At 61.7% G+C, this 56055-nt stretch carries 51 protein-coding genes, 1 other RNA gene and 1 pseudogene (2 of these 53 only partly in view); 35 read left to right on the top strand and 18 right to left on the bottom strand.

The window, feature by feature from the left end; genetic code table 11:
- The 5 genes from GA0061105_RS05960 to GA0061105_RS05980 all read right to left on the bottom strand — a co-directional run.
- Window positions 1–19, bottom strand: the 5' portion of a protein-coding gene (locus GA0061105_RS05960) for a DMT family transporter (protein WP_092748702.1). It extends 887 nt beyond the left edge of the window; 19 of the gene's 906 nt are visible here — the first part of the coding sequence; it begins with the start codon at window positions 17–19; the stop codon falls past the left edge of the window.
- A gap of 130 nt (window positions 20–149) precedes the next feature.
- Window positions 150–1373, bottom strand: coding sequence for a lytic murein transglycosylase (locus GA0061105_RS05965; protein WP_092748704.1), 1224 nt, complete (start codon window positions 1371–1373; stop codon window positions 150–152).
- A gap of 81 nt (window positions 1374–1454) precedes the next feature.
- Window positions 1455–2252 (bottom strand): glycoside hydrolase family 25 protein, encoded by a 798-nt coding sequence (locus GA0061105_RS05970; RefSeq protein WP_092748706.1) that lies wholly within the window; start codon window positions 2250–2252, stop codon window positions 1455–1457.
- A 128-nt stretch (window positions 2253–2380) separates the two neighbouring features.
- Window positions 2381–3055 (bottom strand): class I SAM-dependent methyltransferase, encoded by a 675-nt coding sequence (locus tag GA0061105_RS05975; protein WP_092748708.1) that lies wholly within the window; start codon window positions 3053–3055, stop codon window positions 2381–2383.
- Window positions 3052–4296 carry a BtaA family protein gene (locus GA0061105_RS05980; RefSeq protein ID WP_092748710.1) on the bottom strand — a complete coding sequence of 415 codons (1245 nt, stop codon included), beginning with the start codon at window positions 4294–4296 and terminating at the stop codon, window positions 3052–3054. The genes GA0061105_RS05975 and GA0061105_RS05980 overlap by 4 nt, the downstream gene beginning before the upstream one ends.
- 192 nt (window positions 4297–4488) lie before the next feature.
- Between GA0061105_RS05980 and GA0061105_RS05985 the strand changes: the two genes are divergently transcribed.
- A complete protein-coding gene (locus GA0061105_RS05985; protein WP_092748712.1) occupies window positions 4489–5910 on the top strand; it encodes a serine hydrolase domain-containing protein in 1422 nt (473 codons plus the stop codon).
- Between the two features lie 46 nt (window positions 5911–5956).
- Here GA0061105_RS05985 and GA0061105_RS05990 read toward each other — a convergent pair whose 3' ends face one another.
- From GA0061105_RS05990 to GA0061105_RS06000, 3 genes are all read right to left on the bottom strand, one after another.
- Window positions 5957–6901: a lytic transglycosylase domain-containing protein gene (locus GA0061105_RS05990; RefSeq protein ID WP_092748714.1), complete on the bottom strand. Its 945-nt coding sequence runs from the start codon at window positions 6899–6901 to the stop codon at window positions 5957–5959.
- A gap of 145 nt (window positions 6902–7046) precedes the next feature.
- Entirely contained in the window at window positions 7047–7682 is a 636-nt protein-coding gene (locus tag GA0061105_RS05995; RefSeq protein ID WP_092748716.1) for a LysE family translocator, read from the bottom strand.
- A gap of 57 nt (window positions 7683–7739) precedes the next feature.
- Window positions 7740–8951, bottom strand: a complete 1212-nt coding sequence (locus GA0061105_RS06000; RefSeq protein ID WP_092748718.1) for a pyrophosphate--fructose-6-phosphate 1-phosphotransferase — start codon at window positions 8949–8951, stop codon at window positions 7740–7742.
- Between the two features lie 390 nt (window positions 8952–9341).
- Here GA0061105_RS06000 and GA0061105_RS06005 point away from each other — a divergent pair, with 390 nt between their 5' ends.
- The 18 genes from GA0061105_RS06005 (at window position 9342) to murB (ending at window position 28924) form a co-directional block, all read left to right on the top strand.
- Window positions 9342–10049 (top strand): J domain-containing protein, encoded by a 708-nt coding sequence (locus GA0061105_RS06005; RefSeq protein WP_092748720.1) that lies wholly within the window; start codon window positions 9342–9344, stop codon window positions 10047–10049.
- Window positions 10046–10807: an N-acetylmuramoyl-L-alanine amidase gene (locus GA0061105_RS06010; RefSeq protein ID WP_092748722.1), complete on the top strand. Its 762-nt coding sequence runs from the start codon at window positions 10046–10048 to the stop codon at window positions 10805–10807. Before GA0061105_RS06005 ends, GA0061105_RS06010 begins: the two co-directional genes overlap by 4 nt.
- A 263-nt stretch (window positions 10808–11070) precedes the next feature.
- Complete coding sequence (locus GA0061105_RS06015) at window positions 11071–11694, top strand: lytic transglycosylase domain-containing protein (protein WP_092748724.1); 624 nt, start codon at window positions 11071–11073, stop codon at window positions 11692–11694.
- A gap of 96 nt (window positions 11695–11790) precedes the next feature.
- A complete protein-coding gene (locus GA0061105_RS06020) occupies window positions 11791–12978 on the top strand; it encodes an NAD(P)/FAD-dependent oxidoreductase (protein ID WP_092748726.1) in 1188 nt (395 codons plus the stop codon).
- Between the two features lie 10 nt (window positions 12979–12988).
- Window positions 12989–14164: an NAD(P)/FAD-dependent oxidoreductase gene (locus GA0061105_RS06025; protein WP_092749059.1), complete on the top strand. Its 1176-nt coding sequence runs from the start codon at window positions 12989–12991 to the stop codon at window positions 14162–14164.
- Window positions 14165–14220: 56 nt separating this feature from the next.
- An RNA gene (rnpB, locus tag GA0061105_RS06030) (RNase P RNA component class A) lies at window positions 14221–14618 on the top strand.
- A gap of 415 nt (window positions 14619–15033) precedes the next feature.
- On the top strand, window positions 15034–15471 hold the full coding sequence (mraZ, locus tag GA0061105_RS06035; protein WP_167358525.1) for a division/cell wall cluster transcriptional repressor MraZ: 438 nt from the start codon (window positions 15034–15036) through the stop codon (window positions 15469–15471).
- 17 nt (window positions 15472–15488) lie between these two features.
- Window positions 15489–16514 (top strand): 16S rRNA (cytosine(1402)-N(4))-methyltransferase RsmH, encoded by a 1026-nt coding sequence (rsmH, locus tag GA0061105_RS06040; protein WP_092748730.1) that lies wholly within the window; start codon window positions 15489–15491, stop codon window positions 16512–16514.
- A 1-nt stretch (window position 16515) separates the two neighbouring features.
- Window positions 16516–16998, top strand: coding sequence for a cell division protein FtsL (ftsL, locus tag GA0061105_RS06045; protein ID WP_064694700.1), 483 nt, complete (start codon window positions 16516–16518; stop codon window positions 16996–16998).
- Window positions 16998–18755, top strand: coding sequence for a peptidoglycan D,D-transpeptidase FtsI family protein (locus GA0061105_RS06050; protein WP_092748732.1), 1758 nt, complete (start codon window positions 16998–17000; stop codon window positions 18753–18755). Before ftsL ends, GA0061105_RS06050 begins: the two co-directional genes overlap by 1 nt.
- A gap of 6 nt (window positions 18756–18761) precedes the next feature.
- The gene (locus GA0061105_RS06055) at window positions 18762–20282 is read left to right on the top strand and encodes a UDP-N-acetylmuramoyl-L-alanyl-D-glutamate--2,6-diaminopimelate ligase (RefSeq protein WP_092748734.1); all 1521 of its coding nucleotides are present in this window, start codon (window positions 18762–18764) and stop codon (window positions 20280–20282) included.
- Window positions 20279–21712: a UDP-N-acetylmuramoylalanyl-D-glutamyl-2,6-diaminopimelate--D-alanyl-D-alanine ligase gene (locus tag GA0061105_RS06060; RefSeq protein ID WP_092748736.1), complete on the top strand. Its 1434-nt coding sequence runs from the start codon at window positions 20279–20281 to the stop codon at window positions 21710–21712. Before GA0061105_RS06055 ends, GA0061105_RS06060 begins: the two co-directional genes overlap by 4 nt.
- Before the next feature lie 21 nt (window positions 21713–21733).
- Entirely contained in the window at window positions 21734–22834 is a 1101-nt protein-coding gene (gene mraY / locus GA0061105_RS06065; protein WP_064694696.1) for a phospho-N-acetylmuramoyl-pentapeptide-transferase, read from the top strand.
- Between the two features lie 7 nt (window positions 22835–22841).
- Entirely contained in the window at window positions 22842–24254 is a 1413-nt protein-coding gene (murD, locus tag GA0061105_RS06070; protein ID WP_092748738.1) for a UDP-N-acetylmuramoyl-L-alanine--D-glutamate ligase, read from the top strand.
- 1 nt (window position 24255) lies between these two features.
- Window positions 24256–25410 (top strand): putative lipid II flippase FtsW, encoded by a 1155-nt coding sequence (gene ftsW / locus GA0061105_RS06075; RefSeq protein WP_064694694.1) that lies wholly within the window; start codon window positions 24256–24258, stop codon window positions 25408–25410.
- 6 nt (window positions 25411–25416) lie between these two features.
- Window positions 25417–26541 (top strand): undecaprenyldiphospho-muramoylpentapeptide beta-N-acetylglucosaminyltransferase, encoded by a 1125-nt coding sequence (gene murG / locus GA0061105_RS06080; RefSeq protein ID WP_092748740.1) that lies wholly within the window; start codon window positions 25417–25419, stop codon window positions 26539–26541.
- The gene (gene murC / locus GA0061105_RS06085; RefSeq protein WP_064694692.1) at window positions 26538–27953 is read left to right on the top strand and encodes a UDP-N-acetylmuramate--L-alanine ligase; all 1416 of its coding nucleotides are present in this window, start codon (window positions 26538–26540) and stop codon (window positions 27951–27953) included. The genes murG and murC overlap by 4 nt, the downstream gene beginning before the upstream one ends.
- On the top strand, window positions 27950–28924 hold the full coding sequence (gene murB / locus GA0061105_RS06090) for a UDP-N-acetylmuramate dehydrogenase (protein ID WP_092748742.1): 975 nt from the start codon (window positions 27950–27952) through the stop codon (window positions 28922–28924). The genes murC and murB overlap by 4 nt, the downstream gene beginning before the upstream one ends.
- Before the next feature lie 3 nt (window positions 28925–28927).
- Here the strand turns inward: murB and GA0061105_RS06095 are convergent, their stop codons facing one another.
- Window positions 28928–29857, bottom strand: a complete 930-nt coding sequence (locus GA0061105_RS06095; RefSeq protein ID WP_092748744.1) for a UDP-glucose 4-epimerase family protein — start codon at window positions 29855–29857, stop codon at window positions 28928–28930.
- A 31-nt stretch (window positions 29858–29888) separates the two neighbouring features.
- Entirely contained in the window at window positions 29889–30026 is a 138-nt protein-coding gene (locus GA0061105_RS32790) for a hypothetical protein (RefSeq protein WP_167358526.1), read from the bottom strand.
- Between the two features lie 281 nt (window positions 30027–30307).
- Here GA0061105_RS32790 and GA0061105_RS06100 point away from each other — a divergent pair, with 281 nt between their 5' ends.
- The 9 genes and pseudogenes from GA0061105_RS06100 (at window position 30308) to ligA (ending at window position 42464) form a co-directional block, all read left to right on the top strand.
- Window positions 30308–31234, top strand: coding sequence for a D-alanine--D-alanine ligase (locus GA0061105_RS06100; RefSeq protein WP_092748746.1), 927 nt, complete (start codon window positions 30308–30310; stop codon window positions 31232–31234).
- Window positions 31222–32154, top strand: coding sequence for a cell division protein FtsQ/DivIB (locus GA0061105_RS06105; RefSeq protein WP_064694687.1), 933 nt, complete (start codon window positions 31222–31224; stop codon window positions 32152–32154). The genes GA0061105_RS06100 and GA0061105_RS06105 overlap by 13 nt, the downstream gene beginning before the upstream one ends.
- Window positions 32151–33482 (top strand): cell division protein FtsA, encoded by a 1332-nt coding sequence (gene ftsA / locus GA0061105_RS06110; protein ID WP_092748748.1) that lies wholly within the window; start codon window positions 32151–32153, stop codon window positions 33480–33482. Before GA0061105_RS06105 ends, ftsA begins: the two co-directional genes overlap by 4 nt.
- 56 nt (window positions 33483–33538) lie before the next feature.
- Entirely contained in the window at window positions 33539–35269 is a 1731-nt protein-coding gene (gene ftsZ / locus GA0061105_RS06115; RefSeq protein WP_092748750.1) for a cell division protein FtsZ, read from the top strand.
- A 261-nt stretch (window positions 35270–35530) separates the two neighbouring features.
- A complete protein-coding gene (gene lpxC / locus GA0061105_RS06120; protein ID WP_092748752.1) occupies window positions 35531–36487 on the top strand; it encodes a UDP-3-O-acyl-N-acetylglucosamine deacetylase in 957 nt (318 codons plus the stop codon).
- Between the two features lie 268 nt (window positions 36488–36755).
- Window positions 36756–37625 (top strand): outer membrane protein assembly factor BamD, encoded by an 870-nt coding sequence (locus GA0061105_RS06125; RefSeq protein WP_208601626.1) that lies wholly within the window; start codon window positions 36756–36758, stop codon window positions 37623–37625.
- Window positions 37626–37630: 5 nt separating this feature from the next.
- The gene (gene recN, locus GA0061105_RS06130; RefSeq protein WP_064694683.1) at window positions 37631–39304 is read left to right on the top strand and encodes a DNA repair protein RecN; all 1674 of its coding nucleotides are present in this window, start codon (window positions 37631–37633) and stop codon (window positions 39302–39304) included.
- Between the two features lie 67 nt (window positions 39305–39371).
- Window positions 39372–39900: pseudogene (locus GA0061105_RS06135) on the top strand (DUF6886 family protein).
- 407 nt (window positions 39901–40307) lie between these two features.
- Window positions 40308–42464 carry an NAD-dependent DNA ligase LigA gene (ligA, locus tag GA0061105_RS06140; protein ID WP_092748754.1) on the top strand — a complete coding sequence of 719 codons (2157 nt, stop codon included), beginning with the start codon at window positions 40308–40310 and terminating at the stop codon, window positions 42462–42464.
- A 29-nt stretch (window positions 42465–42493) separates the two neighbouring features.
- On the opposite strand, the gene GA0061105_RS06145 is transcribed toward ligA, so the two are convergent.
- The gene (locus GA0061105_RS06145) at window positions 42494–43030 is read right to left on the bottom strand and encodes a GNAT family N-acetyltransferase (protein WP_092748756.1); all 537 of its coding nucleotides are present in this window, start codon (window positions 43028–43030) and stop codon (window positions 42494–42496) included.
- A 269-nt stretch (window positions 43031–43299) separates the two neighbouring features.
- Between GA0061105_RS06145 and GA0061105_RS06150 the strand changes: the two genes are divergently transcribed.
- Entirely contained in the window at window positions 43300–43890 is a 591-nt protein-coding gene (locus GA0061105_RS06150; RefSeq protein WP_092748758.1) for a 3'-5' exonuclease, read from the top strand.
- A gap of 77 nt (window positions 43891–43967) precedes the next feature.
- Entirely contained in the window at window positions 43968–44459 is a 492-nt protein-coding gene (locus tag GA0061105_RS06155; protein ID WP_092749061.1) for a CreA family protein, read from the top strand.
- A 253-nt stretch (window positions 44460–44712) separates the two neighbouring features.
- Here GA0061105_RS06155 and GA0061105_RS06160 read toward each other — a convergent pair whose 3' ends face one another.
- Window positions 44713–45180 (bottom strand): chemotaxis protein CheW, encoded by a 468-nt coding sequence (locus tag GA0061105_RS06160; protein ID WP_004668786.1) that lies wholly within the window; start codon window positions 45178–45180, stop codon window positions 44713–44715.
- Window positions 45181–45182: 2 nt separating this feature from the next.
- Window positions 45183–47147 carry a methyl-accepting chemotaxis protein gene (locus GA0061105_RS06165; protein ID WP_092748760.1) on the bottom strand — a complete coding sequence of 655 codons (1965 nt, stop codon included), beginning with the start codon at window positions 47145–47147 and terminating at the stop codon, window positions 45183–45185.
- Window positions 47148–47530: 383 nt separating this feature from the next.
- Between GA0061105_RS06165 and GA0061105_RS06170 the strand changes: the two genes are divergently transcribed.
- The gene (locus GA0061105_RS06170) at window positions 47531–48133 is read left to right on the top strand and encodes an SCO family protein (RefSeq protein WP_064694678.1); all 603 of its coding nucleotides are present in this window, start codon (window positions 47531–47533) and stop codon (window positions 48131–48133) included.
- A gap of 67 nt (window positions 48134–48200) precedes the next feature.
- Window positions 48201–49079 carry a 50S ribosomal protein L11 methyltransferase gene (locus GA0061105_RS06175; RefSeq protein ID WP_092748762.1) on the top strand — a complete coding sequence of 293 codons (879 nt, stop codon included), beginning with the start codon at window positions 48201–48203 and terminating at the stop codon, window positions 49077–49079.
- Between the two features lie 329 nt (window positions 49080–49408).
- On the opposite strand, the gene GA0061105_RS32795 is transcribed toward GA0061105_RS06175, so the two are convergent.
- Window positions 49409–49582, bottom strand: coding sequence for a hypothetical protein (locus tag GA0061105_RS32795; protein ID WP_004668779.1), 174 nt, complete (start codon window positions 49580–49582; stop codon window positions 49409–49411).
- A 278-nt stretch (window positions 49583–49860) separates the two neighbouring features.
- Between GA0061105_RS32795 and GA0061105_RS06180 the strand changes: the two genes are divergently transcribed.
- Entirely contained in the window at window positions 49861–51696 is a 1836-nt protein-coding gene (locus tag GA0061105_RS06180; protein ID WP_092749063.1) for an aminopeptidase P family protein, read from the top strand.
- Between the two features lie 29 nt (window positions 51697–51725).
- Here GA0061105_RS06180 and GA0061105_RS06185 read toward each other — a convergent pair whose 3' ends face one another.
- Window positions 51726–52028, bottom strand: a complete 303-nt coding sequence (locus tag GA0061105_RS06185; RefSeq protein WP_092748764.1) for an AzlD family protein — start codon at window positions 52026–52028, stop codon at window positions 51726–51728.
- Window positions 52029–52031: 3 nt separating this feature from the next.
- The gene (locus GA0061105_RS06190; protein WP_064694675.1) at window positions 52032–52760 is read right to left on the bottom strand and encodes an AzlC family ABC transporter permease; all 729 of its coding nucleotides are present in this window, start codon (window positions 52758–52760) and stop codon (window positions 52032–52034) included.
- A 132-nt stretch (window positions 52761–52892) separates the two neighbouring features.
- Between GA0061105_RS06190 and GA0061105_RS06195 the strand changes: the two genes are divergently transcribed.
- Window positions 52893–53156 carry a DUF2164 domain-containing protein gene (locus tag GA0061105_RS06195; RefSeq protein ID WP_092748766.1) on the top strand — a complete coding sequence of 88 codons (264 nt, stop codon included), beginning with the start codon at window positions 52893–52895 and terminating at the stop codon, window positions 53154–53156.
- Window positions 53157–53171: 15 nt separating this feature from the next.
- On the opposite strand, the gene GA0061105_RS06200 is transcribed toward GA0061105_RS06195, so the two are convergent.
- Window positions 53172–53837: a dihydrofolate reductase family protein gene (locus tag GA0061105_RS06200; protein ID WP_092748768.1), complete on the bottom strand. Its 666-nt coding sequence runs from the start codon at window positions 53835–53837 to the stop codon at window positions 53172–53174.
- Between the two features lie 216 nt (window positions 53838–54053).
- Between GA0061105_RS06200 and GA0061105_RS06205 the strand changes: the two genes are divergently transcribed.
- Window positions 54054–55646, top strand: coding sequence for a hypothetical protein (locus tag GA0061105_RS06205; protein ID WP_092749065.1), 1593 nt, complete (start codon window positions 54054–54056; stop codon window positions 55644–55646).
- Between the two features lie 15 nt (window positions 55647–55661).
- Here GA0061105_RS06205 and pncA read toward each other — a convergent pair whose 3' ends face one another.
- A protein-coding gene (pncA, locus tag GA0061105_RS06210) for a bifunctional nicotinamidase/pyrazinamidase (protein ID WP_064694798.1) crosses the window boundary here: on the bottom strand, window positions 55662–56055 show its 3' portion. The gene runs 233 nt beyond the window's last position; only the last 394 of its 627 coding nucleotides appear in the window; its start codon lies beyond the right edge, outside the window — the gene reads right to left on this strand; the stop codon is at window positions 55662–55664.

The raw sequence follows: 56055 nt of genomic DNA on the forward strand, positions 1-56055 counted from the left end.
CATTCATTCTGCTGTCCATGCCGCTTCCTCCACCGCGATGAAACCGTCACTGCAATCGGCACCGGTTCTTCGTCAGGAAGCTTTAGCCCAAGCGGAAAACGCCGCCACCCGTTTCTTGCAAAGCGGGTGGCTGTAAACGTCCGCGGCGATCAGAGAGCGTTGAGAAGGGCAGGCGTCGCCCAGCCGTCTGCCGGCATGCCCAAGCGCTGCTGCTCCTTCTGGATAGCGACACGGGTGCCGGAGCCGAGGATGCCGTCGATCTCGCCGACATCATGGCCGAGCGACTGCAGCTTGGTCTGCAGCGTCTTCATCTGATCGTTGGCAAGCCCCTGTTCCGGTGTGCCCTTCAGGTAGGTCGGGGCGCCGGATAGACGGGTCGCGAAATAGGCCGCGGAAGTCGTGTAGATGAACGACTTGTTCCATTCGAGATAAATCTTGAAGTTCGGATAGGCGATGAAGGCCGGTCCCATGCGGCCCTGGGGCAGCACGAGATCGCCTTCGAGATCGCCGAAAGCGGTGTTGCCGTCGCGCGGCTTGACGCCGAGCGCGAACCATTCGCTGGCCTTCATCGTGCCGCCGAGTCCGGATTTTTCGAAGGGCAGGTTGTCGGGGACGGTGACCTCCTGCAGCCAGGGCTGGCCACGCTCGAAGCCGAGATGCTGGATGAATTTCGCCGCCGTCAGGATGGCGTCCGGGCTGCTCTGCTTCAGGCGGACATGTCCGTCGCCGTCGCCGTCCATGCCATAGGCGATGATGTCGCGCGGCAGCATCTGCACCTGGCCGATCTCGCCGGCCCAGGCGCCGGTGTTGCTGGCGGGATCGAGGTCGCCGTGCTGGACCATCTCGATGAGGGCGATCAGTTGCGGGCGGAAGAGTTCCGGGCGGCGGCAGTCGTGCGACAGCGTCACCAGGGCGTTGCGGGTGTTGAAATCGCCCTGGACGGCGCCGAAATCGGTTTCCATCGCCCAGAAGGCGGTGATGACGCCGGGCGGCACGCCGAATTCCTGCTCGGCCCGGGCAAAGACGTCGGCATATTGCTTCATCTTTTGGCGGCCGATGTCGAGGCGGGCCTGGCTGACCGTGCGCTGGGAGAATTCGAGGAAGGTCTGCTTGAAGACGCCCTGGGCTCGATCCCGGCTCAGGACCTTGGGATCGATTTCGGCGCCGGCAAGCGCCTCGTCGGCGGCCGTCGCGCTCGCACCCGCGGCAATCGCAGCGGCCTTGACCCCCTGGAGGAAGGCGGACAGATCGCCGCCGCAGGGCGCCGCCGCCGGGGCCGAGGCTGCAGGCGCCTGCTGAGCGGCCGCGCTGCCCGCAAAAGTGAGGGCAAACAGGAGGGCGAGTGCAGAGCAGCTTGTGAGCGAGCGGTGCATGAAAGCGGTCCTTATAGCAAATGGATGCTCGTCGCTTTCACAGAGGAATGTGACGGAAGCAAGAAAAATTGAAAGACGTTACTAAGAATTTCCATCCTTTGAAACGGTCGCGACCCAATTGTTCCAGTTCTTCGCGCTGCCCGCAAAGACGTTGATATCGGTCGGTCCCTTGATGCCGGGAACGACGCCGGTCGAGGTATATTGCCAGAAGGCCCAGCGGCGATCCGCATAGGTCACTTCAGGGTGTTTTGCCACCGAGCGCACCCAGAAATGATAATCCCGGAAATAGCCGGCGAGATTTTCGCGGTGGAAATCGACCGAGGTATAGATGATCGGGCGTTTGCCGTAATAGGCCTCCAGCCGGTCCATGAAGCGCTGCATTTCTGCGCGCACGGTCGCCGGGTCGGGGCGATAGCGGCATGTCTTCGATTCGCCGTTCCATTCGACGTCGAGCACCGGCGGCAGGCGCATCGCGTCCTTCGGCACGTTGCGGATGAACCAATCGGCCTGCTGGTCGGCCGACGAGCAGAAATAATAGAAATGATAGGGAGCGTGCGGGATGCCGGCGGCGCGCGCCTCGCGCCAATATTCGTCGAATCGTGAATCGAGCCGGTCCTTGCCTTCCGTCGCCTTGATGAAGGCGAAGGCGACGCCGGAATTCTTCACCGTCGCCCAGTCGATATCGCCCTGCCATTTGGAGATGTCGATGCCGTGCACCGCATTCTGATGCGGATGCTTCGGTCCGAATTCCTGCGGATCGGTGTCCTTGAAACGCGTTTTCGGTTTGATCGATGCCGTTTCGAGGTAGTCATAACCGGAAGAGGAGCAGCCGGCCAGCAGGATGGCCAGGGGCAGAACGCAAAACAAAAGCCGGCGCATGGGTATCCCGTCGTGAACCGAATGATCTCTTTGCCCCACAGCCTGACCTTCGAAGATGACGAGCCCAGCAGAGGAATAACCCTCTTTTCACCATATCAACGTAAAAAATCGGTTAGTTTCAAGCGGAATTATGAGCGCCTGCTGATAATGGCCGCCCGCCAAGCATAACCTCTGCCGACAGATTCGAAAACCAGACGTGCATTACGCTCGTTGGCCTGGGCTTCCAGGACCTCGCGCAGGTCGCGGCGCGGGGTGACGTGGAACTTCGCAAGCCAGGACTGCAGCATGCTGCGGAACCGGGGCGGCAGGCCTTCCTGCTGGCCGAAATCGACGATGTGCAGCTGGCCGCCGGGATTGAGCGCGGCGATCGATGCATCGATGGCACGCTCCCAATCGGGGATCATCGACAGGGCATAGGAAATCAGGATGCGGTCGAAGCCGCTGACGCCGAATTCGCGCGGCGTGAACGCCGTCGCGTCGGCGACGCGGAATTCCGGGATCGTCGCCTTGGCGGCGAAGGTCCTGTGGGCCGAAATCAGCATTTCCTGCGAAATGTCGAGGCCGAACAGCTTGGCGCTCGGGAAATGCTTGTGAGCCAGAGCCATGTTGCGCCCGGTGCCGCAGCCGACTTCAAGCAAGGTGCCGCCATCGGGCAGGTCGAGATTGCGGATCGTGCTGTCACGACCGAGGAGGTAGTATTTGCGGGTCAGATCATAAATATGACGCTGGTAGCGGTACATGCCATCCATGAGGTTGGCATGCTGATCGCGCTTTCCCGCCGTCTCGGTCCCGGCCTTGCTCACGCCTTCTTCCCGTAAATGTGGAAGCCGCCGTAGATCGCGGAGCGATCGAGCGCGGCCAACTCGCGCGACTTCTCTTCGAAGTAGTCCCACTGGTCGCGGATCGAAGGAGACAGACGGCCTTCGATGATGCTCTTTTCGGCGGCGGTGCGGAAGATCACGCGCGCGCCTTCACGCGCCGTGCGGGTGATTTCCCGCCAGACGTCGTTCAGCTGTCCGTCGGTCATCCAGTCCTGCGCGTCGAGCAGGATATAACGATCGCGCGAAGCGGCCGGCTCGCGCGCCAGAAGCTCGGTGAAGCTTGCATGGTGGACGTTGACGCGGTCGATATTGGCGCGGATCACCTCGTAGTGCTCCGGCTTCAAATAGGTCGGCAGCGGGCCTTCCTCCTCCGTGCCGTAGCGGCGGCCGAAGGCCTGCCAGGCGAAGTAATTGTCGCGCATCGGGAAGTGACAGGCGAGCTTTTCCAGGCGATGCTTCAAAACCGGCGCGATCGAATGATCGTCGGCAAGGCTTGCAAGCTCGTCATATTGCTGCGGCGGAATGCCGAGGCCGAAGAGCGAGCTCTTGCGGCCGGTGATCCAGCGCACGACCGGCTTTTCGAAGAGCGGCGCGATCTTGTCGTCGAAGAACTGGCGCTGCTCGCGGATCGAGCGGGTCTTGGTCATCTCGCGCAACTTGACGCCGTGCAGGCGGGCCAGAAGATGGGCCGCGCCGATGAAGCGACCGAGCAGGCCGGTTTCATAGATATTGCGGTCGAAGACGGTTACGCGGCGGCGGCCGAACTTGCGGCCGTTCCAGTAACTACGCGTCGTCTCGTCGAGTTTGGCGGCGAGATGCCGGTCATAGGCACGGCTGTTCGACTTCTCGTTCGGCAGCGCCAGGAAGCGCACGAGATCGGCATGACCGGGAAGATGCTTGAAAGCGGCAAGTTTCAGGCGATTCAGTGCGATATGGTGCGGGTTAAGGTCGACGACGTCGATTGAGGCCGGCGCCTTTGAAAGATAGGCGAGCATGTTGCAGCCGCCAGAGCCGATGGTGACGATGCGATGGTTGGGCTTCAGCTCCATCGCCTGCATGTCGAGATCCGGATCCTCCCAGATCTGCGGATAGACGAGGCCGGAGAAGAGCAGGCCAAAGAGACGCTCGGAAATGCCATCCTTCGAAAAGGCCTTGTGGCGGAGAAGGGCGTCCTTGAGTTTCCGGTTCTTGCGGAAGCCGGCATCCGGTGCAAATTCTGACATGAGTCTGTCACCTTTTTAGCGTTCAGGGCGTGTAGCGCGCCACTGATACAGTTTGATGACGTGGGCTGTGGGCCTGCGCCGTTCGAAAATATTCTCCTCCGCGGAAAGTGATCGGGGCGACGGATCTTCTTCGCACCGCCCCCTTTCCGGCGCGCCCGATTCCTGCTTCTCTCCCGACATCGGAGGAATGCCATGCGATTTGTCCCGCGTGTTCTGAAGGCGCTTGCTCTCCTTCTCGTTGTCGTCGTCACCACGGCTGCCGGCTGGCTCTTCGTCCGGCCGCCGGAACTGCTTCGAGTTGGCGATGGCTACGCCGCCAAAATCGTCTGCTCCAATGTCTTCATCGCCGGCCGGGACGCCGAGGAGGTGCTGGAGGAAGACGTCCAGGCGCCGGGAAACCCGCTGCTGCGGCTGGTGCGCGTCAGCGTCGACCATGACAACGGCCGGGTGACGGCACGCTTTATGGGGCTGTTCGCATCCAGCTATGCGCTCTATCGCGGCGCTCTCGGCTGCACGAGCGTGCCGGACGGCGATTTCGATGCGGCGGCGAATGCTGTGCCCTTCGATGCGCCGGCCAAGATGGAAACCAATGATGCTCCATGGCCTCAGGGCGAGGGTGTCGGCGATCCCGACGGGAAGATTGCCGCTGTGCTGGCCGATGCCCGGCTTGCCGGCCCGTCCATGCGGGCAATCGTGGTGGTGCGTGACGGCCGCATCGTCGCCGAAGCCTATGGCCCCGGCTTCTCGGCAAAGACGCCGCTGATCGGCTGGTCGATGACAAAGACGGTGAATGCGGCGGTCCTCGGGCGGTTGATGTTCGACGGCAAGATCTCCTTCGACGACGATCATTTGCTGGCGCAGTGGAGGGACGATGCGCGCGCCAGGATCAAGGTTTCCGACCTGCTGGGCATGGAGAGCGGCCTTGCCTTCAACGAGAACTACGGCGATGTCGCCGATGTGACGCGCATGCTCTATCTCGATCCCGACATGGTGGCGCTGCCGGCCAATGCGCCGATGGAGGCGGCGCCGGGTCAGCGCTTCCGCTATTCGAGCGGTACTGCAGTGCTCTTGTCGCGCATCTGGATGGACAGGGTTGGTAACGGGCCGGCAGCCTTCTCCTATCCGCACGATGCGCTCTTCTCCCCCCTCGGCATGACGAGTGCCGTCTTCGAAGTCGACGCACGCGGCACCTTTGCCGGAAGCTCCTATCTCTACGCGACGGCGCATGATTGGGCGCGCTTCGGACAATTCCTGCTGCAGGATGGTGTCTGGAACGGACAGCGGCTGTTGCCGGAGGGTTTCGTCGGCGCCATGCGCACGCCGACGGCGGCGTCGAACGGCAGGTATACGCAAGGCCAGGCCTGGCTCGCACCCGGTGGCTCAAGCGCCGCGTTCGGGCTGCCGGAGGATACGTTCTGGCTCACGGGGCATGACGGGCAGAGCATGGCGATCGTGCCTTCCGCCAACCTGATCGTGGTCCGACTCGGCCTGACGCCGGGTTGGCTCGGCTACCAGCCGCAGACGCTTCTCAAGGCGGTCCTGGCGGCTTTGCCGCCATCGGGAGCGCCGCAACAGCAGGCCGGATCGCAGCAACCGACGGCAGCGCAGCCGTAGGCTTCGACCGCCGTTTCACTGCATCGCTGTTTCAGTAATTGCAGGCTCAATAATTGCCTTGGGCGATGTTATTCATGCCCTTGCGCTTGGCGTCGTAGTAATAGCCTCGCGCATAGAGGCGCACGGCGTCTTCTTCCCGGCTGTCTGAGACCAGCCAGGCGCCACGCAGATATTTCGCGGCATATTTAATGTTGGTCTCGGCGTCGAAGAGACCGCCCGGCGCACCGTCGTAGCCCATGGACTTGGCGGTGTTGTATTTGATCTGCATCAGGCCGAAATAGCCGCGCTTGTTATAGGCCTTCGGATTGTAGCGGCTCTCGCGATGGACGACGCGGTGAAGCAGCGTCTCGGGAATTTCATAGATCTTCGAATATTTCTGGATAAGCTTGGTGACGAAGCTCTTTTCGACTGTCGGCGCATCGTCCTTGTCGTCGTCGCTGAACATCGGGGGAGCCGTCGGCGGATCGATCGGCCCGGACTCGTCGAAGCCATAATCCATTGAGCGCGGCGTCGTGTCGACTGCGGCCAGCGCTGCAAGCGCGCTGTTCTGCGGGGTGGCGGCAAAGGCAAGCTGCGTCGCCGGCTGCGCCGACGTGGTCGGTCGCGGCGTCGGCACGACGGACTGGATCGCCGTCATCTCAGGCGTCAGCGGGATCTGCGCATAGGCTGCGGGTTGTATGCCTGCCTGCATGGTGAGATCAGCAGGCTGGGATGAGGTCACCGCCGGCATCGCCGTTGCGGTGAGCGACAGGGCAGCCGGCGTCTGAGCAAGGGCGGCGCCTGCGACTGTCTGGCCGGCGCCTTCTGCGGTCGGGACCGCGGCAAGCGTCACGTCTTCGCCGGGCTTCGGCGTCGGCACCACGGTCTGAGCAGCTGTGAGTTCGGCCCGAGAAGTATATTCGACGCTCGTGCACCCGGTGATCATGCCACAGCAGAGCACCGTAGAAACGACGAGACCGCGTTTCAGGCCGGACAATCCGATCGCTACCATTCCGTCACTTTCGTGAAATCGCGCCGCCCCGGCAGCGTTATAAAAGTTACTAAAAAGCTTAAACCTGACGACCCCATTAACCTATTCGTTGCATTCCGGCAACCACGGAATATTTCCAAGCTGCAATAGCGCGATACCCGGTTCTCTAAGCGGCAATGCGGCGATACCCAGCCGTTACGGCGCCTGCAGCGATCAGCAGAGTGCCTCCCGTCCGGTTCACCGCGCGCTGGACGCTTGCCTTGCGAATCAGTCCGCGAGCGGAATGAGCGAGAAACGCGTAGGTGGCGGCGTTGAGGATCGCCAGCACGAGGAAGGTCGCTTCCATGATCGCCATCTGCCCGAAGAAGGGCAGGGCGGGATTGAGGAACTGCGGTACGAAAGCGACGAAAAAGACGATGCTCTTCGGATTGAGGGCGGTGACGACATAGGCGTGGAGGAAAATCTTGCGCGATTTTTCCTCCGGCAGATTGTCATTGTCAGCGACCGGCTCGCCGATCACGGGAGCCCGCCAGAGCTTGATTCCCAGCCAAATCAGGTAGGCGCCGCCGATCCACTTCAGGAGGGTGAAGAGGGTGGCGGAGGTGGCGAGCACCGCGCCGAGACCGAAGAGGGACGCGGTCATGGCGGTGAAGTCGCCAAGCGCCACGCCGCTCACCGTCGCCAAGGCCGTCCGGCGGCCATGCCCAAGCGCATAGGAAACGACGAGCAGTATCGTCGGCCCCGGTATGGCCAGCATGATGGCGCATGCGGCAGCAAAAGCGAGCCAGGCTTCAAGCGACATGGAATCTCCTCCTATTCCGTCGGAATAAGCAAAGACACCATATTAACCGCCCGTCAATCATGCTTCTTTGTATTTCTGCCCTATATTGTCCATGACTTCGGCAAACCATGCCGTAGACAGGTCAAAAGCTTTGCCACCCTTGATGCGCGGAAATTCTATAGTGCGCAACTTACCGTTCTGCGCTTCGTCATGGCCGGTGACGCCCGAAACTTTATCGAGCGCGCTTTCGACGGCGAGATCGACCATGCTCTGGATCAGCCTGAGGTCATCGCCATTGGCCGGCGCCGAGCGAGCGAAATAACCCGATTTCTGCACGAGCGAACGCTCGGCATTCAGCAGATTAGCGAACTGCTTCTGGAACCAGGCGCCGACATTGATCGTGTCGATCTTCACGTGGCCGAAAGCGTCGCGTTTGACGGTCTCGCCGGCAGCTTCGCGCTCGGCGACGATAGCGTCGAGGCAGGCGCCTTCCGACACGAAGACGGTGGCGTGGCCGGTGCGGTCCATGATGTCCTTCAGGCGAGCGGCCTCGGCATCGAGGTCGAAGGCCATTTCGGGCAGGTAGACGGCGTCGATGCTCTTCAGGTGCGCGTCCATCATCAGGCCGTCGACATACTGGTTACGGCTGGTGCGCTGAAGATAGGCGCGGGCGGTTGCTGCCGTCAGCCAGCCGCAATGGCGGCCCATCACCTCATGAATGACGAGGGTGCGCGGCGCGGCCGTCTGCTCGTTGCTGACATTGTCGAAGAAATGCGCACCGACTTCTGCCGCCGTCCAGGCGCCGAGCGACTGGCGGATCGGCACGACGTCGTTGTCGACGGTCTTCGGCAGGCCGACGACGGTGAGATTGTAGCCGTTGGCGGCGAGATAGGCGGCAAGGTCGGCGGCGGTGGTGTTGGTGTCGTCGCCGCCGATGGTGTGGAGAATGGTGATGCCGTCATCGGCAAGGCGCTCGGCGGCGACCCTCAGCGGGTTCTCTCCTTCCTTGACCAGGCCGCGCTTGACGCAGTCGGTAGCGTTGGTGAGCTTGACGCGGCTGTTGCCGATCGGCGAGCCGCCATAGCGATGCAGGAGCGGTGCTTTCTCGCGCATGTCGCGGGTGATTTCGATGCGGTCGCCGAGCAGCACGCCCTGGTACCCGGACTTGTAGGCGAGGATATCGATCTCGGGCGCGACGTCGCTGTAGCGTTCGATGAGGCCGCCGACGGCGGAGGAAAGACACGGCGCCAGGCCTCCGGCGGTCAGCATTGCGACTTTCTGTTTGGCCATGGATCCCTCCTGCGATGTTTCTGTGGGCGGCGTTAGCTAGCGCATGGATGCGGCAGGGAAAGGGCCCTGTAAAGTAAAGAATTTACGAAAAAGCCGGCTTTCCTTCGAGTTGAACGGCAAAGGCGGCGGGAAGCGCCGATATAATCGTTTCAAGGCCGACCTGTCGCTGGGAACTGTTTGTGGAAATCATCGGTTAAGCATTGAGTGAGGGTGGTGCGGGCAACCCTCTCACGGCGGATCAGGCGAAAACGGTCGATCACTTGCTGCGGTGCAATAATTACCGAATCGTGAAAACTGTTTTCGATGCTACGACCAATAGTCGCCTTGCAAAGGCTACGATTCTTTGGTCAAGCTGATTGCTCATACTTGACAAGCTTGCGAGAGATTTCGATGTCCTTCTGGGAAAAACTGTTGAATGCCATTGGCAATACCGCGGGCAATGCGCTCTCCGCGGTGGTCGAGGCTATTCGTACAGTTTTCGAAGGGGATCCCGAGACCCGGCGCAAAGTGGCTTTCTCAGTGGCGATCATCGCGCTTTCGGCCAAGATGGCCAAGGCCGATGGTATCGTCAGCGAAAAAGAGGTCGAGGCGTTCCGCGAGATATTCGAGTTTCCCGAGGATCAGGCCAAGAATGTTGCCAGGCTCTATAACCTCGCACGCCAGGATGTCGCCGGCTACGAAGCCTATGCCGAGCGGCTCTCGACGCTCTGCGTCACCTGCGCGGCCAATTGCCCGGTGCTGGAAGACGTGTTGGACGGTCTGTTCCATATCGCCAAGGCCGATGGGCTGATCCACAAAAAGGAACTGAATTTCCTCGGCCATATCGCCGAGATCTTCCAGATGAGCGAGACGCGCTTCGAGCAGATCGCCGCTCGTCACGTCTCTTCAGGCGGCGATCCTTATAAGGTGCTCGGCGTTTCGCCTTCCGACGATTTTACGACGATCCGCCGCCGTTACCGCGGCCTGGTCAGCGAACATCATCCCGATCGACTGATCTCGCGCGGCGTGCCGAAGGAGTTCCATGTGATCGCCAATGAGCGCATGGCGGCGCTGAACGCCGCCTATGCGGCGATCGAGAAGGAACGCCGCGCCGCATGACCTCTTTCGAGGCCGATTATCAAGGCGCCCTTGTGCGACCGTCGCCCAACCACGGCGAGCGGGCGGAAGGGCGCCCTCCCGACATGATCCTGTTGCACTATACCGGGATGCCGACGGCCGATGGCGCGCTCGATTGGCTCTGCCGGCAGGAGAGCCAGGTTTCCAGCCATTATTTCGTGCATGAGAACGGCGAGGTCATTCAACTCGTTCCGGAGGCGCGACGCGCCTGGCACGCGGGTAAGAGCAGCTGGCACGGCGAGAGCGACATCAATTCACGGTCAATCGGCATCGAGATCGCCAATGCCGGCCATCCCGGCGGCCTTCCCGACTATCCGAAAAAGCAGATCGCCGCAGTAATCGAATTGTGTCGCGACTGTGTCAAACGTTGGTCGATCACGCCTGAAAGAGTGCTCGGACATTCCGATGTCGCGCCGATTCGCAAGGTCGATCCGGGCGAGAAATTCCCCTGGGCCGAGCTTCATCGGGCTGGTGTGGGTCATTGGGTCGAGCCGACGCTGATTACCGGCGGGCGCTTCTTTCAGCGCGGGGATGCCGGCCAGCCGGTCGAGGCGCTGCAATCCATGCTGTCGCTTTACGGTTACGCTACTGAAATTACGGGCGAATTCTCCGAAAAGACGGCGGGCGACGTGGAGGCCTTCCAGCGCCATTTCCGGCCCGAGCGGGTTGATGGAATCGCCGATTTCTCGACGATCGACACACTGCATCGGCTGCTCTCGGCGCTATCGCGTTATTCCTGATTCTCGTCAATTACTGAAAAGCCGAATTTCGCATTGCAGCGCGAAATTCGGCCTGCCACATCATTTCCCTATTATCTCCTCATTGCGATGGTCTAAGAGCGTCCGCCAGGCGGTGCTCGGGGTTGTTTTCGAGTTAAACCACGGGCGATATATGTGAAACTATAAGAATTACCGTGAATCCTGATCGGTCCTTGATCTGGTATTCATTATGACAGCGAGGCGCGCCGTCCGGAAATTCTTTGGGTCGGAGTGTTCAAGACTACATGAGAAAACTGATTGTTGTTGCTGCAACATGCGTTGGCATGGTGCTGGCGGGGAATAGCTTTGCGTTTGCGAATGATTGGGGTGTGCGAGCCGATGCGCCGGTGAAGAAAGTCGAGCGTCCTTCGAAGAAGGCAGAGCGTCCGTTGAAGAAAGCGGAACGTTCGGTCAAGCCGGCGAAGCGTCCGCTCAAGACGGCGGAACGCCCGCTCAAGACGGTCGAGCGCCAGAGCGGTTATCCCGTCGCCAATGTTTCCGGCAATTCCTATTCCGCGCTGATCAGCAAACATGCGAACCAATATGCTGTACCGGTTGCGCTTGCGACCGCAGTCATACGCGTCGAAAGCAATTTCAATCCGAATGCACGCGGCAGCCACGGTGAAATCGGCCTGATGCAGATAAAGCCTGCAACGGCCCGCATGATGGGTTATTCCGGCAGCGCCAAGGGCCTGTTCGATCCGGAAACCAACATCAAGTACGGCATGAAATATCTGGCTGCTGCCCATGATCTCGGTGGTGGAGAGACCTGCAACACCATCCTCAAATACAATGCCGGCCATGGCGCGACGCGCATGAACCCGGTGTCGAAGACGTACTGCGGCAAGGTGCTGGCGATGCTCGACTGAGCCGCCGAGCGGATGGAAGGAAAATCCTCGGCCGCTGTTTTTGCAATATGAATCGGGGCGTCCGCCGTGATATCCCACCTCGAAACGAGGTGAGACATGGCAGTCGATTTCCGGTTCATCATCATTGGGCGCGGCATGATGGGGGCGGCGGCAGCACGGCACCTCTCCTCCATGGCCGACGGCATCGCGCTGATCGGCCCGGCGGAGCCCGAGGAGCGCAAGGTCCATCAAGGCGTTTTTGCCAGCCATTACGACGAGGCGCGCATTACGCGAACCTTCGACGGCAATCTCACCTGGGGGACCTTCGCTGCGCGGGCGCTCGACCGCTACCGCGAGATCGAGGCGAAGAGCGGCATTCCCTTCTTTTCGGAGGTCGGCTGCCTCTTTGCCGGTCCGCCGCCGAAGGACGAGCAGGATTTCCTTCTACGGGCGCTGACCGTCAGCGGGACGCTCGGCAGCCATATCGAGATCGTCGCGCCGGCGGACCTCGGGCGACGGTTTCCTTATCTGAGCGTCGGCTCTGATTTCAGCGGATATTTCGAGCGCAAGCGGGCCGGGCACATCAACCCGCGGGCGCTGGTGCGCGCGCAAGCCAGGCTCGCCGAAGGGGGTGGCGTCTCGCTGATCGAGGCCACGGCGACATCGGTGCGCGACGCAGGCTCTCATGTCGAGGTGACGGCCGGCGACAGAAGCTACAGCGCCGAGCGGGTGCTGGTGGCGGCGGGCGCGTTCAGTAATTTTCATGCTCTGCTGCCGCGCCCCGTCGATCTCAGGGTCATGGCGCGCACCGTTGTCTTCTATGAAATCGGCGAACGCGAGATGGCGGTCTTCGCCGATATGCCGTCGACGATCGTATTGGGCGACCGGGAGGAGGATCATATCTATATCCTGCCGCCAGTGCGTTATCCCGACGGCAAGACCTATCTGAAGCTCGGCGGCGATACTGAGGCGCTGTCATTCCACCGGCTGGAGGATGCCTGCAGGTGGTTCCGTTCCGACGGAAGTTCGGCCGAGCGTGATCATCTCTCGCGCATTGCATTGCAATTGATGCCGGAACTGGCTCGCTGCCCGGTCACGTCGGCTCCGTGCGTGGCGAATTTCACGCCGACGGGATATCCCTATGCCGGATTCACGCAGTCGCCGCGCATCGCGGTGCTGACCGGCGGCAATTTCGTCGCCGCCAAATCCTCCGACGAACTCGGGCGTCTCGGCGCCGTTCTCCTCAGGGAAGGGCGGCTCGAGGATGAGGATTTCGGCCGAGAGCTGACGCCGATCTTTGTTTAAGAGGGATATGATGGCAGTCAATTTCAAATATATCGTCGTCGGCCGCGGGCTGATGGGAGCCGCCGCCGCGCGGCATCTGGCGCGGCAGGCGGATGGTGTCGCGGTGATCGGCCCGGACGAACCGGCCGAACGCAAGACGCACGGGGGCGTCTTCGCCAGCCATTATGATGAGGGTCGCATTACCCGCACCATCGATCCCGACCGCAACTGGGCGCTGCTCGCCAACCGCTCGATCGACCGCTACGGCGAGATAACGAGCGAGAGCGGAATCGATTTCTATCGCGAGGTAGGCTGCGTCGTCGTTGCGCCTGATGGAGGCGATTATCTCGAAAGGACCCGGCAGGCCGCCGTTTCGCTCGGCGTCGAAACCAGTCTTCTGGATACGGCCAGACTGAAGACCGCTTTTCCCTTCTTCGCCTTTCCTGGCGGAAGTGCCGGCGTCTTCCAGGCGCGGGGAGCAGGACATATCAGCCCGCGCAAACTGGTCAAGGCGCAATCTCTGCTGGCAGAAAGGGCGGGGGCGGCGGTCATCCGTGACCACGTCGTTTCGATCCGCCAGGAGGGCGGGCTGGCGACGGTCGAGACAGCCGGCGGCGTCACCTATCGCGGTGAAAAGGTGCTACTAGCGGCGGGCGGATTTTCCATTGCCGAGAATCTGTTGCCGCAGCCGGTTGCCATGACGGTTTATGGCCGGACCGTCACGCTGTTTGAGGTCAGCGAGGCCGATGTTGCCCGGCTTGTCGCGATGCCGTCGCTCATTCTCGATGTGCCAGGCATTCACATCTATCTGTTGCCGCCGATCCGTTACCCCGATGGCAGATTCTACCTGAAGATCGGCGGCGATCCCGACGATCTGGTCTTGCGCAGCGACGCCGAGATGCGGGCCTGGTTCAGGACCGAGGGGCGCGAAAGCGTGCGATCGCATCTGCAACGCATCGTCGCCGACCTCGTACCCAATCTGGCGCCGCTCTCGATTTCGACCGCCGCCTGCGTCGTTTCATATACTGAAAGCGGCTATCCGATGATCGGCTATACTTCTTCGCCCGGGATTGCGGTGCTGACCGGCTGCGCCGGCACTTCGGCCAAGAGCTCGGACGAAATCGGCAGGCTGGGGGCGGAACTGCTTTTGTCGGGTAGAATCAGCGAACAGGGCTACTCCACGGATTTCACACCTTATTTTCGTTAAGGTCGTCCCCTATATTTCAGTGGTAATTAAGGGCTCTCTGGTTTATGGGAGCCCTGCCAGTTGGCCGGGCAGCCGCGCTTTACCAATGCCGAAAGGCGGTAGGGTGAGGAAAGTCCGGGCTCCACGGAAACACGGTGCCGGATAACGTCCGGCGAGGGCGACCTCAGGGAAAGTGCCACAGAAAGCAAACCGCCTGTCATGACAGGTAAGGGTGAAAGGGTGGGGTAAGAGCCCACCGCATTTCCGGCAACGGATTTGGCACGGTAAACCCCACCGGGAGCAAGACCGAATAGGGATGACGCGGCAGGCCGAAAGGCCTTCCGGCTGGTTTCCAGGCCAGTCATCCGGGTGGGTTGCGTGAGGCAGCGTGCGAGCGCTGTCCCAGAGGAATGGCTGCCACGTTCCGGTTCGCGCCGGAGCCATACAGAACCCGGCTTACAGGCCAACTGGCAATTAATATCCCTGGCGTTGCGGGCATTGATTTTCGTGGCAAGTCGCTGAAATCGAATGGTCTTAAGCTAGAGCTAAATGCTCGTAAAATATGTTTTAATACGATATACTACTGGTGCGCGTATTCCATAAAATAGCTGCGCTAACCCTTTGTTAAACTTAACAGCTTATAAATGTTTGATCATGCGTCCGTTGCAAAATGGGCGTGTCCCATTGACGCCCATATGGTCCCATGCTATCCCAAATGCGCACTGCACCGGGGCAATCATTTGCCCATTCATCGCAAAGCAAAGGCGCCTTCCTCTCTGGAAGCGTCGGGTGGGATTTAGCTCATCCGGCTTGCGAAGCTGTGCCTGATATTGGGAATTTCGGGCGTTTCAATGATGTCCGGATCCCTGCGGGAACGGATGTTTCGTGTCATGAGCCGCTTCCTTTCGAACGCGACCAACAGGATCGACGCCAAGGGCAGGGTTTCCGTACCTTCGGCATTTCGTTCCGTGCTGGCGCAGCGCAACGTCCAGGAGCTTTACTGTTTCCAGGACTTTGTGTTTCCGGCGATCAGCGTCGGCGGCCCGGATCTTCTCGAAAGATTCGAGCGGCAGATTGCTGCGGAGGATCCGTTTTCGTCGCATGCGAACGCGATGTCGCTTCTGATCCACGGAGGCGGGGTCTTCATGAAGCTCGATGCCGAGGGGCGGCTGATGGTTACGGATTTCATCCGCGACTTCACCGACATCTCGGACGAAGTGACCTTTGTCGGTCGGGCGGATCATTTTCAGCTCTGGCAGCCGCAGGCATTCCTGGCGGCGCAGGCGCAGGCACGAGGGGAGCGCAAGCTGGCGGGCAAGCGTTCCTGAAAGGACGAGGGAACGGAATGGTGGCGAATCCTGGCGGAGGTTCAACTGATGCCGGTGGCGGACCGGTTCGTCACATTCCTGTTCTTCTCGATGAAGTCCTCGCCGCGCTCTCGCCCGCGCCGGGCAAGCTCATTCTCGACGGTACATTCGGTGCGGGCGGCTATAGCTCGGCCATCCTTGCGGCAGGCGCCGAGGTGATCGCGCTCGATCGCGATCCCACGGCGATAGCGGCGGGCCAAGCGATGGTCGCTGTCCATGCCGGCCGCCTCCGGCTCGTTCATTCGCAATTCTCAAACCTTGCCGATCATGCGCCGCAAAGCGGGCTCGACGGCGTCGTGCTCGACATCGGCGTCTCCTCCATGCAGATCGACGAGGCCGAGCGCGGCTTCTCCTTTCAAAAGAACGGACCGCTCGACATGCGCATGTCGGCAGAAGGCGTTTCGGCCGCCGATGTCGTCAACCGCGCCAAGGTCGCCGATCTGATCCGCATCTTCCATTTTCTCGGCGAGGAAAACCAGGCTCCGCGAATCGCACATGCGATCGAGAAGCGGCGCGAGGAAAAACCGTTCGAAACGACACGCGATCTCGCCGGTCTCATCGAGTTGGTCACCCCGCGAAAGATGAAGGACAAGATCCATCCGGCGACGCGCGTTTTCCAGGCTCTGCGTATTTTCGTCAATGACGAACTCGGGGAGCTGGCGCAGGCATTGTTTGCGGCTGAACGCGCGCTTAAGCCCGGCGGGCGGCTCGTCGTCGTCACCTTTCATTCGCTCGAAGATCGGGTCGTCAAGAAATTCTTCTCCGACCGCGCCGGTAAGGCGACGGGATCGCGGCACCTGCCGGCCGCGCATGAGCGGGCGGCGACGTTTACGGCGATCGGCAAGCCAATGGTTTCGGCGAGCGAAGCGGAGGCCGAAGCCAATCCGCGCGCCCGCTCCGCGAAGCTGCGCGCGGGTCTGCGGACGGATGCCGCTCCCGAGGCGGCGGATATGTCGCTCTTCGGGTTTCCCAATCTGGCCAGTCTCGGAAAACTTGGAGGTTGATATGCTGAAAACGTTCGATCTCGTGCTCATCGGCGTCATGACGGCAACGGCCGCCGTCACCTACACGATCAAGCATCGCGCCGAATTGAAGCTCGAGGAGGTTCATCGCCTCGAGGCCGAGATCAAACTCGAAGAAGATACGATCGACCTTCTCAAGGCCGATTGGGCGCTGCAATCGCAGCCGAACCGGCTGGAGCGGCTGGTCAATGCCTATAACGCGGAATTGCAGTTGCAGCCGACGGAATCGACGGCGCTCGTGCATGCCAAGGAGTTGCCGATGTTGAAATCGGAGGTTCCCGTGCCTGACACGACGGAGGCCAAGGCTGGCGCCAGCGGCGCCAAGGGCGCGACCGTGGCCAGCGCCAAAGGCGCGACCGACAAGGCGCAGCCGGTTCCGACGCCTGCCCCCCGCGGCGCAGCAGCGCAGCGCGGCCTGGTGCAGGATGATGAGGCGGACGAGATCGAAACGGGGTCGGTGGAGTAATGTCGTTTCTTTCCCGCATCATGGTCCTGAAGAGCCAGGCGCATTTTTCCGCCGGTGTCTATAACCGCTTCGGCGGCCCTTCCGCCGGCTTGGCGATCGAGGGCTCGCGCAAGAAAAAATCCGGGCAGGCAAAAAGCCGTGTCGGTCTGCTCATCTTGAGTTTCATGGGCGTCTATGCCGTCATCGGCGGCCGCCTGGTTGAGTATGCGATGAAGGATCAGGAGGTCGTCTCCAGCATCCTGCCGCCCGACCGGCTGATGGCCTCGCGTCCCGATATCCTCGACCGCAATGGCGAGGTGCTGGCGACCGATATCCGCACCGTCTCGCTGTTTGCCGAGCCGAACAAGATCGTCGACGTCGACGAGGCGGTCGAGAAACTCGCAACTGTTCTGCCAGAGCTCGACGTCAGGGACACCTATAAGAAGCTCTCGGTCAAGACCTCGCATTTTGCCTGGCTGCGCCGGCAGCTGACGCCCAAGCAGCAGAGCCAGATCCTGGCGCTCGGCATTCCCGGCATCGGCTTTCGGCCGGAGAAACGCCGCTTCTATCCCGGCGGGGCGACCGCCGCGCATATTCTCGGCTACGTCAACATCGACAATCGCGGTGTGGCCGGCATGGAGAAATATATCGACGACCAGGGGCTCGCCGATCTCGCTTCGGTCGGCATGACCAGCGATCAGCCGCTGGAGCCGGTGCGGCTGTCGATCGACCTGCGTGTGCAGAACATCGTTCGCGATGCGGTCGTCAACGCCGTCAACAACTTCCAGTCCAAGGGCGCGGGTGCTGCTGTTATCGACGTGCATACCGGCGAGGTTCTCGGCATGGCGTCGGCGCCCGATTTCGATCCCAACAATCCGCAGGAGGGCGCCAAGGAAGGCTGGCTCAACCGGATGACCAACGGCACCTTCGAAATGGGGTCGACCTTTAAAACCTTTTCGCTGGCGATGGCGCTTGACAGCGGCAAGGTGAAGATGTCGGACACATTCGACGCCAGCAAGCCGATCTATATCGGCGGCTTCACCATCCACGACTTTCACGGGCAGCGCCGCTGGCTGACCGTTCCCGAAATTTTCCAATATTCCTCCAACATCGGCACGGCGCGTGTCATCGACCTCGTCGGCATCGACGCGCAGAAGGACTATCTGACCAAGCTCGGCCTCTTGACGAAGATGCAGACCGAGTTGCCGGAAGTGAAGATGCCGAGCCAACCGCGTGTCTGGAAGAAAATCAATTCGATTACGATTTCCTTCGGCCACGGGGTTTCGACGACCGCGCTGCAGACGGGCGTGGCGGCGGCTGCTCTCGTCAATGGCGGCAAGCTGATCGAGCCGACATTCCTGCCGCGCACGCGTGACCAGGCCGATCAGATCGCTGTACAGGTTCTCAAGAAATCGACCAGCGACGAAGTCCGCTACCTCCTCGATTTCAACGGTTACAAGGGGTCCGGGCGCGTCGCCCGCGTGCCGGGCTTCGGTGTCGGCAGCAAGACCGGTACGGCCGACAAGGTGGTGAACGGGCGTTACTCCTCGACGCTGAACTTCAATTCCTTCATCGCCGCCTTCCCGATCGACAATCCCAGATATGCTGTCATCACCTTCTGCGACGAGCCGAAGACCGGCGAAAAGCAATATGGCGGAACGATCTCCGCCGGCACTGCCGGCCCGATCGCCCGCGAGATCATCCGTCGCGCGGCCCCCATTCTCGGCGTCGAGCCGAAATTTGGGGAGGGCGGATCGGCCTTGCTGGTGTCTTATTGAGCGTGAATGAATACCGACGCCGATTCGCGAGGGGTGAGCCGGCTTCAAGAGAGAAAAGTGCATCGGATGAAATTGCGAGACCTGGCCGGAGATAAGTTTCCGGAACTTGAAGCACAGCTCGAAGGCCCGGCAGGCTTGCTTGACATTTCAGGCCTGTCTTCGGATAGCCGCAAGGTGACGCCGGGCACTGCCTTCGTCGCGGTCGCCGGAACCAAGGCTGATGGCGCGGGCTTTATTGCGGATGCCGCGGATCGAGGCGCCGCCGTCGCGATTGCCTCTGAGGCCGTCGAGGCATCTATCCCCGTGCTTGCGGTCAAGGAGCCACGCCGCTTCCTTTCCATCGCCGCGTCGCGTTTTTACGGCAAGCAGCCGGAGACAATGGTCGCCGTCACCGGCACGGCGGGCAAGACTTCCGTCGCCTCTTTCGTCAGGCAGATCTGGGCGTATGCCGGCCACGCCGCCGCGATGATCGGTACAACAGGTGTCGTTTCGCCGAGGCGCAACGAATATGGTGCGCTGACGACGCCGGACCCTGTGTCGCTGCACAAGCTCCTCTCCGAGCTCGCCGACGAAGGCGTTACGCATGCGTCGATGGAGGCTTCCAGCCACGGTCTCGACCAGTGCCGGCTCGACGGCGTCCAACTTGCCGCCGCCGCCTTCACCAATCTCGGCCGCGACCACATGGATTATCATCCCACCGTGGAGGACTATATGGCCGCCAAGATGCGGCTGTTCGATGCGCTGCTGCCGAAAGGGTCGCCGGCCGTTATTTTTGCCGACGACCCCTGGTCGGCGCAGGCGATCAAGGCGGCGGCCGATGCCGGTCATGATGTTCGCACCGTCGGGCGCAAGGGCGACTATCTCACGCTGAAGCGCGTCGAGCATTTCCGCCACAAGCAGACAGCGGAGATCCATATCGGCGACGAGATTTTCGAGGTGGATATTCCGCTGGCCGGCGATTTCCAGGTCGCCAACGCGCTGGTCGCCGCAGGGCTTGCCATGTCGACCGGTGTTGCGCCGAAGGTCGCGATGGCCGCGCTCGAGAAACTCGTCGGCGCGTCCGGCCGTCTCGAACTGGTCGGCCATACCAGGGACGGCGCGCTCGCCTATGTCGATTATGCCCATAAGCCGGACGCGCTGGAAAACGTGCTAAGCTCGGTCAGGCCGTTTACGACAGGCCGCGTCGTCGTCGTTTTCGGCTGCGGTGGCGATCGCGACCGCGGCAAGCGGCCGATCATGGGCGAAATCGCCTGCCGCCTTGCTGACGTCGTCATCGTCACCGACGACAATCCGCGTTCGGAGGAGCCGGCCTCTATCCGGGCAGAGATCATGGCGGCAGCAGGCTGCGCCTCCGAGATCGGCGATCGCGCCGCGGCGATTCGCGAGGCGGTGGCCATGCTGAAATCAGGCGATACGCTGATCGTCGCCGGCAAGGGACATGAGGAAGGGCAGACGATCGGGAGCGTCACGCTGCCGTTCTCCGATCACGCGGAGGTGCGCAAGGCCTTGGAGGAACCGAAATCTTGAGCTGGCTCTGGACGACCGAAGACATGATCGCAGCGATGGCGGGGCGCCCCTTCGGCACTCTGCCTGAAGGCATCACCGGCATTTCCATCGACAGCCGCTCGATCAGCCCGGGCGAGGCCTTCTTCGCGATCAAGGGCGACCGCGTCGACGGTCACGACTATGCCTCGATGGCGATGGCGAACGGGGCCTCGCTGCTCGTCGTCAGCGAAGCGAGGCTTCCGGCGATGGGCCGTCTGACGGTGCCGATGATCGTCGTAGAAGACGTGCTCGCAGCACTCGGCCGCCTGGGGCAGGCGTCCCGCGCGCGCTCGCGGGCAAAGATCGTCGCCGTCACCGGTTCGGTCGGCAAGACGACGACAAAGGAAATGTTGCGGCACGTGCTGTCGCCGTCGGGCAAGGTGCATGCCTCCGTTGCTTCCTTCAACAATCATTGGGGCGTGCCACTGACGCTGGCGCGCATGCCTGACGATACGGATTACGGCGTCTTCGAAGTGGGCATGAACCATCCGGGCGAGATCCGGCCGCTGGTGGCGATGATCCGGCCCCATGTGGCGGTCATTACGACGATCGCGCCGGCGCATCTCGGCAATTTCAAGAATATCAAGGAGATCGCTGCCGCCAAAGCGGAGGTCTTCGAAGGGCTTGAGCCCGGCGGCCATGTCGTGCTCAACCGTGACAATGACCAGTTCAACTTCCTCGACCGCACGGCGCAGTCGCTCGGCATCGAGCATATTCATTCCTTTGGTCAGCATGCCAAAGCCGAGTTCCGGCTGGCGGAATTCAACGGCGCGGACGAGAATTCCACACTGTGGCTAACGATCGGCGGCGACACGCTGGAGGTCGCGATCGGTGCGCCCGGCCGTCATATCGCCGAGAACGCACTGGCCGCGCTCGGGGTCGTGAGGATTGTCGGCGCCGACATAGAGAAGGCGATTGCGGCGCTTGCGACGCTGAAGCCGGAAAAGGGCAGGGGCAAACGCCACCGGCTTTCGATCGGCAGCGGCAGCTTCACGCTGATCGACGAGAGCTACAATGCCAATCCCGCCTCGATGCGCGCGGCGATCGCGCTGCTGGCAGCGGCCGAGCCGACCGGCCGCGGGCGCCGCATTGCCGTGCTCGGCGACATGCTCGAGATGGGCGAATATTCGCAGAAGGTTCACACCGACCTCGCCGGGCCGCTGCTTGCGGCCGGCATCGAACATGTCTGGCTCGCGGGCGCAGATATGGCCGCGCTCAGGGAATCACTGCCGGAAAGCGTCCATGTCGAATACCGCGAGAAGACCAGCGAATTGACGGACTACGTATTGAACTCGGTCGTTCCAGGCGATGTGTTGATGGTGAAATCGTCTCTGGGCATTGGTTTCGGCAAGATCGTCGCCGCGCTTCTTGACAAGTTCCCGGCATTTTCCGACACGCAACGCGAACTTTGACCGGGTAACAAGGGGCCCTGAATGCTGATCTGGCTTGTCGAACTGTCGGAATATTTCAAGTTTCTGAACCTGTTCAGATATATTACCTTCCGCACGGGCGCCGCTCTTTTCACCTCCGCACTGATCGTGTTCCTGTTCGGGCCGACGATCATCAATTCGCTGCGCATCCGCCAAGGCAAGGGTCAGCCGATCCGCGCCGACGGGCCGCAGACGCATTTCAAGAAGGCCGGCACGCCGACCATGGGCGGGCTGATGATCCTGGCCGGCATCGTCGGCGCGTCGCTGCTCTGGGCCGATCTTTCCAATGTCTATGTCGTCGCCACGCTGCTGGTAACGCTGGGCTTCGGCGCAATCGGCTTCTATGACGATTATCTCAAGGTGACCAAGCAGAGCCACAAGGGCTTCTCCGGCAAGGCCCGCCTCGGCATCGAGTTTGTCATCGCCGGCATCGCCGTCTACTTTATGATGCGCACAGCCCTTGCCTCGGGGACTGCCGGCTCGACCTTCGGCTCCTCGATCGCATTTCCATTCTTCAAGGACTTCCTGATCAATCTCGGCATCATGTTCGTCGTCTTCGGCGGCTTCGTCATCGTCGGCGCCGGCAATGCCGTAAACCTGACCGACGGGCTCGACGGGCTCGCCATCGTGCCTGTCATGATCGCCGCCGCCTCCTTCGGCGTCATTGCCTATCTCGCCGGCAACGTGGTGTTTGCGAACTACCTGCAGATCAACTTCGTGCCCGGCACCGGTGAGCTTGCCGTCGTGCTCGGCGCCGTCATCGGCGCCGGTCTCGGCTTCCTCTGGTTCAATGCGCCGCCGGCGGCCATCTTCATGGGCGATACCGGCTCGCTTGCCCTCGGCGGCACCATCGGGACCGTCGCCGTCGCCACCAAGCACGAGATCGTCATGGCGATCGTGGGCGGCCTGTTCGTCATGGAGACGCTCTCGGTGATCATCCAGGTCGGATTCTTCAAGATGACCGGCCGGCGCGTGTTCCTGATGGCGCCGATCCATCATCACTTCGAGAAGAAGGGCTGGACCGAGAGCCAGGTAGTGATCCGCTTCTGGATCATCGCGGTCGGCCTTGCCCTGCTCGGCCTTTCGACGCTGAAGCTCCGGTGAGGCGGCGATGATCCCGGTCACGACGCTCAAGGACAAGAAGGTTGCACTCTTCGGTCTCGGTGGCTCCGGTTTTGCCACCGCCCGCGCGCTGATTGCGGGCGGCGCAGAGGTGACCGCCTGGGACGACAATCCGGACAGCGTCGCCAAGGCTTCGGCGGAAGGCATCCGGACGGAAGACCTGCACAGCATTGACTGGAGCCAGCAGGCGCTGTTCGTGCTGTCGCCCGGCGTGCCACTCACCCATCCGAAGCCGCACTGGACCGTCGATCTCGCACATGCGGCCGGCGTCGATATCGTCGGCGACGTCGAACTCTTCGTGCGCGAGCGCCGCGCCCATGCGCCGGATTGTCCGTTCATCGCCATAACGGGTACCAACGGCAAATCTACGACGACGGCGCTGATCGCCCACATCCTGAAATCTGCTGGCTACGACACGCAGCTCGGCGGCAATATCGGCACGGCCGTGCTGACGCTCGACCCGCCGAAGGCGGGACGTTATTTCGTCGTCGAATGCTCTTCCTATCAGATAGACCTGGCGCCGACGCTGAACCCTTCGGCCGGCATCCTGCTCAACCTGACACCCGATCATCTCGACCGCCACGGCACGATCCAGCATTATGCCGATGTCAAAGAACGACTGGTTGCGGGCAGCGATGTCGCAGTCGTCGGCGTCGACGACAGCCATTCCGCGCTGATCGCCGACCGCGTCGAGCGGGCAGGCGTGAAGGTGGTCCGCATCTCGCGCCGGAGCGTGGTGGCATCAGGCATTTATGCCGAGGGCAGCAAGCTCATTCAGGCCGCCGCTGGCGCCATACTGCCTTTCGCCGACCTCGACGGCATCCAGACGCTGCGCGGCAGCCACAATGCGCAGAACGCCGCCGCGGCGATCGCCGCCTGCCTTGCCGTCGGCGTGTCCGCCGACGACATTCGTTCGGGCCTTGCCTCATTTCCCGGCCTAAAGCACCGCATGCAGCCCGTGGGCAAACGAGGTCGCGTCGTCTTCGTCAACGATTCCAAGGCGACGAACGCCGATGCAGCGGCGCCGGCGCTTTCGAGCTATGATCGCATCTACTGGATCGCCGGCGGCCTGCCGAAGGCCGGCGGCATCACGACGCTGGCTCCCTATTTCCCGCGCATCGCCAAGGCCTATCTGATCGGCGAGGCCGCGGCGGAATTCGCAGCCACTCTCGGCGAGGCCGTGCCTTACGAGATCTCGGGGTCGCTGGAGCGGGCGGTCGCGCATGCGGCGGCCGATGCGGAGCTGGACGAGAGCAGCGCTGCTGCGGTGATGTTATCCCCGGCTTGCGCAAGCTTCGACCAGTATAAGAACTTCGAAGTCAGGGGCGATGCCTTTGTCAGCCACGTGGCGGCGCTTGACGGAATGACGATGCTGATCGGGCCGGCAACAGGAGAGAAATGACATGGTAAGCCGCGCGGAACGTGGGCCTCTGGCCGATTGGTTCTGGACCATCGACCGCTTCTTCCTCGCGATGTTCATCTTTCTGATGGGCATCGGCTTCATGCTGTCCTTCGCGGCATCTCCCGCGGTTGCCGAGCGCATCGGGCTGGAGCCTTTCCACTTCGTCAAGCGCCATGCGGCCTTCATGATCCCGTCGATCGCCGTGATGCTCGGGCTGTCGTTCCTGACGCCGCGCCAGGTGCGGCGGACTGCAATCCTGCTCTTGATCATCTCGCTCGCGATGATGGTACTGGTTCTTTTCGTCGGCCAGGAGGTCAAGGGCGGCAGGCGCTGGATCTGGCTCGCCGGCCTTTCCATCCAGCCGTCGGAATTCATGAAGCCAGCCTTCGTCGTCGTCTGCGCCTGGCTGTTCGCCGAACATGCGCGCCAGCCCGAGATTCCCGGCAATCTCTTCGCTATCATCCTGTTCGGCATCGTCGCTGCGCTTCTCGTCGCGCAGCCCGATCTCGGCCAGACCATTCTGACGACGGCCGTCTGGGGCGGAATGTTCTTCATGGCCGGCATGCCCTGGATCTGGATCGTGCTGCTCGGCATCGGCGGCGCGGGCGGCCTGCTCAGCGCCTATTATGTCTTTCCGCACGTCGCCGGCCGAATAGACAAGTTCATGACCGGCGAGGGCGACACGTTCCAGATCGACACCGCGCGCGAGGCGATCATCCGCGGCAGCTGGTTCGGCCAGGGACCTGGCGAGGGGATCGTCAAGCGCATCATTCCGGATGCCCACACCGATTTCATCTTCTCGGTCGCGGCCGAGGAATTCGGCATCGTCTTCTGCATCGCGCTCGTTGCGCTGTTTACCGTGCTGGTGCTGCGCGGCCTGTCGCATGCCTATCGCGAGCGGAACGATTTCAACCGCTTCGCGGTTGCCGGCCTGGTGCTGCAACTGGGCATCCAGTCGATCATCAATATCGGTGTGAATCTCGAGCTGCTGCCGGCAAAGGGCATGACGCTGCCGCTTATTTCCTACGGCGGTTCTTCCATGGTGGCAATCTGCGTCACCGCCGGCTTCATCCTGGCGCTGACGCGCCATCGGCCTGAAAAACGTGCGCAGGATCGGAGCCTCTTCCGCGTCCCGCACGGCATGCCGGCGGAGTAAAGGACTATGAGCAAAGGCATCGTTCTGCTCGCCGCCGGGGGAACCGGCGGCCATGTGTTCCCGGCGGAGGCGCTGGCCTTCAAGCTGAAGGAGCGCGGCTATTCGGTGCATCTGGTGACGGACAGCCGCGCGGAGCGTTATGCCGGCAAGTTCCCGGCCGAGGATATCCATGTCGTGCCGTCGGCGACGATCGGCTCGAAGAACCCCGTCGCCGTCGCCCGTTCGCTGTGGACGCTGTGGAGCGGCATGCGGGCGGCAAAGAGGCTGATCCAGCGGCTGAAGCCGGTCATCGTCGTCGGCTTCGGCGGTTATCCCACCGTGCCGCCGCTGCTGGCCGCCACCCGGCTCGGTGTGCCGGCGATGATCCACGAGCAGAATGCCGTGATGGGCCGCGCCAACAAAGCACTCGCAACGCGCGTGCAGGGCATTGCCGGCGGTTTCCTGCCGGAGGGCGGCGCTGCCTTCCCCGAAAAGACCGTGACGACGGGCAATCCCGTTCGCCCGGCGATCATTGCCGCGGCCGAGGTGCCCTATACGCCGTCGCATCCCGGCGAGGCCTTCAATCTTGTCGTCTTCGGCGGCAGCCAGGGCGCGCAATATTTTTCCAAGGCGCTGCCGACGGCGATCAGCCTGCTCGACGATGCGCTTCGCCTGCGCCTGCGCATCACCCAGCAGGTGCGGCCGGAGGACATGGAGATGGTCAGCGGCTGCGTTGCCAAGCTGGAGATGGGCGCCGATATCGCGCCCTTCTTCACCGACATGGCGGAGCGGTTGGCGAAAGCGCACCTGGTGATCTGCCGCTCCGGCGCATCAACGGTTTCGGAAATCTCCGTGATCGGGCGCCCGGCCGTGCTGGTCCCTTATCCGCATGCGCTCGACCACGATCAGGCGGCCAACGCCGCTGCGCTTGCCGCGACCGGCGGAGCGAAGGTGATCGCGCAGGCGGAGCTTTCGCCTGAACGGATCGCCTCGATCCTGAGCCACGTGATGAACGACCCGGAAAAGCTTGCCGGCATGGCGGCTGCGGCCAAGCTCGCGGGAAAACCCGATGCCGCGAACTTGCTTGCCGACATGGTTGAGGCTATTGCCGCCGGACGGACAATAGCGGAATTCAAGAGGACACGCGCATGAAACTGCCGAAGGCGATCGGTCTCGTCCATTTCATCGGCATTGGCGGCATCGGCATGAGCGGCATTGCCGAAGTGCTGCACAATCTCGGCCATAAGGTGCAGGGATCGGATCAGTCGGACAGCGCCAACGTCCAGCGGCTGCGTGACAAGGGCATCGAGGTCTCCGTCGGCCACCGGGCCGAAAACCTGGGCGAGGCCGAAGTCGTCGTCGTTTCGACAGCGATCAAGAAGAGCAATCCCGAGCTCATCGCCGCGCGCGAAAAGCTGCTGCCGGTGGTGCGCCGCGCCGAAATGCTCGCCGAGCTGATGCGTTTCCGCAATGCGATCGCCATCGGTGGCACGCACGGCAAGACGACGACGACCTCGCTGGTTGCGACCTTGCTCGAAGCCGGCGGGCTCGACCCGACCGTCATCAACGGCGGCATCATCAACGCCTACGGCACCAATGCCCGTATGGGCGAGGGCGAGTGGATGGTGGTCGAGGCCGACGAATCCGACGGCACCTTCCTGAAGCTCCCGGCCGATGTCGCCGTCATCACCAATATCGATCCCGAGCATCTCGATCATTACGGCAGTTTCGACGCCGTGCGCGCCGCCTTCCGCCAGTTCGTCGAGAATGTGCCGTTTTACGGGTTCGGCGTCATGTGCCTCGACCATCCCGAGGTGCAGTCGCTGGTCGGCCGCATCGAGGACCGCAAGATCATCACCTACGGCGAAAACCCGCAGGCCGACGTACGCTTCAAGAATGTCCGCATCGATGGCACGCGCTCGATTTTCGACGTCGAGATCCGCCGCCGCCGCACCGGCCAGGTGATCGAGCTCAAGGGGCTCGTCATGCCGATGCCGGGGCGCCACAATATTTCCAATGCGACGGCAGCGATCGCCGTCGCCAACCGGCTCGGCATATCGAGCGCCGATATCGCCAAGGGACTGGCCTCCTTCGGCGGCGTCAAGCGCCGCTTCACGCTGACCGGCGAATGGAACGGGGTGCAGATCTTCGACGATTACGGTCACCATCCGGTCGAAATCAAGGCAGTGCTGCGCGCCGCCCGCGAAGCCTGCAGAGGGCGCATCATTGCCGTCCATCAGCCGCATCGTTACACGCGACTGGCAAGCCTGTTCGAGGAATTCGCTGCCTGCTTCAACGATGCCGACAGCATCTTTCTCGCCCCAGTCTATGCGGCCGGCGAGGATGCGATCGAAGGTATCGACTCGATGTCGCTCGTCTCGCGCATCAAATCCGGCGGCCATCGCGACGCCCGCTTCCTCGCTTCTGCGGAGCTTCTGCCGGAAATGGTTGCGGAGGTTGCAAAGCCTGGCGATTTCGTGGTTCTGTTGGGGGCTGGGAGTATCACATCCTGGGCAGCAGCACTGCCCAAGCAACTGGAAGGCCTATCGGGAAAGTCCGCATGAAACAGGTGAATGGGGAAAAGCTTCTCGCGTCTCTGGGAGACGGTGTAAAGGATATCCGCGGCCGTATCACGCCGGATGCCCCCATGGATCGCGTTACCTGGTTCAGGGCCGGCGGCCTCGCCGAGCTGATGTTCCAGCCGCATGACGTCGATGACCTCATCGCCTTCCTGAAGATATTGCCGGAAGAGGTGCCGCTGACGGTGGTTGGCGTCGGCTCCAACATCCTGGTGCGCGACGGCGGCATTCCGGGCGTCGTGCTGCGCCTCTCGGCCAAGGGCTTCGGCTTCGTCGAGCTTGCCGGCGAAAACCGCATCCTTGCCGGCGCAATCTGCCCCGACAAACACGTCGCGGCGATGGCGATGGACAATGGCATCGGCGGCTTCCATTTTTATTACGGCATCCCCGGTGGCATCGGCGGCGCGGCGCGCATGAATGCCGGGGCGAACGGCGTGGAGACGCGTGAGCGGCTGATCGAGGTCAACGCCGTCGACCGCAAGGGCAACAAGCACGTGCTCTCCAATGCCGAGATGGGCTATTCCTACCGGCATTCCGCGGCATCCGCCGACCTGATCTTCACCTCGGTGCTGTTTGAGGGCTATCCCGAGGATCGCACCCAGATCCGCGCCGAAATGGATGCGGTGCGCAATCACCGCGAGACGGTGCAGCCGGTGCGCGAGAAGACCGGCGGCTCGACCTTCAAGAATCCGCCGGGCCATTCGGCCTGGAAGCTGATCGACGAGGCAGGCTGCCGCGGTTTGGTGATCGGCGGCGCGCAGATGTCGTCGCTTCACTGCAACTTCATGATCAATATGGGGCAGGCGACCGGCTACGATCTCGAATATCTCGGCGAGCAGGTGCGCCGCGAGGTCTTCGAGAAAGAAGGCATCAAGCTCGAATGGGAAATCAAACGCCTCGGTGTCTTCATGCCCGGCCGCGAAGTGCGACCGTTCCAGGGCGTGACGAGCGAATAGGGGCTAGTTGACTGCCAATTTCAGGCCTTCGCGCGGCGTGACGACGGGCGACCAGCCGAGAAGGTCGCGCGCCCGGGATATGTCGACCTGCAGCGAACCGCAAAGGCGCTGATAGACGGCTTCCTTGCCGGCCGCCCTCGCCGCCATCAGCAGCAGCGCGGGCGGGAAGGGGACCAGCATCGGCGTGACGCCAAGCCCCGCGGCAATTCCCCTGATGAGCTCGGGCGTCGAGAGGTCTTCACCATCTCCGGCAAGGAAAGTCTCGCCTGCGGCGGCGGGATGGACCATACAGGCGATGATCAGATCGACGAGATTTTGCACGGCCACCAATGTGCGGCGGTTCTTCAGCGAAGCGAAGGGGAGCGGCAATTTCCTGCCGACAAGATTGACGAGCAGGGCGAAGTTGCCGCGTGCGCCGGGGCCATAGACCAGCGGCGGGCGGATGATGACGATTTCCATGCCGTGGTGCGCCGCGATTTCACGCAGGCCGATTTCGCATTCCAGCTTTGAAATGCCGTAGGGATCGATCGGCTTCGGCGTGTCGTCGTGGCGGAACGGCCGATCGTTCTCTTCCCCGTTGACCTTGATGGTGCTGACGAAGACGAACCTCCTCACGCCCGAGCGAGCCGCCTGTTCGGCGAGATTGAGCGTGGCGGCGGTATTGACTCGGCGGAATTCCGCCAGCGGATCGGCCGCGCGGTCGTTCATGATGTGAACGCGGGCGGCGAGGTGGACGATGACGTTTACGCCTTCAAGAGACGCCGCCCAGTCGGTCTTCTCGGTTATTGCAATCGGCAAATGCCTGACATCCGGCGGAAAGGCAGAGGTCTGGGATCTCGTGGTGACCACGAGGTCGAAAACCTTCTCTGCCTGCAGCCGTTTGACGAACGGACTACCGACGAAGCCGGCAGCGCCGGTGACGAGGCATCGCATGATCTTCTCCCTGCTCACCATGGGGCCTTGGCTAACCGTAAGTGATATCGGCATCAATTAAAAAGCGCTGACGGCCGACTGCTACGGCTCTTTGCATTAATAAAATCAAGGCGCCTGCCGCCGCCTCACTGTTGCCGGTATCCGGCTGAGAGATAACACCCGGTTGCATTGGCTGATTCCATCGCGGGTGAGCGCGGTTGGCTATACCATTGAACGGATAAGATTTTTTGCCTCCGCTCAGGTGCTTTGCCGGACGGCTAGGGAATGGTCGCAAGATGAGCAAAAGTTAAAAGGCTGCGAAGTTCCTGGCCAGGAGTTAACGAAAGTAAACACTTCATTAACCATAATGATGCTCTAATGCATGCGAGGTCGGACAAAGGCCTGGAACGGCGCAGACAGCTTCGCGCAAGCGTCGGTTTTCAAAAATGGAAGTTATTTTTGGGGGTGTTGATGAGTCGCAAGCATGTCGCTGTCCTGATGGGCGGATTTTCCTCGGAAAGGCCTGTCAGCCTTTCTTCGGGAAAGGCTTGCGCAGAAGCCCTCGAAGCCGAAGGCTTCAAGGTGACCACGATTGATGTCGGCCGCGATGTCTCGGAGAAGCTTGCCGCATTGAAGCCTGATGTCGTCTTCAACGCGCTTCATGGGCCGTTCGGCGAGGACGGCACCATTCAGGGCATCCTGGAATATCTCGAGATCCCCTATACCCATTCGGGCGTGCTTGCCTCGGCTCTGGCAATGGACAAGGACAAGGCGAAGCGTGTCGCCGCCGCAGCCGGCATTCCGGTTGCCGATTCGCAGGTAATCAACCGCTTCGCCTTTCCCTCTGTGCATCCTATGAACCCGCCTTATGTGGTGAAGCCGGTGCGTGAGGGGTCGAGCTTCGGCGTCGTCATCGTCACGGAAGATCAGGCGCATCCCCCGCAGGTCGTCAGCTCGCCGGAGTGGCGTTACGGCGAGGAGGTGCTGGTCGAGCGCTATGTTTTTGGCCGCGAGCTCACCTGCGGCGTCATGGGCGATGTTGCGCTCGGCGTCACGGAAGTGGTGCCGCAGGGACACAATTTTTATGATTACGATTCCAAGTATGCCGCGGGCGGTTCAAAACACGTCATCCCGGCGAAAATTTCACCGAATATTTACCAAAAAATACAAACATTGGCCCTAAGGGCGCATCAGGCAATCGGTTGCCGCGGCGTCAGTCGGTCCGACTTTCGTTACGACGATCGTTTCTCCGAAGACGGCGAAATCATCTGGCTGGAGGTCAATACCCAGCCCGGCATGACTCCAACCTCGCTCGTGCCCGAAATGGCCGGTCATGCCGGCTATTCCTTTGGTGAGTTTCTCCGGTGGATGGTGGAGGACGCGTCTTGTTTGCGTTGACTGTCAAGAAGATAGGGCGCCCCAGCCATCATGTCGCACTTCCGATTGTGGAAGCCGAAGAGCGTTTCGTGCTGCCGCGTCCGCTGCGCCGCGTCACGCGCTTCCTGATCAGTCTCGGCAGCGGCCGGATCTATATTCCGGCCCATACCGGTACGGTCTCGGCGCTTGCCTTCCTGGCTGCGACCGGCCTCTACGGCATGTCGCTCGGCGGTCACACGGAGATCGTCGCTCAGGCGACGACGACGGCAGCGGGCTTCGCGATCGAGGACGTGAAGGTCTCCGGCAATTCGGAGACCTCCGAGATCGAGATCCTGCAGCTGATCGGCCTCGACGGCACGACCTCACTGGTCGCGCTCGACGTCGATGCCGCTCGCCGCAAGATCGCGCATCTTCCGTGGGTCGAGAGTGTAGAGGTCCGCAAGATCTATCCGAAGACGATCGAGGTGAAGCTCAAGGAACGCCAGGCCTATGCGATCTGGCAGCACGGGCAGGAGCTCTCCCTGATCGAGAAGAACGGCAGCGTCATCGCGCCGTTGCGGGACAACAAGTTTTCGTCGCTGCCGCTCGTCGTCGGCCGCGACGCCGAAACCGCGGCAGCTTCGCTCGATGATGCCTTTTCGAAGTGGCCCGACGTGAAGGCCCGGGTGAGGGCCTATGTCTGGATATCGGGCCGTCGCTGGGATCTGCATATGGATAACGGCGTCATCGTCAAGTTGCCGGAAGACGGCATCGACCAGGCGCTGGCGACGCTTTCGAAGTTCGATAAGGCGCACCAGCTCCTGGAGCGGGATATCGCCGCGGTCGATCTGAGACTGCCTGACCGAACCGCGATCCAGCTGACGCCGGAAGCGGCGGTCCGCCGGCAGGCGGCGGTAACGGAGCGTACGAAGGAATTGAAGAAGACGGGGCAGAATATATGAGCTTGTTCGGTTCATCCCATTTCGGACTGCCGCGCCTGAAGCCGCTCTCATCGAAGCGGTCGCATATCGTTTCGGTGCTCGACATCGGCTCGACCAAGGTCGTCTGCATGATCGGTCGGCTGACGCCGCGCGAGGAAAGCCAGATCCTGCCGGGCCGCACACACAATATCGAGATCATCGGCATCGGCCATCAGCGCTCCCGTGGCATCAAGACCGGCGTCATCGCCGATCTCGACGCGCTGGAAGGTGTTATCCGTCTCGCCGTCGATGCGGCTGAGCGCATGGCCGGGCTGACCGTCGAAAGCCTGATCGTCAACTTGACGGCCGGCCGCCTCGGCAGCGATATCTATACCGCGACGATCGATCTCGGCGGCCAGGAAGTCGAGCTCAACGATCTGAAGAAGGTGCTGTCGGCCGCCTGCCAGCAGTCGCTGCGCCAGGACCGCTCGGTGCTGCATTCGCTGGCAACCGGCTTCTCGCTCGACGGTGAGCGCGGTATCCGGGATCCGCTGGCGATGTACGGCGACGCGCTCGGCGTCGACATGCATGTCGTCACGGCAGAGCGCTCGGCGCTGAAAAACCTCGAGCTCAGCGTCAATCGCGCGCATTTGTCCGTCGAAGGCATCGTCGCGACGCCCTATGCATCCGGTCTTGCCGCTCTCGTCGACGACGAGGTCGAGCTTGGTTGCGCGGCGATCGACATGGGCGGCGGCACGACGACGATCTCGGTCTTCGCCGAGGGCAAGCTCGTTCATACCGATGCGGTCGGCCTCGGCGGCCATCATGTCACCACCGACCTCGCGCGTGGCCTTTCGACCCGTATCGAGGATGCGGAGCGGCTGAAGGTCGTGCATGCCTCCGCGCTTTCGAACTCCTCCGACGAGCGCGAGCTGATTTCGATCCCGCCGATCGGCGAGGACGAACGCGACCAGCCGTCGCAGGTGCCGCGGGCGCTGGTTTCGCGCATCGTCTCGGCGCGAATCGAAGAGACGATGGAGCTCATCCGTGACCGTATCCAGCGCTCCGGCTTCAGCCCCATCGTCGGCAAACGTGTGGTGCTGACCGGCGGAGCGAGCCAATTGACCGGCCTTGCCGAGGTGGCGCGGCGCATTCTTGCCCGCAACGTCCGCATCGGCCGCCCGATGGGCGTTTCGGGGTTGCCGACGGCGGCCAAGGGCCCGGCCTTTTCGACGGCTGTCGGCCTAATGATCTACCCGCAGGTCGCGGACATGGAAACACATGCGTCACAGAGCGGTCTGCTCATGTCGCTTGGGGGAAATAACAGCCGCATAGCCCGCATGGGCCAGTGGCTGAAGGAAAGCTTCTGAAATTTGAGTAATTGGCCGGCGTGGCGATGCGGCCAGAGAGAGAAGGAACAGGTACCATGACCATCAAGCTGCAAAAGCCTGACATCACCGAGCTGAAGCCGCGCATCACCGTGTTCGGCGTCGGAGGCGGCGGCGGCAATGCCGTCAACAACATGATCACCGCAGGTCTCCAGGGCGTCGACTTCGTCGTTGCCAACACGGATGCGCAGGCGCTGACGATGACGAAGGCCGAGCGCATCATCCAGCTCGGCGCCAACGTCACTGAAGGCCTCGGCGCCGGCTCGCAGCCGGAAGTCGGCCGCGCGGCCGCCGAAGAGTGCATCGACGAAATCATCGATCACCTGAACGGCACGCATATGTGCTTCGTTACCGCCGGCATGGGCGGCGGCACCGGCACGGGTGCTGCTCCGGTGGTCGCGCAGGCTGCCCGCAACAAAGGCATCCTGACGGTCGGTGTCGTCACCAAGCCGTTCCATTTCGAAGGCGGCCGTCGTATGCGTCTGGCCGAGATGGGCATCCAGGAACTGCAGAAGTCTGTCGACACGCTGATCGTCATTCCGAACCAGAACCTCTTCCGCATTGCCAACGACAAGACAACCTTCGCCGACGCGTTCGCCATGGCCGACCAGGTTCTCTATTCGGGCGTCGCCTGCATCACCGACCTGATGGTGAAGGAAGGCCTCATCAACCTCGACTTCGCTGACGTCCGCTCGGTGATGCGTGAGATGGGCCGCGCGATGATGGGCACCGGCGAAGCCTCCGGCTCCGGCCGCGCATTGCAGGCAGCCGAAGCGGCAATCGCCAACCCGCTGCTCGACGAAACCTCGATGAAGGGCGCTCAGGGCCTGCTGATCTCCATTACCGGTGGTCGCGACCTCACCCTCTTCGAAGTCGACGAAGCTGCGACTCGCATCCGCGAAGAAGTCGATCCGGACGCCAACATCATCCTCGGCGCCACTTTCGACGAATCGCTTGAAGGCATCATCCGCGTCTCGGTCGTGGCGACCGGCATCGACCGGGCGATCAGCGAAGCCGCCGAGCGCAACTTCCAGCCGGCCGCCAAGCCCGCTATCCGTTCCTCCGCGGCTGTTGCTCCGGCAGCGGCCGCAGTTCAGCCTGCCCCGGTGATGCAGGCACCGAAGGCCATCGATCCGATCGCGCAGACCATCAGGGAAGCCGAGATGGAACGTGAGCTCGAAATTCCGGCCCCGCGTGCCGCCGCCCCGCTCCAGCAGCCTGCTGCGCAGCAGGAAGTCTTCCGGCCGCAGAGCAAGATCTTCGCGTCTGCACCGGAAGTTCCGGCCATGCGTCCTCAGGTGCAGCAGCAGGCTCCGGCGCCGGTGATGAGCCAGCCGGTGATGAGCCAGCCCGTCCAGCAGCAGCCCATCCAGCAGCAGCCGGTCCGGCAGGAGCCGATCATCCGACAGGCGCCCGAACCGATGCGCATGCCGAAGGTCGAGGATTTCCCGCCGGTCGTTCAGGCCGAGCTCGATCACCGCACGCAGCCAGCTTCGGCGCATCAGCAGGAAGAGCGCGGTCCGATGGGCCTGCTCAAGCGAATCACCAATTCGCTTGGCCGCCGCGATGACGACGCCGTTGCCGCCGACATGACCTCCGTACCGCCTGCCGCTTCGCAGCAGCGCCGTCCGCTGTCGCCGGAGGCAAGCCTCTATGCGCCTCGCCGGGGCAACCTCGACGATCAGGGTCGTGCGGTTCCGCAGGCCCGCATGATGCAGGAAGACGACCAGCTGGAAATCCCGGCATTCCTGCGCCGCCAGTCGAACTGAGGCTTCGGTTCGACACCATTCATGCCCGGGATTCAGGTCCCGGGCATATGCGTTTTTCAGCCCGGAATTTCTGAGCGATATCAATCGTGTGACTTCGTAACAAAACGAAAGAAACAGTGATTTGGATTGGAGCGCCGGCGCACGTAAGTATGGTGCAACGAAACTGCCGTAGGAGTCCTCTGGACGAGGCTCCTTCTGCAGAATGAAAGATAACCGCGCCGTGGCACCAACCGCTGGAGCGGAAAAATAAAGGCAGATTTTATGGCAATTGGCTTGCTGGGTTTTCAAACGACGGTTTCGCGTCCTGTGACGCTTTCGGGTATCGGCGTTCATTCGGGCACGAATGTCTCGATCACCCTGAACCCGGCCGAAGCGGACACCGGGGTCGTTTTCCAGCGCCTGCATGACAATGGCGATATCACCGAACTGAAGGCTGTCTCCTCGCAGGTCGGCAATACAGACCTCTGCACCGTGCTCGGCTTCTCGCCGACACATTCTGTTGCGACGATCGAACATGTCATGGCCGCCATCTATGCGCTCGGCCTTGACAATGTCGTGATCGAGGTGCAGGGCGCCGAAATGCCGATCATGGACGGCAGCTCGCTGCCCTTCGTCGAAGCAATCGAGCAGGCCGGTCTCGTCTCCCTCGGCGTCAAGCGCCGCTATATCCGCATCACCAAGCCGGTGCGAATCGAGCATGGCGGCTCCTGGAGCGAATTCCGTCCCTATGATGGCATGCGCTTCGAAGTGGAGATCGATTTCGACTGCCCGCTGATCGGCCGGCAGAAGTGGGCGGGCGATATGAGCGCCGCCGTCTTCAAGTCGGAACTTTCCCGCGCCCGCACCTTCGGCTTCATGCGCGATGTCGAGCGCCTCTGGGCATCGGGTCATGCGCTCGGTTCCTCGCTCGAAAATTCCGTCGTCATCTCGGACGACAATACCGTCATCAACGTAGAAGGCCTGCGTTACGCCAAGGACGAGTTCGTCCGCCACAAGACGCTCGATGCGGTCGGCGACCTGTCGCTCGCCGGCGTCCAGTTCATCGGCTGCTACCGGTCCTATCGTGGCGGCCACAAGATGAATGCCAATGCTTTGAAGGCGCTGCTCGCCGATCCCTCTGCTTACGAGGTGGTCGAGACCTCGACGCCACGCCAGCGCGTCGCCGCTCGTGAACTGATCGCCGTCAGCGCTTCGGAATTCGCTCCCTGGTCGGCATGACCTCCAGCATATTCTCAAGACCAGGCCGCCTCTTTCCCGGAGGCGGTTTTTTTATGCCCGATCGCACCGGCGACAATAGGCATTTCTCGCAGATGCGCGGCTGCAACAGGTGGGCAAGAAGATGAAAAAGCAGGCCAATCCGGCGGCGGCCGCCACAAAAATGCGTTAATGCCTTACCATTGCGTTGCTCTTGATGCACATTTATGGCTAGAAACGCCAGCGAGGCGTGGCTGCCGTAGAGCGAGCGGCGGCAGTGGGGTTCTTTTGAATGGGTTATGCAGGATCTGAAGGTATGATGAAGACAGCGCGCGCTTTGTTCGCATCGCTTCTGGTGCTCAGCGCAGGCGCCTCGATCTCCGGCTGCCAGTCGGATCCCGACATCGACATCACCAAACTCGGCCTCGAAACCGATCCGCCTGACGTGCTCTACACCCAGGGCCTGGCCAATATGAAGGCCGGCAATATGGCGGAAGCGGCGCGCAAGTTCGATGCGATCGATCGCGAGAACCCGTTCTCCGAATGGGCGCGCAAGGCGCTTGTGATGAGCACCTTTGTCAAATACCGCCAAGGCAAGCTCGATGATGCGCTTGCTTCGGGCAACCGCTACATGTCGCAATATCCGAAATCCCAGGATGCCGCCTATGTGCAGTATCTCATCGGCCTCACCTATTCCAAACAGATCGTCGACGTCACCCAAGATCAGCGCGCCTCGGCCAAGACGATCGAGGCGATGCAGGCCGTGATCGACAACTATCCGAACTCCGAATATGTCGACGACGCGCAGGCGAAGATCCGTTTCGCGCGCGACCAGCTCGCCGGCAAGGAGATGCAGATCGGCCGCTATTATATGGAGCGGAAGGAATACCTCGCCGCGATCTCGCGCTTCCGCATCGTCGTCGAGAAATATCCGAACACGAACCAGATCGAAGAGGCGCTGGCCCGTCTCGTCGAGGCTTATTACGCGATGGGCATCGTCGACGAGGCGCAGACCGCGGCAGCCGTTCTCGGTCACAACTATCCGGACAGCCAGTGGTACGCCGATTCCTACAAGCTGCTGCAGACAGGCGGCGCCGAGCCGCGTGAAAACAAAGGCTCGTGGATCGCTGCGGCAGGCAAGAAACTCCTGCTCGGTTCCTAAGTCCGATGCTGATCCAGCTTTCGATCCGCGATATCGTCCTGATCGAGCGGCTGGATCTTGCCTTCGAGACCGGCCTTTCCGTGCTGACGGGCGAGACCGGGGCGGGCAAATCCATCCTGCTCGACAGTCTGTCACTGGCGCTCGGCGGGCGCGGCGACGGCGGCCTGGTGCGCCATGGCGAGGACAAGGGCCAGGTGACGGCTGTGTTCGACGTCGGTATGGACCATGGAGCCCGTACGCTCCTGCGTGAAAACGGCATCGACGACGAGGGCGACCTGATCTTCCGCCGCCAGCAATCAGCCGATGGGCGCACCAAAGCCTATGTCAACGACCAGCCTGTCAGTGTGCAGCTGATGCGACAGGCCGGCCAGTTGCTGGTCGAGATCCACGGCCAGCACGACGATCGCGCGCTTGTCGACACTAATGCCCACCGCAACCTGCTCGACGCCTTCGCCGGGCTTACCGATGAAGTTTCAGATGTCTCTCGGCTGTATCGTTTGTGGCGCGACAGCGAGCGGACGCTGAAAAAGCACCGCGAGAAGGTGGAAAGTGCCGCGCGTGAGGCCGACTATCTGCGTTCCTCCGTCGATGAGCTGGAAAAACTCTCGCCACAGGACGGCGAGGAGGACGAACTCGCCGAAAGCAGGCAGAGGATGATGAAGGCGGAGCGAATCGCCGGCGACATTGCCGAAGCCTCCGAATTTCTGAACGGCAATGCCTCGCCGGTGCCGCATATCGCCTCGCTAGTGCGCCGACTGGAGCGCAAGAGCCATGAAGCGCCGGGGCTGCTCGAAGAGACCGTGACGCTGCTCGATGCCGCGCTCGACCAGCTTTCCAATGCGCAGATGGAAGTCGAGGCAGCGCTGCGCAAGACCGAATATGATCCGAGGGAGCTGGAGCGGGTGGAGGAGCGGCTCTTCGCGCTGAGAGCCGCGTCGCGCAAATATTCCGTGCCCGTCACCGAGTTGCCGGCGCTGGCGGTGCGCATGATCGCCGATCTCGCCGATCTCGACGCGGGCGAGGAGCGGCTTGCGCGTCTGGAAGCGGAGGTCGGCTTGGCGCGAGAGAATTACGATTCGGCGGCGCGCTCGCTTTCCGAAAAGCGTCATCAAGCCGGCAAAGCGCTGGCTGCCGCCGTGATGGCGGAGCTGCCGGCGCTGAAGCTCGAACGCGCGCGTTTCATGGTGGAGATCACCACGGATGCGCAGGAGACCTTGGCCGAAGGCATCGATATCGTCGAGTTTCATGTCCAGACCAATCCTGGTACGCGCCCCGGCTCGATCATGAAGGTCGCCTCCGGCGGTGAACTGTCGCGTTTCCTGCTGGCGCTGAAGGTGGCGCTCGCCGACCGCGGGTCGGCGCCGACGCTCGTCTTCGACGAAATCGACACCGGCGTCGGCGGCGCGGTGGCCGATGCGATCGGCCAGCGGCTGAAGCGGCTGTCTGAGCGGGTGCAGGTGCTCTCGGTCACGCATGCGCCGCAGGTGGCGGCAAGGGCGGCGACGCACCTGCTGATCTCCAAAGGGCCAGCGGCCGAGGGTTCAGAAAAGATCGCCACGCGCGTCGCGGCGATGGCGCAGAAGGATCGCACCGAAGAGATCGCCCGCATGCTGGCCGGCGCCTCGGTGACGGAAGAGGCGAGGGCGGCGGCGAAGCGGCTTCTGGCGGGTAACGGCTGATCGTGAGAACCGGCAGCGTTGCCCTTCTCGCTATGTGAATCATACCCGACAGCGGTGGCCCATTGCCATGCGGATTTTCCATTTTAGCGATGATCCCGATATCACCGTGTTCGAACCGCGCCCTGTCCGAATACCCTCCATCCGCCCGCCCGGCAGGGAATGGCTGAACGGTCCGCTCGTCTGGGCGATCGATGGCGATCACGACTTCATGTATCTCTTTCCACGCGACTGCCCGCGCATCCTGCTGTGGGCGACAGCAGAGACGTCGGAGCCAGAGCGGCGGCGCTGGCTGAGCGATTGGCGGGCCTGTGGCCTTCATCGAGCGTCATTGGCTGGAACGGCTCGAAGCGGAGACGATCCATCGTTATGAGATGCCGGCTGAGGATTTTGAGGATCTCGGCGATGCGGGCATGTGGGTGTGCCGCGGATGCGTCATTCCGATGGAGCGGATTGCCGTCTCACGGCTCGATCGGGAGTTTGCGCTGCGCAGGGTGGAGCTTCGGGTGGTCGACAGCTTGCGACCGCTGAAGCGCCTGTGGGACACCAGCCTGCATGTCAGCGGCATCCGGCTGCGCAATGCGAGGGATTGGGAGTAGGGCGCGGAGGGCGATCCAATGCCATGGATTTGGGCGATGCTCCGATGTGCCAACGCCGTCCGGACCCTAGAATTGGCGCGGACGCTACCTCACTCTCCCTCATTGCTGTGCTCGTCACAGGAATCCAGTGCGACCAAGTCCTTGGGCGCGAGAGACTCTGTTCAATGTCGTATAAGTCATTCTCCGCGCAGACGCGCGGTGGCTGGATTGCTGCGTCATCCTCGGGTCAAGCCCGAGGACAGGAATGAGGGCGGACGGGTAGCGATTGGCCTATATGCTGGAGGCATCCGTGCTGCTGAGGACTGGAAGAGAGTGATCTCGACATATATGCAGGCACCCTTTTCATCCGGTAATTTTGCTCTAAAAACAATGCAGATTTCTGGCCAGATTCTCTGGAGTGATGTTGCATGTCCATCGAAGATTCCGCCGCCGACACGTTGACGATCGAAGAGGCTGCCGCCGAACTCGAGCGGCTGGCGAAGGAGATCGCCCATCATGATGCGCTCTATCATGGCAGGGACCAGCCGGAGATCTCGGATGCGGATTACGACGCGCTGAAGCGCCGCAACGATGCGCTGGAAGCGCGATTTCCCGAGCTGATCCGTGAGGACAGCCCGTCGCGGCGCGTCGGTGCCGCGCCTTCCGTCACTTTCTCGCCTGTCGTCCATGCGCGGCCGATGCTGTCGCTCGACAACACGTTCTCGCAGGAGGACGTGCAGGATTTCGTCGCCAGCGTCTATCGCTTCCTCGGCCGGCTGCCGGACCAGTCGATCGCCTTTACCGCCGAGCCGAAGATCGACGGCCTGTCGATGTCGATCCGCTACGAGAACGGCAGGCTGACGACGGCTGCCACGCGCGGTGACGGCACGACGGGGGAGAACGTCACCGCCAATATCCGGACGATCGCCGAAATTCCGAGCCAGCTGCCGAAGGGCGTTCCCGCGGTCGTCGAGATACGTGGCGAGGTCTATATGGCCAAGAGCGACTTCCTGGCGCTGAACCGGCAGATGGAAGCGGAGGGCAAGCAGACCTATGTCAATCCGCGCAATACGGCGGCCGGATCGCTGCGCCAGCTCGACGCCAAGGTGACCGCGAGCCGCAAGCTGAAATTTTTCGCCTATGCCTGGGGCGAGATGTCGGAAATGCCGGCCGATACTCAATTCGGCATGGTCCAGACCTTCAAGGACTGGGGCTTTCCGGTCAATCCGCTGATGAAGCGGCTGAATTCCGTCGCCGACATCTTAGCTCATTACGATGAGATCGGCCTCGAGCGTCCGGATCTCGATTACGATATCGACGGCGTCGTCTACAAGGTCGATAGCCTGGAACTGCAGCAGCGCCTCGGCTTCCGCTCGCGTTCGCCGCGCTGGGCGACGGCGCATAAATTCCCGGCCGAGCAGGCCTTTACCGAGGTCGAGAAGATCGAGATCCAAGTCGGCCGTACCGGCGCCTTGACGCCGGTGGCGCGGCTGAAGCCGATCACGGTCGGCGGCGTCGTCGTGACCAACGCCACGCTGCACAATGAGGATTACATCAAGGGCATCGGCAATAGCGGCGAACGCATCCGGCCGGAGGAACACGATATACGCGAGGGCGATACCGTCATCGTCCAGCGAGCCGGCGACGTCATTCCGCAGATCCTCGACGTGGTGATGGAGAAGCGGCTGGCGGAGGCGAAGCCCTATGAATTCCCGAAGACGTGCCCGGTATGCGGTTCGCATGCCGTGCGCGAAGTGAACGAGAAGACCGGCAAGATGGATTCCGTGCGCCGCTGCACCGGCGGCTTTATCTGCCGGGCGCAGGCAACGGAGCATCTGAAGCACTTCGTGTCGCGCAACGCCTTCGATATCGAAGGGCTCGGCTCGAAGCAGATCGACTACTTCTTCGAAAACGAGGACCTGTCGCTGCAGATCCGAACCGCGCCCGAGATTTTCACGCTGGAGAAGCGGCAGCAATCCTCGCTCACCAAGCTGGAGAATATCGACGGCTTCGGCAAGGTCAGCGTCGGCAAGCTCTATGCGGCGATCAACGAACGGCGCAGCATTGCGCTCCACCGCTTCATCTATGCGCTCGGCATTCGCCATGTCGGCGAGACCACGGCGAAGCTCCTGGCACGTTCCTACGGCACCTATGAGGCCTTTGCGACCGCGATGAAGGAGTCCGCACCGCTTTCCGGCGATGCCTGGAACGACCTGAACGCCATCGAGGGCATCGGCGAGGTCGTGGCGCGCGCCATGGTCGAGTTCTACAAGGAGCCGCGCAATGTCGAGGTGATCGGCCGCCTGCTCGAGGAGGTCACGCCCGCGGAGGCCGAACAGCCGGTGACTACAGGCAGCTCGGTGGCCGGCAAGACCGTGGTCTTCACCGGCTCGCTCGAAAAGTTCACCCGAGACGAGGCGAAGGCGAGGGCCGAAAGCCTCGGCGCCAAGGTGGCGGGATCGGTGTCGAAGAAAACAGACATCGTCGTCGCCGGCCCCGGCGCCGGCTCCAAGCTCGACAAGGCCCGCGAACTTGGCGTCCAGACGATGGACGAGGACGAGTGGCTGGCGTTGATCGGCGGGTGAAAGACCGACGTGGAGCCAGCCTTTCCGTTTCAGCCTCTCAGCCGCGCCATCGTATAAGCGTCGACATACTCGCCTGCCCGGTAGGCGAATGAGCGCAGAAGCCCTTCCTTTTCGAAACCGAATTTCTCGTAGAGGGCGACCGCGGCCTCATTGTCCGTATAGACGGTCAACTCCAGCCGCTTGATGTCGAGCCAGTCGTCGGCGGCGTCGACCATGGCGCCAAGCAGAATGCGGCCGAACCCGCGGCCGGTGAAATCGTCGTGCACGCCCATGCCGATGCTGGCGACGTGCTGTCGGCGGCCGCCAAGGCGGTTGAGGCCGCCATTGCCGACGATCTTGCCGTCCAGGGTGACGACGAGATTGAGCGCGCCCGGCGAGGGATTTTCCATGTTCTTTCGGACCTCTTCGACCCTCTGGTACGGCGGCCGCAACGTGCCGGCGCGATAGCCCGGCAAATTGATGAGATCGGTGATCTCCTCGGCATCGGAAAGACGTACCGCCCGCACGGCGACACCGTCCGGCAGGCGCGCTCGGTCGCCAGGTTTATTCTGTTGGTTTTCAAACATGGGATGCTCTCCTTGGGTTTAGGGAGGAGAGCCGGCTTTTCGAAACCCTGCTCGCCTCGGCAGGGTTCTCGGGATGATCGAACGGCTAGTGACGCACCATCGCTCCCGCGTACCCCGGAAGGGTCGTGGCGATATGATGCATGGTTGATGTCACAGAGTTGATCATGCGCGGAAGTTTCCCCATCCGCGTGCAGATGTCAACAGGCCGCAATTTGCCTTCGCCTGCGGCTATGATTATTCCAGTAGGGAAGACGATTCGGATATTGCCGTTGAAGACCATCGCTATCGATTTCGAGACAGCCAATGAGCAGCGCGGCAGCGCCTGTTCGGTCGGGCTTGCGTGGATCGAGGACGGGCAGGTGACGCGGGTCGAGGAACGCTTGATCCGACCGAAGCAGATGCGTTTTTCCGGAATGAATATCGCGATCCATGGCATTCGGCCGGAGCATGTCGAGGATGCGCCGGAATTTCCCGAGGTTATGGACGAGTTCCACGATGATATCAGGGGCGCGACGATGATCGCTCACAATGCCGCCTTCGATTTCAGCGTATGGCGGGCGAGCCTCGATCTCTACAGGCAATCCTATCCCGAACTAACCTATCTCTGCAGCCTGAAGATGGCGCAGCGGATCTGGCCGCATTTCCTCTCGCACCGGCTGAACCTGATCGCCGAGCATCTCGGCCTGCGCTTCATGCACCACAATGCCGCCGAGGACGCGGCGGTCTGCGCGGCAGCGGCGATCGAGATGGCGAAGGCGGTGAAGGCGAAAGCCGTGGAAGCGATCCCGGCGCTGATCGGCATGACGCCGGGGCGACTGAGTGCGAAGGGCTATGCGCCCTGTACCTGCCGGAAGGTCTGAACCTTCTCCCGCAACGGCGATTCTTGCAAAGCCTGGGTGCATGCTTATCTAGAATGCGGATCATCCAGGGAGCCGCCATGTCCAAGCTCAGCAAATTTTTTCTCGCCGCGTTTTCCTTCGCCGCTATTTCCGCAGGCACCGCCTCGGCCGAAGTCGTCGGCAAGGTTGGAGTCGACTGGATCGGCAATGACATCATGGTCGAGGCTGTCTCCGATCCTGAGGTGAAAGGCGTCACCTGCCACGTCACCTATTTCGATCGCAGCCTGATCGATCGCTTCAAGAACGGCAACTGGTTCGAAGATCCCTCCAACAATTCCATCGCCTGCCGGCAGACGGGGCCGATCGAGATCGGCAACATCGACCTGTCCAAGGATGGCAGCGAGGTGTTCCGACAGGGCATGTCGCTTATCTGGAAGACCCTGGTCGTCAATCGGATCTACGACAAGACCAACGACACGCTGATCTATCTCGCCCATTCGCGCGAGTTGACCGATGGTTCGGCGAAGATGTCGATCTCGACTATTCCGCTTTATGGGCAGAATGTGGCCTGGAAGAATGGGAAGCCGTAGGCTTCTGCGCTTCGATCAAAGACCCCGCCCCAAACCCCTCCCCACAAGGGGGAGGGGCTTAAACTGCCGCACAGGCTTTCTAGTTCTTCGATGTTTGGGGAGAAGCGAGGTAGAGCCACGGGTTAGTCCCTCCCCCTTGTGGGGAGGGGTTGGGGAGGGGTTTTTATAGATCGGAGACCATGCCGCCGTACCCTCGACATCAAACGAAAAAGGCCCGGACTAGCCGGGCCTTTCAATATCAGTATAGAGAATATCAAGCCGCCTGATTCAGCTCGTCGGCAATGACAGTGTCGAGGTTCAGGAAGCAGACCATGGTCTTCTCGAGCGCGACGATGCCGCGGCAGAAGGCGCGCTGAGCTTCCGGGATGATTTCCGGCGGCGGCTGCAGGTCTTCGCTCTTGATGGTCATCATGTCGGAAACCTGCTCGACCAGCAGGCCGACCAGCTTGCCGGCGATGTCGGTGACGATGATCGCCGAACGCTCGGAGGGCTCGGTCATCTTCATGCCGAGACGGCAGGCCATGTCGATGACCGGAATGACCGCGCCGCGCAGGTTGATGAGGCCGAGAACGTAGGGCGGGGTGTGCGGCATCGGCGTCACCGGCGCCCAGCCGCGGATTTCGCGGATGGCCATGATGTCGATGCAGAATTCCTGGTCGCCCAGGTGGAACGAGACGATTTCGAGGTAGGCGCCCGACTGCTTGATGGCGTTGTTGTTCATGATCAGAATTCTTCCCAGTTGTCCCCGGCGGGAGCGGCGATGGCTTTGGCGGCGGAACCGCCGTTGAATGCGCCCGCGACTTTGCCCATCAGGCTGCGTGCGGGCGAAGGTCTCGAATGCGAGGCGGCGGTTGCCTCTCGCGGCGTTTGCCGGGCGCTCATGCCCTCGCCGATTTTGAACTGCTTGACCAACTGCGTCAGGTTTTCGGCGTCGGTAGCGAGCGTATGGCTTGCAGCGTTCGTCTCTTCCACCATGGCCGCGTTCTTCTGGGTGACCTGATCCATCTGGCTGATCGAAGTATTGATTTCGTTCAATCCAACTGATTGTTCGCGTGCAGAGGTTACGATTGATTTAACGTGCTCATCGATGCGAAGAACATCTTCGCCGATCTGGCGCAACGCCTCGCCGGCGGCCGTCACCAGCTCGCCGCCGGTCTTCACCTCGTCTCCGGATTTTCCGATCAACGCCTTAATATCCTTGGCGGCACCAGCGGCACGGCCGGCGAGTTCGCGCACTTCCTGGGCGACGACGGCAAACCCTTTGCCGGCCTCGCCGGCGCGTGCGGCCTCGACGCCGGCGTTGAGCGCCAGGAGGTTCGTCTGGAAGGCGATTTCGTCGATGACGTTGATGATCTTGCCGATCTCGCGCGAAGCGCCTTCGATTCGCTGCATTGCGGCCATCGCATCGCCGACGACGATGTCGGACTTGGCGGTATTCTGCCGGGTATGGGTGACCATGTGGCCGACTTCCTCGGCGCGGTCGGTGGCGTTGCGGACGGTGGCGGTGATCTGGTCGAGAGCGGCCGATGTCTCTTCCAGGGAGGCGGCCTGCTGCTCGGTGCGCTTGGCGAGATCGTCGGCGGCGGCGCGCATCTGGCGGCTGTTCGCCTCGATCGAACTGCTGTTGATGGCGATGTCGCTCATTGCCTTGCGCAGCGTCGCGGTCGTCTGGTTGAAGTCCAGGCGGAGGCGGTCGAGCTCTTCGCGGAACGGCTGCTCGATCGTCACGGTCACGTCGCCGCCCGACAGGCGGGTGAGGCCGGCCCCGAGGGCGGTGACGGCGGCGTTCAGGGCTTCTGCATCGGCAAGCTTGGCGGCTTCGCGGGCATGGTGCTCAGCATCGCGGCGTTGCCTGTCGGTCTGGGTCCGGGCTTCAAGGTCGCGCTTTTCGATGGCGGCGAGGCGGAAGCCGTCGGCGGCGCGGGCCATTTCGCCGATCTCGTCGCCGCGGTTCTTTTCTGGAACCTCGCTGGCCAGGTCGCCTTTCATGATGCGCTGCATGCTCTGGCGCACGGCGCCGATGCCGCGCCGGATCGAGCCGCCATGGACATATTGCAGGACGGCCATGGTGAGGATCGCCAAGACACCGAGGCCGACCTGCAGAATGAGGGCCTCCCGCGATACGGCATTGGCGAGATCGACATGCTCCTTGGCGAAGACGTTGCCGTCAGCGGCGAGTTTGTCGAGCGTTGCGGTCAGATCCTTGCCGGCGCCGTCGATCGCGTCGTCGATCTTGTCGAATTCCGCATCGGGAGCTCCCTGTTGAACCAGCGCGATCAGATCGACCTGTATCGCCTTGCCGATTGCGGCGACATCGGCGTCGTAGTTCTTCAACAGCGCCTCATCGTGCATTTCTCCGGCAAGAAGGCGCATTTCCTTTGAGCCGCCGGAAAGAGCAGTCAGTGAATCGCCGATCAGTTTGATGCGCGCAGGCTCGACGACCTTGCTATCCTTGTCGACAATGATGTCCATCGCAGCCAAGACCATTGTCAGATTCGCAAGCCGCATATCGCCGAGATGATTGACGCTTGCCTGGATCTCGGTGGCGCGGTGCAAGGCCGCGTCGACCCGCATATTTTCGTACCAGCCGATGCCGAGCATCGTGCCGAAACCGACGAAGGCCGCGCCGCCGAGCGTCCAGAGCCGCTGGCTGACCGACAGGCTCTTGCGCACTGCTGAATTCGTCATGAAATGACCCCTTCACAAACCGCTCGGGTTTATGTTTTTCCTATCCTCATGCGGACGTCCGGGGTTTTCGCCACTCGGCAGACTTCATGTCAAAACGGCTCAATCGCCGTACGCAATGCTAAATATAGAGATGACGATTTAAGCCTTTCCTAATGATGTTTCTGTTGAAATTATCTGTTCCATTTGACGGCAAGTGGTTCAAACTCTGCCGCTTTTTGGTGGACGCCAATTCCGCTTCGATGGGCTTTCCGTAGCGAACGGTCTCTGCCCGTGAAACAATTAATCACGGGTCAAAAAACATATTCTTGAATTGCGCCCCTTCCGCCGTGACTATAATCACGCGGGCAGCGCGGCCATATCTGCCTGGATCGAGGAGCACGCCAATGAAGACATTCCGCATCGCCGTCTGGGTCGGTGTTCTGATACTTGCCGGCGTTCTCGGCGCGGCCAAATTCTACCCCATGAAGCCCCAGGACGTCGTGGCGGAACCACCCTTCGGCGTGCCCTTCACGCTGGTTTCGCAGAGTGGTCAGCCGATCACCGAAGAGTCGTTGCGCGGCAAGCCGACGGCGCTGTTCTTCGGCTTCACGCATTGCCCGGAAGTTTGCCCGACGACCCTGTTCGAGTTGAACGGCTGGATGGAGAAGGTCGATCCCAAGGGTGACAAGCTGCAGGCTTATTTCGTGACCGTCGATCCGGAGCGCGACACGCCCGAGATCATGAACGAGTACGTCTCCAATGTTTCCAAGCGCATCACCGGCATCTCAGGCCCGCCCGATAAAATCGCCGAGGTGATCAAGGGATTCCGCGTCTACGCCAAGAAAGTACCGGTCGACGAGAAGGATCCGAACGGGGACTATACGATGGATCATACAGCGTCAGTCTTCCTGCTCGATTCGGCCGGGCGGTTTTCCGGAACGATCGCCTATGGCGAAAACCCGGACACGGCGGTAAAGAAGCTGGAGAATCTCGTCAACAAGGGGTGATGGCTTCAGCGTCATTAGGCGTTGGCTCGACCGGTGGCGGGCAGGAAAACGGGAAAGACCGCCTATCGTGAGTGAAATCCGCCTTTACGTGTCAACGACCGAAATCGAGGCAGAAGCGATCCTCGACCTTCTGAGCGAAGTCTTCGGCGAAGAAGACTTCGCTATCGGCACGACCGAAATCGATGAAAAGAAAGATATCTGGGAAGCCTCGGTCTATATGATGGCCGAGGAGGAGGCGGATGTCCGCTCCCGGGTGGAAGCGGCACTGAAGGCCGCCTTTCCCGATGCTCGGCTGTTGCGGGAGGTCATCCCCGAGGTCGATTGGGTGGCGAAATCGCTGGAAGGGCTGAAGCCCGTCAGAGCTGGGCGCTTCCTGGTGCACGGATCGCATGACCGCGACAAAGTCCGCCCCGGTGACATCGCGATCGAGATCGATGCCGGCCAGGCCTTCGGCACTGGTCATCACGGCACAACGGCCGGCTGCCTGGAGGTGATCGACGCCGTCATGCGTTCGCGCCCGGTCTCCAACGCACTCGATCTCGGCACCGGCAGCGGCGTACTGGCGATCGCTGTGCGCAAGCTCAAAAACATCCCGGTGCTCGCGACCGACATAGATCCTATCGCCACGCGGGTGGCGGCCGAAAACGTTCGCCGCAACGGCATTGCCTCGGGCATCGCCACCAGGACGGCGCCGGGTTTTCATTCGACGGCATTCTCGGAACATGGTCCCTTCGATCTCATCATCGCCAACATTCTCGCCCGGCCGCTGATCCGGATGGCGCCAAAGCTCGCGACGCATCTTGCGCCGGGTGGTTCGGTGGTTCTTTCGGGGATTCTGGCCGCGCAACGGTGGAAGGTGATTGCCGCTTACAGCGGCGCCAGACTTCGTCACGTCAGGACGATCTGGCGGAATGGTTGGGTGACGATCCATCTGGATCGGCTTTGATCTTCTGGGTGCAGAGGCGAGGGGGTGCCCTGCATCGGACGCCTTGCTTGAGGCAGGGCGCCTCCTCCTTTCCTTCATCCCTGTGCTCGTCACAGGGATCCAGTCACCGCGCGTCTTTGCGCTTCTCATAAAAAACGAGTCGCGTTTGAATGCTCGGAGGCAAGAAAGCACTCACCAAGGCAAAAGAAAAAGGCGGTGCCGGTGGCACCGCCTTGGACCGGTCTATCCGGCCAATACCCGCGAGCTCGAAGGAGGAGGAGCGCTCGAGCGGGCTCTACTGCATTCCAATGGGCCGGTCCGGGAGGGAGGAGACGGACGGGCTTTCAAGCTTAGAACGCGTAGCTGGGGGCGCCCTGGTGGCGCGTGACGCGCTGGCCGGCGCCGAGCAGCTTGAGGCTATCCTCATTCTGCGGGCGGCGGGCGCCGATCACGTGACGCACGGTCTGGCGTTCGCCAGCCTGCACCGGGCTGCTGTATGCGAAGCGCGAGAGAGAGGCGGTCATTTCGAAAAATCCTTTGTTTGCTGGTTCATCCGAACCGTTCGATGGCGTCTATATAGCTATTCTGAAATGCGGAGGCAGAGGGTTTTGCTCATGGGAGCCATGCGACTAATGCATAAAGCGTGCCAAATTAACTTTTCGCGTCACAGTTCCGTCAAAATGTTGAGCGCCCGCAGCGGTTTCGACTCGTTTCGTCTCTTTTTCTCCCCATCGATTGAAATTTCGGTAACATGGCCGCCATCCCGTTAACCGGATTCGTTTCAACCATTCGGATTTCCAGCATGTTCCAGTCTTTCGAGGTCACCTCCACGCCGCAGTTCGGCAGGGAAAGGGTTTCGGCGTTGCGCGCCGGTTTCGATTCGCTTGGCATCGATGCCTTCCTCGTGCCGCGCGCAGACGAATTCAACGGCGAGTATGTTCCGGCCTGCTCCGAGCGCCTGGCATGGCTGACGGGCTTCACGGGTTCGGCGGGCATCGCGCTGATCCTGCGGACGCAGGCAATCGTCTTCGTCGACGGACGCTATGTGACGCAGCTCGCCGAACAAGTCGACGGCTCGGTGTTCTCGGGCGGCGATCTCGTCAACGAGCCACCGCATGTCTGGCTTGCCGCAAACGGAACCAAGGGGCTGAGGCTTGGCATCGATCCCTGGCTGCACGCGGGCGCGGAGGTACGGCGCCTGGAAAGGGCACTGGCGCAGATCGGCGGGACATTGGTTTTCCTGCCGCACAATCCGCTCGATCGGCTCTGGCACGACCGGCCGGCCGAGCCGCTCGGCGCGGTCAGCATTCAGAACGTCGCCCAAGCCGGCGTGCTGGCGACCGATAAAATCGCGACGATTGCCGCCGATCTTTCGAAGAAAAACCTCGCGGCGGTGCTGATCGCCGATCCCTCCTCGGTTGCCTGGATCTTCAATATCCGCGGTGCTGACGTGCCGCACACACCGCATCCGCTGGCGCGCGCCATCATCCATGCCGACGGGCGGGCCGAACTCTTCCTCGATAAGCGCAAGACAAGCATCGAGCCGGAGGCCTATCTCGGGCAGATCTGCGCGCAACTGCCGCCTTCGGCGCTGGAAGAGAGGCTCGCGGCGGTTTCCAGGGATGGCGGCCGCGTACTCATCGATGCCGATATCGCCTCGCACGCGCTGGCGGAGATCATTCTAAGGGCTGGCGGCGAAGTGGTGGAGGGCACCGACCCCGCCAAGCTGCCGCGCGCGGTAAAGAACGATGTCGAGATCAACGGCTCGGCCGCTGCACATCTGCAGGACGGGGCAGCGGTGGTGGAATTCCTCTATTGGCTGTCGCAGGAGAGGCCGGGCACGGTCAGCGAGATCGCCGCCGCCGAACATCTGGAAGCCGTGCGCGCCCGTGTCGGCCAGAGCATGCAGAACCCGCTGAAGGATATTTCCTTCGATACGATCTCGGGCGCCGGCGAACATGCGGCGATCATGCATTATCGCGTAACGACTGAGACCAACCGGATGATCGAGGCAGGCGAACTCTTCCTGATCGATTCCGGTGCGCAATACATCAACGGCACGACGGATATTACCCGCACCGTCGGCATCGGCACGGTTTCAGAGGAGCATCGCCGTTTCTTCACAATGGTACTGAAGGGAATGATCCAGATCAGCACGGCGCGTTTCCCGAAAGGTACGCGCGGCTGCGATCTCGATCCGCTGGCGCGCATTGCGCTTTGGCGCGCTGGGGCCGACTTTGCTCACGGCACTGGCCATGGAGTCGGCTCCTATCTCTCGGTGCATGAGGGGCCGCAGCGCATTTCCCGTCTCTCGACGCAGGAATTGCTGCCTGGCATGATCCTTTCGAATGAGCCCGGTTATTACCGGCCGGGCAGCTTCGGCATCCGTATCGAGAATCTGATCTATGTGCGCGGCGCCGAGGAGATCGAGGGCGGCGACATGCCGATGCTCGGCTTTGAGACACTGACCTTCTGCCCGATCGATCGCAGCCTCGTCATCCCCGAGCTTCTGACCCATGACGAACTGCACTGGTTCAACGACTATCACCACCGCACGCGCGAGGCGCTAATGCCGCTCATCCATGATCACGACGTTCGAGCATGGCTCGAAAACGCGACGCTGCCGCTCGAATACTAGGAAAGAGCGGCGAAGGGCCGCCTTTCTGGCTACAACGAGTAGCGCCATGCCATGACGACAGTCCAGGCGCCAACCAGCATCCATGTATGGGAAATGCGCAGGCCGATGACGAGTGCGACGATCAGCGCCAGCTTCGTTTCCCAGCCGCCGATAAAGAAGGCAGGGGCGACCAGCGTCGTCAGCACGGCCGCCGGTACGGCGTTCAGTGCTGCCTCCATCCGCGGCGGGATGCTCTTCATACGGGTAATGAGAATATAGCCGCCGATGCGGGTCGCGAAGGTGGCAGCCGCCGCCGCGAGGATGACCAACGCCATGTGAAGGTCGAATTCCATGGCTCAAACCTCGTGCACTTCGGACTGAAGGGCGTCGGCTTCGAGATCGGGCTCCTGCGGCGGCGGCAGCAGGGCGGCAAGCACGATGCCGGCCGCCGCACCGAGACTTACATGCCAGGGCGAGCCGACATAGCGATAAGCCAGCACGGAAGCGACCGCGCTGACAAGCGCCACGGGCAGGAAATTATCGCGCTTGCGGAAACCGAGGACGATGCCGAGGAAATAGGCGGGCAGCAGGATATCGAGACCGATCGCCTTCGGATCGCCGATGAAGCTGCCGAGCATGCCGCCGGCAATGCTGATCAGCACCCAGGGGATGTAGATGATGATGCCGAAGCCGAAATACCATGCGAAGGTGAGCGGCTTGCCGGCTTCGCCACGCTTCACCGCTTCGGCAAATTGCGGATCGACGAGCAGGAAGAAGGTGAAGAACTTCTGCAGTGGGGTGAAATGGCCGATGTAGCGGGCTAAAGCCGCCGAATAGAGCACGTGGCGGAAATTGACGGCGAGGATCGACAGCACGATCAGCCAGGCTTGGACATTGTGGCCGAAGAGTTCGATGCCGACCATCTGGCTGGCGCCGGCATAGACGGTGGCGCTCATGAAGGCGGCTTCTGAAAGCGACATGCCGTTTTCGACCGCAAGCGCCCCAAAGAGAGCACCGAAGGGCGCCGACGCCAGCGCAACGGCGGAGCCGCCTCGCAAACCTTCAATGAAGTCAGCGCGATTCATGGGAGTATCCTGTTGGAAATTCAGCTTTTCCTTATGGTCTATGGCTTGCTGCGGCAATTGAATTTCGTTGATTGACCAATCGATTTCGCTGAACCATCAAAGCCCTGACCGCACCGGCCGAAAGGGACTCCCATGAAGAAGATCGAATTTTCGAAAGAGGCGAAGGCGACGATCGTTTCCAGTATTCGCGGCTATTTCGAGACGGAGCTCGACCAGCCTATCGGCGCGCTGCCGGCCGAGTTCCTGCTCGACTTCTTCGCCGAGGAGATCGGCGCCCATTATTACAACCAAGGCCTTCGCGATGCACACGCAGCCCTTCTCCGAAAGATGGAGGACCTGGCGGAGGACATCTATCTCATGGAGCGTGACGAGAAGAGCAAGACCGTTGGACAGTAAACAGGCAGCGGCGTTTCAGCCCTCGCGCTTCATTCGCTCCCGGCGGGCGATTTCGGCTTGTGAAGGTTCCTGCATCGCAAAGCTGCCGGTTTTGACCTCGCCCGCACGCTCGTAGACGCTCATGATAACTCCGGTCGTGGACACTGCGCTTGTTGTCAGCTTCAGCGCCTGCGGCTTGGCGCCATCGGCGAACAGGCGCTTGCCGGGGCCGAGAACAAGCGGGAAGGTCAGAAGCCGGAGTTCGTCGATCAGGTCGTGCGCCAGCAAGGTCTGCAGCAGGCCACTACTGCCCTGTGTTAGAAGATCCGGGCCATCCTCCTGCTTCAACCGGGCGATTTCGGCCGCAGCGTCGCCGCGAATCGCGATGGAATTTTCCCAGGCGAGCGGCTGCGTGGAGGTGGTCGCGACATATTTGGTCGCGGCATTGAAGACCTTTCCGATCGGGTCGTCCTGACCGACGAAGGGCCAGTGCGCTGCGAAGATCTCATAGGTCTTGCGGCCAAGCAGCAATGCGAATGGACTGCTGAAGATCCCGCCCATGAACTGGCCCATCGGCTCATCCCAGTAATTGACGGTCCAGCCACCAAGGCTGAAGCCGCCGGTCGGATCCTCCTGCGGCGCGCCCGGCGCCTGCATGACGCCGTCCAGGCTTACGAAGGCTGCGGTCACAAGCTTTCTCATTCTCATCTCCCATGGTTGTTGTGTTCAGAGCCAAGGACGGATCAAGCTGGGGCCAGCCGACATGCCTGGGAACTTTTTGTGCCATCGCTGACGCCGCCGCCAGCGCTCGAGACGCGGAGAAGCGGCGCAAAGCTCAATCGGGGCGAATGTTTTTTAACACCAAATTATCGGGGCGCCCGTATCGTCGCCACATTTTCCGTCACCGGGCTGCGTCAATTGGCTGTGATTGTCTCTGATATCCATGAACGTCGATCAACCATGCTCGGCAAAGTGTCGATCTTTCTGCTGTGGTTGGTGCTGGCATCCGCGCTATGCTGGTCGCAAGCGGTGTGGCGCGATGAGGTTCGCGCCTTGTCGCTCGCTCTTCAGGGCGAAAGTTTGATCGATATGCTTCGGCAGATGCATGGCGAAGGTCATCCTGCTCTCTGGTATATCCTGCTGCGCGCCGCTCATGGCGTGGTCGGCTCACCCGTCGTCCTGAAGATCGTCGCACTGACGGTTGCTACGGTTTCGGCGTACCTCCTTGTTTTCTGGCTGAAACTGCCGCTGTCGATCATGCTCCTGTCGTTGTTCAGCAGCTTTTCGATTTTCGATTACGCCGCGATGTCGCGAAATTACGGCATCAGCATGCTGGTGGTCTTCCTTATCGTTCTGAGCTGGAAGAGGGGACTACGCAACGGGATATTGATCGGCCTGCTATTTGCCTTGCTGGCAAATACCAATGTCCACTCGGTCGTCCTCGTCGGCGGCTTTCTCGCCTACTGGTTTTTCGATCTGGTTCTCGCGCGCCCAAGACCTCCCCTGTCGGCATTTCGGGCCTTTGCGACGGCAGCCGCCATTGCCGCGGCCGGTGTTGTTCTGTGCTTCCTGACCGTTTACCCGACCTTCAATGATGCGGGGCAGAACGATCTCGCGGGCAAGAATTTCGTTGTGCTTTTGCTTTCCGCCTTAACCGCGACCAGTTCCTATTTCATGGCGTTCTACCCTGACCGGATCCTTGAACTGGCCGTGGCTGAGCCATTGCTCGCCCGGATCTTCGCTGCGCTGATGGCGGTGCTGATCTATGGTAGTCTGTTGGGGTTGGCGAACCGGCGCCCGGCAATGTTCGCAGCGGCCCTGGTTCTGCTGGGGCTTTCGCTGCTTTTTACGCTCGTCTATCCAGGTAGCTACAGACATCAGGCGCTGTGGCTGGTCTTCATGATCGCGATCACCGCATTGACCACGCCGCCCCGGCCGGGCTCCGCCGATGCCGGCGGCACCGAGGCTGCCGGCGCCGGCGTGAGGATCGGACGTCTGTGCTTCATGATATTGCTGGCTCTGCAGGTCGCCTCCGGGATCGAAAAGGCCTATCAGTTCCTCTTCACCGACGTACCGCTGAGCCGGGCTCGGGATTTCGGCTCGTTCATTCAGTCTCGCCCTGATCTCAAGGATGCGATCATCGTGGCGGATCCCGACTACCTCGTGGAACCCTTGCCCTATTACGTTTCCAATCGCACCTATCTTCTGCGAGAGGAGCGGTTCGGCGCCATCGTGCGGTATACCCGCAGCGCCCGGCTTTCGCTGAGTCTTGCCGAGATCCTCCAGACGGCGCGGCAATTGCAGCGGAGCGAGCATGCCCCGATCGTCATTCTTCTTTCGCAGCGGCTTGACCGAATTGCCGCGCCCGTCTCATTGCATGAAAGTTACAATTGGCTGCTGTCTTTGACGCCAAAGGACATTTCCGCCTTCCGTAGCGAGACGACCCTCGTCAAGCGCTTCGGCCCTGTTGCCGGCAGCGATGAGACATTCGATGCCTATCTGTTGAAATAGTCAGGGATCGCAAGCTCATTCGCGCAAGGCATCCGCGCTTTTGATCACTGCGATGCCATGCGCCCGCATCTCGTCGATGGCGGCGGCAACACCTTCGGAGGTGATGCCGCGGCTGGCGTCCTCGATGAAGCGCACGCGCACACCAGGCATCATCTCGAGCGCGTCGAGCGCCGAGAATTTCACACAGTAATCAGTCGCCAGCCCGCAAACGTCGAGATCGGTGACACCCTGATCCTGGAGAAAATCGGAGAGACCGGTCGAGGCATCCCGGTCATTGTCCCGGAACGCCGAATAGCTGTCGATCCTGGGATCCTCGCCCTTCTGCTGGATCAGGTCGATCTCTTCCGATTTGAGCGCGGGATGCAGTTCGGCATCGAACGTGCCCTGGATGCAGTGGTCGGGCCACATC

The sequence above is a fragment of the Rhizobium aethiopicum genome, from assembly GCF_900094625.1.
GTDB lineage: Bacteria > Pseudomonadota > Alphaproteobacteria > Rhizobiales > Rhizobiaceae > Rhizobium > Rhizobium aethiopicum.

What these genes read in the sequence shown, in the direction of transcription:
- GA0061105_RS05965 (WP_092748704.1), bottom strand. Translation starts at nt 1,373, where the DNA reads ATGCACCGCTCGCTCACAAGCTGCTCTGCACTCGCCCTCCTGTTTGCC.
- GA0061105_RS05970 (WP_092748706.1), bottom strand. Translation starts at nt 2,252, where the DNA reads ATGCGCCGGCTTTTGTTTTGCGTTCTGCCCCTGGCCATCCTGCTGGCC.
- GA0061105_RS05980 (WP_092748710.1), bottom strand. Translation starts at nt 4,296, where the DNA reads ATGTCAGAATTTGCACCGGATGCCGGCTTCCGCAAGAACCGGAAACTC.
- GA0061105_RS05985 (WP_092748712.1), top strand. Translation starts at nt 4,489, where the DNA reads ATGCGATTTGTCCCGCGTGTTCTGAAGGCGCTTGCTCTCCTTCTCGTT.
- GA0061105_RS05990 (WP_092748714.1), bottom strand. Translation starts at nt 6,901, where the DNA reads ATGGTAGCGATCGGATTGTCCGGCCTGAAACGCGGTCTCGTCGTTTCT.
- GA0061105_RS05995 (WP_092748716.1), bottom strand. Translation starts at nt 7,682, where the DNA reads ATGTCGCTTGAAGCCTGGCTCGCTTTTGCTGCCGCATGCGCCATCATG.
- GA0061105_RS06000 (WP_092748718.1), bottom strand. Translation starts at nt 8,951, where the DNA reads ATGGCCAAACAGAAAGTCGCAATGCTGACCGCCGGAGGCCTGGCGCCG.
- GA0061105_RS06005 (WP_092748720.1), top strand. Translation starts at nt 9,342, where the DNA reads ATGTCCTTCTGGGAAAAACTGTTGAATGCCATTGGCAATACCGCGGGC.
- GA0061105_RS06010 (WP_092748722.1), top strand. Translation starts at nt 10,046, where the DNA reads ATGACCTCTTTCGAGGCCGATTATCAAGGCGCCCTTGTGCGACCGTCG.
- GA0061105_RS06015 (WP_092748724.1), top strand. Translation starts at nt 11,071, where the DNA reads ATGAGAAAACTGATTGTTGTTGCTGCAACATGCGTTGGCATGGTGCTG.
- GA0061105_RS06020 (WP_092748726.1), top strand. Translation starts at nt 11,791, where the DNA reads ATGGCAGTCGATTTCCGGTTCATCATCATTGGGCGCGGCATGATGGGG.
- GA0061105_RS06025 (WP_092749059.1), top strand. Translation starts at nt 12,989, where the DNA reads ATGGCAGTCAATTTCAAATATATCGTCGTCGGCCGCGGGCTGATGGGA.
- mraZ (WP_167358525.1), top strand. Translation starts at nt 15,034, where the DNA reads ATGAGCCGCTTCCTTTCGAACGCGACCAACAGGATCGACGCCAAGGGC.
- rsmH (WP_092748730.1), top strand. Translation starts at nt 15,489, where the DNA reads ATGGTGGCGAATCCTGGCGGAGGTTCAACTGATGCCGGTGGCGGACCG.
- ftsL (WP_064694700.1), top strand. Translation starts at nt 16,516, where the DNA reads ATGCTGAAAACGTTCGATCTCGTGCTCATCGGCGTCATGACGGCAACG.
- GA0061105_RS06050 (WP_092748732.1), top strand. Translation starts at nt 16,998, where the DNA reads ATGTCGTTTCTTTCCCGCATCATGGTCCTGAAGAGCCAGGCGCATTTT.
- GA0061105_RS06055 (WP_092748734.1), top strand. Translation starts at nt 18,762, where the DNA reads ATGAATACCGACGCCGATTCGCGAGGGGTGAGCCGGCTTCAAGAGAGA.
- mraY (WP_064694696.1), top strand. Translation starts at nt 21,734, where the DNA reads ATGCTGATCTGGCTTGTCGAACTGTCGGAATATTTCAAGTTTCTGAAC.
- murD (WP_092748738.1), top strand. Translation starts at nt 22,842, where the DNA reads ATGATCCCGGTCACGACGCTCAAGGACAAGAAGGTTGCACTCTTCGGT.
- ftsW (WP_064694694.1), top strand. Translation starts at nt 24,256, where the DNA reads ATGGTAAGCCGCGCGGAACGTGGGCCTCTGGCCGATTGGTTCTGGACC.
- murG (WP_092748740.1), top strand. Translation starts at nt 25,417, where the DNA reads ATGAGCAAAGGCATCGTTCTGCTCGCCGCCGGGGGAACCGGCGGCCAT.
- murC (WP_064694692.1), top strand. Translation starts at nt 26,538, where the DNA reads ATGAAACTGCCGAAGGCGATCGGTCTCGTCCATTTCATCGGCATTGGC.
- murB (WP_092748742.1), top strand. Translation starts at nt 27,950, where the DNA reads ATGAAACAGGTGAATGGGGAAAAGCTTCTCGCGTCTCTGGGAGACGGT.
- GA0061105_RS06095 (WP_092748744.1), bottom strand. Translation starts at nt 29,857, where the DNA reads ATGCGATGCCTCGTCACCGGCGCTGCCGGCTTCGTCGGTAGTCCGTTC.
- GA0061105_RS32790 (WP_167358526.1), bottom strand. Translation starts at nt 30,026, where the DNA reads ATGCAACCGGGTGTTATCTCTCAGCCGGATACCGGCAACAGTGAGGCG.
- GA0061105_RS06100 (WP_092748746.1), top strand. Translation starts at nt 30,308, where the DNA reads ATGAGTCGCAAGCATGTCGCTGTCCTGATGGGCGGATTTTCCTCGGAA.
- ftsA (WP_092748748.1), top strand. Translation starts at nt 32,151, where the DNA reads ATGAGCTTGTTCGGTTCATCCCATTTCGGACTGCCGCGCCTGAAGCCG.
- ftsZ (WP_092748750.1), top strand. Translation starts at nt 33,539, where the DNA reads ATGACCATCAAGCTGCAAAAGCCTGACATCACCGAGCTGAAGCCGCGC.
- lpxC (WP_092748752.1), top strand. Translation starts at nt 35,531, where the DNA reads ATGGCAATTGGCTTGCTGGGTTTTCAAACGACGGTTTCGCGTCCTGTG.
- GA0061105_RS06125 (WP_208601626.1), top strand. Translation starts at nt 36,756, where the DNA reads ATGGGTTATGCAGGATCTGAAGGTATGATGAAGACAGCGCGCGCTTTG.
- recN (WP_064694683.1), top strand. Translation starts at nt 37,631, where the DNA reads ATGCTGATCCAGCTTTCGATCCGCGATATCGTCCTGATCGAGCGGCTG.
- ligA (WP_092748754.1), top strand. Translation starts at nt 40,308, where the DNA reads ATGTCCATCGAAGATTCCGCCGCCGACACGTTGACGATCGAAGAGGCT.
- GA0061105_RS06145 (WP_092748756.1), bottom strand. Translation starts at nt 43,030, where the DNA reads ATGTTTGAAAACCAACAGAATAAACCTGGCGACCGAGCGCGCCTGCCG.
- GA0061105_RS06155 (WP_092749061.1), top strand. Translation starts at nt 43,968, where the DNA reads ATGTCCAAGCTCAGCAAATTTTTTCTCGCCGCGTTTTCCTTCGCCGCT.
- GA0061105_RS06160 (WP_004668786.1), bottom strand. Translation starts at nt 45,180, where the DNA reads ATGAACAACAACGCCATCAAGCAGTCGGGCGCCTACCTCGAAATCGTC.
- GA0061105_RS06165 (WP_092748760.1), bottom strand. Translation starts at nt 47,147, where the DNA reads ATGACGAATTCAGCAGTGCGCAAGAGCCTGTCGGTCAGCCAGCGGCTC.
- GA0061105_RS06170 (WP_064694678.1), top strand. Translation starts at nt 47,531, where the DNA reads ATGAAGACATTCCGCATCGCCGTCTGGGTCGGTGTTCTGATACTTGCC.
- GA0061105_RS32795 (WP_004668779.1), bottom strand. Translation starts at nt 49,582, where the DNA reads ATGACCGCCTCTCTCTCGCGCTTCGCATACAGCAGCCCGGTGCAGGCT.
- GA0061105_RS06180 (WP_092749063.1), top strand. Translation starts at nt 49,861, where the DNA reads ATGTTCCAGTCTTTCGAGGTCACCTCCACGCCGCAGTTCGGCAGGGAA.
- GA0061105_RS06185 (WP_092748764.1), bottom strand. Translation starts at nt 52,028, where the DNA reads ATGGAATTCGACCTTCACATGGCGTTGGTCATCCTCGCGGCGGCGGCT.
- GA0061105_RS06190 (WP_064694675.1), bottom strand. Translation starts at nt 52,760, where the DNA reads ATGAATCGCGCTGACTTCATTGAAGGTTTGCGAGGCGGCTCCGCCGTT.
- GA0061105_RS06195 (WP_092748766.1), top strand. Translation starts at nt 52,893, where the DNA reads ATGAAGAAGATCGAATTTTCGAAAGAGGCGAAGGCGACGATCGTTTCC.
- GA0061105_RS06200 (WP_092748768.1), bottom strand. Translation starts at nt 53,837, where the DNA reads ATGAGAAAGCTTGTGACCGCAGCCTTCGTAAGCCTGGACGGCGTCATG.